General features: G+C 43.5%; 39 protein-coding genes (1 of these 39 running past the window's edge). 24 read left to right on the plus strand and 15 right to left on the minus strand.

The window, feature by feature from the left end:
- From ACTQ9T_RS04055 to ACTQ9T_RS04065, 3 genes are all read left to right on the plus strand, one after another.
- Positions 1–199, plus strand: the final stretch of a protein-coding gene (locus tag ACTQ9T_RS04055) for a hypothetical protein (RefSeq protein WP_440464149.1). It extends 1133 nt beyond the left edge of the window; 199 of the gene's 1332 nt are visible here — the last part of the coding sequence; its start codon lies beyond the left edge, outside the window; the stop codon is at positions 197–199.
- A 241-nt stretch (positions 200–440) separates the two neighbouring features.
- Complete coding sequence (locus ACTQ9T_RS04060; RefSeq protein ID WP_440464150.1) at positions 441–1469, plus strand: endonuclease/exonuclease/phosphatase family protein; 1029 nt, start codon at positions 441–443, stop codon at positions 1467–1469.
- 215 nt (positions 1470–1684) lie between these two features.
- A complete protein-coding gene (locus ACTQ9T_RS04065) occupies positions 1685–2377 on the plus strand; it encodes a TetR/AcrR family transcriptional regulator (protein ID WP_010198157.1) in 693 nt (230 codons plus the stop codon).
- A gap of 113 nt (positions 2378–2490) precedes the next feature.
- Here ACTQ9T_RS04065 and ACTQ9T_RS04070 read toward each other — a convergent pair whose 3' ends face one another.
- From ACTQ9T_RS04070 to ACTQ9T_RS04090, 5 genes are all read right to left on the minus strand, one after another.
- On the minus strand, positions 2491–3264 hold the full coding sequence (locus ACTQ9T_RS04070) for a hypothetical protein (protein WP_440464151.1): 774 nt from the start codon (positions 3262–3264) through the stop codon (positions 2491–2493).
- 110 nt (positions 3265–3374) lie between these two features.
- A complete protein-coding gene (locus tag ACTQ9T_RS04075; protein WP_440464152.1) occupies positions 3375–8705 on the minus strand; it encodes a hypothetical protein in 5331 nt (1776 codons plus the stop codon).
- Positions 8706–8833: 128 nt separating this feature from the next.
- Positions 8834–10936, minus strand: a complete 2103-nt coding sequence (locus ACTQ9T_RS04080; RefSeq protein WP_440464153.1) for a hypothetical protein — start codon at positions 10934–10936, stop codon at positions 8834–8836.
- A gap of 58 nt (positions 10937–10994) precedes the next feature.
- Complete coding sequence (locus ACTQ9T_RS04085; protein WP_440464154.1) at positions 10995–11459, minus strand: hypothetical protein; 465 nt, start codon at positions 11457–11459, stop codon at positions 10995–10997.
- A gap of 272 nt (positions 11460–11731) precedes the next feature.
- Positions 11732–14902 (minus strand): hypothetical protein, encoded by a 3171-nt coding sequence (locus ACTQ9T_RS04090; RefSeq protein ID WP_440464155.1) that lies wholly within the window; start codon positions 14900–14902, stop codon positions 11732–11734.
- A gap of 837 nt (positions 14903–15739) precedes the next feature.
- Between ACTQ9T_RS04090 and aceE the strand changes: the two genes are divergently transcribed.
- Both aceE and ACTQ9T_RS04100 read left to right on the plus strand, forming a co-directional pair.
- Complete coding sequence (gene aceE, locus ACTQ9T_RS04095; protein ID WP_010198169.1) at positions 15740–18553, plus strand: pyruvate dehydrogenase (acetyl-transferring), homodimeric type; 2814 nt, start codon at positions 15740–15742, stop codon at positions 18551–18553.
- Positions 18554–18578: 25 nt separating this feature from the next.
- Positions 18579–20327 (plus strand): 2-oxo acid dehydrogenase subunit E2, encoded by a 1749-nt coding sequence (locus ACTQ9T_RS04100; RefSeq protein ID WP_440464156.1) that lies wholly within the window; start codon positions 18579–18581, stop codon positions 20325–20327.
- A gap of 195 nt (positions 20328–20522) precedes the next feature.
- Here the strand turns inward: ACTQ9T_RS04100 and ACTQ9T_RS04105 are convergent, their stop codons facing one another.
- Positions 20523–21152: an OmpW/AlkL family protein gene (locus tag ACTQ9T_RS04105; RefSeq protein WP_010198177.1), complete on the minus strand. Its 630-nt coding sequence runs from the start codon at positions 21150–21152 to the stop codon at positions 20523–20525.
- Positions 21153–21961: 809 nt separating this feature from the next.
- Between ACTQ9T_RS04105 and ACTQ9T_RS04110 the strand changes: the two genes are divergently transcribed.
- Positions 21962–22945: an ion transporter gene (locus ACTQ9T_RS04110; RefSeq protein WP_189581520.1), complete on the plus strand. Its 984-nt coding sequence runs from the start codon at positions 21962–21964 to the stop codon at positions 22943–22945.
- A 146-nt stretch (positions 22946–23091) separates the two neighbouring features.
- Here ACTQ9T_RS04110 and ACTQ9T_RS04115 read toward each other — a convergent pair whose 3' ends face one another.
- From ACTQ9T_RS04115 to ACTQ9T_RS04125, 3 genes are all read right to left on the minus strand, one after another.
- On the minus strand, positions 23092–23739 hold the full coding sequence (locus tag ACTQ9T_RS04115) for a TerD family protein (RefSeq protein WP_010198180.1): 648 nt from the start codon (positions 23737–23739) through the stop codon (positions 23092–23094).
- A gap of 80 nt (positions 23740–23819) precedes the next feature.
- Entirely contained in the window at positions 23820–24959 is a 1140-nt protein-coding gene (locus ACTQ9T_RS04120; RefSeq protein WP_440464157.1) for a helix-turn-helix transcriptional regulator, read from the minus strand.
- Between the two features lie 210 nt (positions 24960–25169).
- Positions 25170–27938: an AAA family ATPase gene (locus tag ACTQ9T_RS04125; protein ID WP_440464158.1), complete on the minus strand. Its 2769-nt coding sequence runs from the start codon at positions 27936–27938 to the stop codon at positions 25170–25172.
- A gap of 449 nt (positions 27939–28387) precedes the next feature.
- On the opposite strand from ACTQ9T_RS04125, the gene rsmG reads away from it, so the two are divergent.
- From rsmG to ACTQ9T_RS04175, 10 genes are all read left to right on the plus strand, one after another.
- Positions 28388–29104 carry a 16S rRNA (guanine(527)-N(7))-methyltransferase RsmG gene (gene rsmG / locus ACTQ9T_RS04130; RefSeq protein ID WP_189581525.1) on the plus strand — a complete coding sequence of 239 codons (717 nt, stop codon included), beginning with the start codon at positions 28388–28390 and terminating at the stop codon, positions 29102–29104.
- A 261-nt stretch (positions 29105–29365) separates the two neighbouring features.
- Positions 29366–30139, plus strand: a complete 774-nt coding sequence (locus ACTQ9T_RS04135; RefSeq protein WP_440464159.1) for a ParA family protein — start codon at positions 29366–29368, stop codon at positions 30137–30139.
- A gap of 263 nt (positions 30140–30402) precedes the next feature.
- Complete coding sequence (locus tag ACTQ9T_RS04140; protein WP_440464160.1) at positions 30403–31548, plus strand: ParB/RepB/Spo0J family partition protein; 1146 nt, start codon at positions 30403–30405, stop codon at positions 31546–31548.
- Positions 31549–31626: 78 nt separating this feature from the next.
- A complete protein-coding gene (locus tag ACTQ9T_RS04145) occupies positions 31627–32361 on the plus strand; it encodes a MotA/TolQ/ExbB proton channel family protein (RefSeq protein ID WP_413190674.1) in 735 nt (244 codons plus the stop codon).
- A gap of 86 nt (positions 32362–32447) precedes the next feature.
- Entirely contained in the window at positions 32448–32879 is a 432-nt protein-coding gene (locus ACTQ9T_RS04150; protein ID WP_010198193.1) for an ExbD/TolR family protein, read from the plus strand.
- 138 nt (positions 32880–33017) lie between these two features.
- Complete coding sequence (msbA, locus tag ACTQ9T_RS04155) at positions 33018–34805, plus strand: lipid A export permease/ATP-binding protein MsbA (protein WP_440464161.1); 1788 nt, start codon at positions 33018–33020, stop codon at positions 34803–34805.
- A gap of 78 nt (positions 34806–34883) precedes the next feature.
- Entirely contained in the window at positions 34884–35996 is a 1113-nt protein-coding gene (gene lpxK, locus ACTQ9T_RS04160; RefSeq protein ID WP_440464162.1) for a tetraacyldisaccharide 4'-kinase, read from the plus strand.
- A 35-nt stretch (positions 35997–36031) separates the two neighbouring features.
- Complete coding sequence (gene kdsB, locus ACTQ9T_RS04165) at positions 36032–36880, plus strand: 3-deoxy-manno-octulosonate cytidylyltransferase (protein ID WP_440464163.1); 849 nt, start codon at positions 36032–36034, stop codon at positions 36878–36880.
- A 106-nt stretch (positions 36881–36986) separates the two neighbouring features.
- Positions 36987–38123 carry a DNA polymerase III subunit delta' gene (locus ACTQ9T_RS04170; protein ID WP_440464164.1) on the plus strand — a complete coding sequence of 379 codons (1137 nt, stop codon included), beginning with the start codon at positions 36987–36989 and terminating at the stop codon, positions 38121–38123.
- Between the two features lie 156 nt (positions 38124–38279).
- Positions 38280–38627: a PilZ domain-containing protein gene (locus ACTQ9T_RS04175; protein ID WP_189581546.1), complete on the plus strand. Its 348-nt coding sequence runs from the start codon at positions 38280–38282 to the stop codon at positions 38625–38627.
- A 156-nt stretch (positions 38628–38783) separates the two neighbouring features.
- Here the strand turns inward: ACTQ9T_RS04175 and ppk2 are convergent, their stop codons facing one another.
- Together ppk2 and ACTQ9T_RS04185 are read right to left on the minus strand one after the other, a co-directional pair.
- The gene (gene ppk2, locus ACTQ9T_RS04180) at positions 38784–39797 is read right to left on the minus strand and encodes a polyphosphate kinase 2 (RefSeq protein ID WP_228293107.1); all 1014 of its coding nucleotides are present in this window, start codon (positions 39795–39797) and stop codon (positions 38784–38786) included.
- Positions 39798–40033: 236 nt separating this feature from the next.
- Entirely contained in the window at positions 40034–41608 is a 1575-nt protein-coding gene (locus ACTQ9T_RS04185) for an acetyl-CoA C-acetyltransferase (RefSeq protein ID WP_440464165.1), read from the minus strand.
- A gap of 648 nt (positions 41609–42256) precedes the next feature.
- Here ACTQ9T_RS04185 and ACTQ9T_RS04190 point away from each other — a divergent pair.
- The 4 genes from ACTQ9T_RS04190 (at position 42257) to ACTQ9T_RS04205 (ending at position 47160) form a co-directional block, all read left to right on the plus strand.
- Entirely contained in the window at positions 42257–43657 is a 1401-nt protein-coding gene (locus tag ACTQ9T_RS04190; RefSeq protein WP_440464166.1) for a 3-oxoacyl-ACP reductase, read from the plus strand.
- Between the two features lie 397 nt (positions 43658–44054).
- The gene (locus tag ACTQ9T_RS04195) at positions 44055–44969 is read left to right on the plus strand and encodes a MaoC family dehydratase (protein ID WP_415196433.1); all 915 of its coding nucleotides are present in this window, start codon (positions 44055–44057) and stop codon (positions 44967–44969) included.
- Positions 44970–45049: 80 nt separating this feature from the next.
- A complete protein-coding gene (locus tag ACTQ9T_RS04200) occupies positions 45050–45574 on the plus strand; it encodes a phosphatase domain-containing putative toxin (RefSeq protein ID WP_440464167.1) in 525 nt (174 codons plus the stop codon).
- Positions 45575–45744: 170 nt separating this feature from the next.
- Positions 45745–47160: a serine hydrolase domain-containing protein gene (locus ACTQ9T_RS04205; RefSeq protein ID WP_440464168.1), complete on the plus strand. Its 1416-nt coding sequence runs from the start codon at positions 45745–45747 to the stop codon at positions 47158–47160.
- Between the two features lie 13 nt (positions 47161–47173).
- Here ACTQ9T_RS04205 and ACTQ9T_RS04210 read toward each other — a convergent pair whose 3' ends face one another.
- The 3 genes from ACTQ9T_RS04210 to ACTQ9T_RS04220 form a co-directional block, all read right to left on the minus strand.
- Positions 47174–48421 carry a cation:proton antiporter gene (locus ACTQ9T_RS04210; RefSeq protein ID WP_189581561.1) on the minus strand — a complete coding sequence of 416 codons (1248 nt, stop codon included), beginning with the start codon at positions 48419–48421 and terminating at the stop codon, positions 47174–47176.
- A 228-nt stretch (positions 48422–48649) separates the two neighbouring features.
- Positions 48650–50536 (minus strand): dihydroxy-acid dehydratase, encoded by a 1887-nt coding sequence (gene ilvD, locus ACTQ9T_RS04215; protein ID WP_440464169.1) that lies wholly within the window; start codon positions 50534–50536, stop codon positions 48650–48652.
- Between the two features lie 180 nt (positions 50537–50716).
- Positions 50717–51529: a hypothetical protein gene (locus ACTQ9T_RS04220; protein ID WP_194618678.1), complete on the minus strand. Its 813-nt coding sequence runs from the start codon at positions 51527–51529 to the stop codon at positions 50717–50719.
- Positions 51530–51874: 345 nt separating this feature from the next.
- Here ACTQ9T_RS04220 and ACTQ9T_RS04225 point away from each other — a divergent pair, with 345 nt between their 5' ends.
- From ACTQ9T_RS04225 to dusB, 3 genes are all read left to right on the plus strand, one after another.
- On the plus strand, positions 51875–52318 hold the full coding sequence (locus ACTQ9T_RS04225) for an HIT family protein (RefSeq protein WP_194618676.1): 444 nt from the start codon (positions 51875–51877) through the stop codon (positions 52316–52318).
- 253 nt (positions 52319–52571) lie between these two features.
- On the plus strand, positions 52572–54617 hold the full coding sequence (locus tag ACTQ9T_RS04230) for a BCCT family transporter (RefSeq protein WP_189581574.1): 2046 nt from the start codon (positions 52572–52574) through the stop codon (positions 54615–54617).
- A gap of 134 nt (positions 54618–54751) precedes the next feature.
- Complete coding sequence (dusB, locus tag ACTQ9T_RS04235) at positions 54752–55789, plus strand: tRNA dihydrouridine synthase DusB (protein WP_440464170.1); 1038 nt, start codon at positions 54752–54754, stop codon at positions 55787–55789.
- A 32-nt stretch (positions 55790–55821) separates the two neighbouring features.
- Here the strand turns inward: dusB and ACTQ9T_RS04240 are convergent, their stop codons facing one another.
- Entirely contained in the window at positions 55822–56211 is a 390-nt protein-coding gene (locus ACTQ9T_RS04240; RefSeq protein WP_240215689.1) for a DUF1622 domain-containing protein, read from the minus strand.
- A gap of 527 nt (positions 56212–56738) precedes the next feature.
- Here ACTQ9T_RS04240 and ACTQ9T_RS04245 point away from each other — a divergent pair.
- Positions 56739–57626, plus strand: a complete 888-nt coding sequence (locus ACTQ9T_RS04245; RefSeq protein WP_352309278.1) for an SDR family NAD(P)-dependent oxidoreductase — start codon at positions 56739–56741, stop codon at positions 57624–57626.
- Positions 57627–57671 lie beyond the last annotated feature (45 nt).

Here is a 57671-nt window from a genome sequence, read left to right on the forward strand (position 1 = left end):
CAAACCTTGGGCCATTATAGTGAGCTTTGTATCAGCGCTCATGGCAGGTATTATTTACATGCTAGAAAACGGTGGCTATATCACAGTGATGGCACCAGTGTTTGGCGCAGAGCACAAATACGTGCAGCTGTTGATATTATGTGTCATGGCTTCTATGATTGGTAGTATCGCCTTTGTATTGGCTCGCAAACGAGTGTGATTAGCCACTCTGTTAAACAGCTAACTACGTACACATGTAACATGCATATAAATATTTAGTGTTATGACTTTGATGGAGCAAGTATTCGCTACATTATCAGTTGATCGATTTTTTGAGTTTTAAGTAGCAGGATAAAGCAATACGAAACACTACAGATTTAGTACGGGCGGTCTATTATCATGAACAAGTTGCGTTGTTTATTCATAATAATGCATACTATTCAAATAGCATTAGGATTTTTATGACTTACTCTGCCCATAAAGGTATTGATAAACAATTTTATATCGCCACTGCTAATTTACTAAATTTTGCCAATCCCAATCGTACTTACTATGAAAATGCTGAGCCATATAGCAATAAAGCGTATGAAAATAAACTGCGTGGTATCAGCGATTTATTAGCGAAAGCCCATGCCGACATCATTGCCGTACAAGAAGTATGGGACAGTGAGGCGTTAGAAGCGCTGGCGGTATCGTTAGGATTTAAGCCTGAACATGTGGTTATACCGCTGGCAAGCAACGATAGTGCGAGCCCTTATACTCAAGGTAGAGGGGCGCAAAATACGCCTGCAGTGGGAATTATTAGTCGCTTTGAGCAGCTAGAGACAACTTTATTAGAAGAGGTGGCACCAAAGGCGGTGATTGATATTCCTGATATCGGTCCTTATAAACGCTTTAATCGCCCACCGTTGGTATTGCGAGTCGATGCATTCGGGCAACCGATTACTATTATTACGGCTCATCTTAAAAGCAAGCGCGCTTTTTTCTTACGTGATGAAGCTGGCAATTTGCTAGAAGATATGGATGACCCTAATATTCGTATTCGTGCCAAACTTCGTAGCTTATGTATGCGGGCAGCAGAAGCGGCCTCCATTCGTATGTTTATTATCGAACGCTTAAAGCATACTCGCGAGCCCTTAATCTTACTCGGTGATATGAACGATGTCACGGGTAGTGTGACCACGCAATTGATGACTGAAACTGGCGAAGTGAATTACGACAAAAGCATGCGTGATGTTGCCTTGTTTGATGCCGCTCGTGTCCAAGCGCGTTATGGCTGGATGAAAGATGTAGCGTATACCCATATCTATCAAGGTATGCCAGAAGTGATTGATCAGTTGTTTGTTTCAGAAGAATTCTTGCCTGATAGCAAGTTTGCGCTTGGTCAAGTTGAACGAGTTGACTATTTTAATGACCATTTAAAGTGGGATTATGCCGATAGAGTCATCGATCATGGTATTATAAGGGCGAAAATAAAACTTCATGATTAACCCTATTATGTTGTTAATTGATACATTCTTTTTTAACCCATGCATGTCCCTTGCTTGATAGTGTACAAGCGTTTATGATGCCTCTTCATTGAGTATAGAGCGGTAATATTAGCCCGTATTACCAACTAACGAACAGTCTTTCTTAGATTTAGAATGAATACTGTCCAATGAAGACCATATTTATAAAGATAGGGCACAACATTAAGAGATTTATAATGAGCGAAAACAAAGACGAAAAGATTGAAGATGTGTTGGTAGACTCGGAACTGGCAAAAAAACTGGTACCGAATAAATTCAAGTTCACCAGTCAGCAAGGCCGTGCACGCCGTCAGAAACTTTTGGCTGGGGCCAAAAAGTTAAGCGAAACACAAGCTATTAATGACATTACTTTGGCTGCTGTATGTGAAGAAGCCGGCATTCCAAGAGCCTCTGCTTATCATTTCTTCCCTAATATCGAAGCAATATTTTTAGCATTACGCTTTTTGAATGCAATCGAAATATTAGAAATAGTAGAAACGGTCGATATCGGTAATTATGACAGATGGCAGGGTTATTTGACGGCACTTATCGATAAGTGTGTGACGATATTCCATAACGATAAAACCAAAGCCAAGCTTGTTTATGACACCAATACACCTGATTTTGAAGGCGATAGTTTTGGTGAAGATATCGATCATCAAATCGTTGATTTGGTTTATAAGCGTTTGTCAGAGCGTTATGAGATGCCGAGTTTCCACGACATTCAAGACACGCTATTGATCGCCTATAGTATTGTAAATGCTATCTTTACCTTATCTTATCGCCGTCATCAAAGCATTACCAATGAGTATATTCAAGAAGCGAACACCGCATTTATTGCTTACTTGCGTTGCTACCTACCAGAAAAACTACCACGTAAGAATCGCTAGTCTTTCTGCAAGTTAGCCATTTTGATGACACGCCCTAAGTAAATAAAAAAATCCGACATCATATGTCGGATTTTTTGTGTCTACTGTCTTTGCTCATTGTGGTTATGATAGGTCTAACGGATCGGCGTTAATACTTGCCCACGGCAAATATCAGTACTCGTATCTAAAGGCGCATATTGCTCATAATAGCTGACGATTAGATTCTGCAAAGCAACGTTGGTTTGCGAATCATTGGCATTCACATAGGCTTCACGCGCTTGCTCTAGCCAACGGTCTGCCATGCGAAAGTGGCTGCCTGACTCGCGCCAGCCTCGCTCGCATTGATTGGTCGCTGCCCAGATGAGAGAAACCTCACTGAACGCCAGTTCACGTGGTGCTGAAGTAATACCGTCACTATCTTTTAGGGCGCTTAGGGTTGCCCACAGATCGGGTCGCATCAAGGCTGAGTTGGAGGGAATGTTTTGATGCAGGCTGATGTCTTGTATCGTATCATTCTTTAGCGCGTGTAGTATGGTTTCTGCAAACTGTGCTGCTTGTAGCCCAGCAGTTGAGCGACTATTCATGCTGTCTTGATGGATGGCATAGGTCAGCCAAGCTTGCGCTTTATAAGCAAAGTATTGCTGACGTGCGCTCATACTTTTTTGCTGATACTCTTTCAATTGTGTCAGCATACACTGCATAGCACGTTGATGCGTGCTTTGATATTTATAAGCAGGCGTTTTGCTTTGCAATTCACTATCACAATAGTCATTGGCTTGTAGAGTGGTAGCTTGAGTATTGCTGTCTGCTGCCACTGCTGATGACGCAGTTGCCAGTAGTAATACTGCTGAGAGCGCAGTATAGATAGGCTGTTTGTAAGTTATTGCTTTAATCGCAGAGTACAACATAATACTGACCTTATATTAAGGTAATAAGTGTGGATATTTACTCTTATTAAGACTGACTTTATGAGTGACTAACCGATGAATAATAGCAAAGTAACATTGTAACATTTAAATTATAACGTAGAATTACTGGTCAGACGTTTGTTTTTGCGTGGGTCTTCACGTTTGAATAAGTCTTCATCGAACTTAAAGCGCAGTCTAAAGTAAGCACCTTCTTGAGTGCTATCATCATAAGCGATGTCTTCATCTTCAAAACCCATAAAGTTGTAGCCAAGTGATAACCAAAGGTTGGTCATTGGGCTATAGCCCACTTCAGCACCCAGCATATAAGACATATCATCCGCTTGTTTATTCCAATAAGTACCTGCTTGTAAGCCAATATCCCAGCGCTCGCTAATGTCATATAAGCCGCGTGCATAGACAGCATGAGCTGTGTTATCGCTTACGATATCGTCAGCATCATATTCTGTATACTTACCTGCGTAACGACCTGATAGCGTTAATGGGCGAGTCGGATGGTAATTGCCGCTCCATGACCAAACAATCGCATCCTTTTGATAAGGATCGTCACCAGTCGCGTTGTCATCTAGACGATACTCAAGCTTGGCAAGCATATCGAGCTGATTGCTATCATAATCACGATAAGCAGCGCCAAGCTGGAAACGGTTGATGGTGCGATGACCATCGTTGTAATCTACTTTTGAGTAGATGTCTTTTGCTAATAAAGTAATATCATCGGTGTAACGATAAGCGATGCCCGCGCTGCCGAGAAGGGTATCACTGGTGTCGCCCCAACGTTTTTCTAAACGCCCTGAAGCTTTGTAGTTTTCTTTGGCTAGGTACTCAACACCGACACCCGCTGCGGTTGCCGTGCTATCTTCGTCACCTTCTAAAGACTCGACGCGCTCAAATAGTGTGCTTAAGGTCAGACCTTCTTGGACATACCATTTGTTTTTTAGACCGATAGCTGCTTCTGCTTCGCGTGCACTGATTGCATCACGCATACGGTATTCGCTGTAAACCTTACCGTCTTTCATATAAGTGGCATCGAATCCCACGACCGTACGCTGACGCTCATCAGAATCATCTAGACCGTAGCTACCTGACAAACTATTAATCAAGTCATGGCGGGCGTATAAGCGACCTAAGCTACCCAGTGGCGTCTCGCCGCCGATAGAGGTGGCATTACGTTCGCTATTGTCAATATCTTGCTCATATTCGGCAAACACTAACGAGTTGTTCAGCTTCGGCAAACGTGCTGTCAGACGGGCGCGGGCAGTCGTCCCTTCGATATCTTTGTCAGCGTTACTGACGCCATTGAGTGCTGATTGATTGATGATGTCATCGTTGAATATTGTGTCATCGGTGACATCTAGCACGTCAGTGGCTGCTTGGGTATTACGTGAGGCGGCAGTCGCATCTTGCTTGTAGTAGCGCACCCCAATCTCGCCAACGATATTCTGACTTAGACGCTGTTCAATGCTTGCTTCTACACCTTCGCGATTGGCTTCGGTTGTATGATCTTCAGTACGTACGCCCTCAAATTTAAGTGCCGTTTGCTTGTTGTTTAATGTATGAGTAACTTCAACACCAGATTCAGTACGACCAGCTGTCTGCGGCGAGGCGCCAGTGACAAAGCCTTCGTCTGTATCGTTATAATAAGCTTTTGCACGGGTGTTTTTCTTGTTATCAAAGTCAAGCTCGATACGTAGTGCGTCGCCTTCGACATCGTTACCTTCTAAAAGATCGGCATTAATCTGATTACTTGGCTGAAAGTTTGGGTTTTCAGCTTTGTTCATTGCATATTCGGCAACCAACTTTAGCTTATCGCTAAATTTGATAACGCTGTTGACACTGGCCAGCTCTTCTTTATTAAGTGGATCGTCACTGTTGACATAGCTACCACCGATAGCCACTTTAGCATTCAGTTGTTGCTTGGCAGCGATACCGCCGACCAAGTATTCTTCACCGCCTTCGTCTACTTCTACAGTGACTCGTAGATAAATAGGGTTGCCATCGATATCTTGGCTAGCGATAGGGGCTTTTAAGAATAGGCTGCGGCTAATAGGATCAATTTCATAATCTGCAAAGCGGGTAAGGGTTTCACGGTTGACGATTAAACCTGGGTTATTCGCATCGCGAGTAATGACCTCGATCGTTTCTGAGTTCTCTAATACGGCGTCAAAGTTTTCAGCCAATGGATAAGGACCTGAGATACCCAAACCACGAGTTTCATTAACGCGCTGACTGGTGCTGGTCTCGGCTATGAAGGCAGTAACACGAGTGTTGTTGTCTTCATACTGTGCTTTTATACCCGTCAACGTACGGTTGTACTGACCAAGTTTGATGCCTTCATCGTTATCAATTTGAGTTTTCAAATCACCATACATGGCAAATGAGCGGCCTTTATCTACTCGAACATAAAGCTTACTGGTAGATTGGGCGTCAAAACCTTTGGCTGATGAATCGCCATAGACGGGATAGTACTCGCCAGGCTCGATATCACGGAATAGGCGCTCGCCTTTTTTATCACTATCATAAGCGAGAGTTAGCAGATAGTCGCCGCGTACTTTGCCTTTGAGGAACATCGCAGCACGACCAGATGCCGTATAGTCATCGTTACCAGCAAAATCATTAAGCTCTTGCTCAAATGCACCTTGAGCATCAGTAACACTGCCGCCATCGAAATCTTTGAGTGAAATAGCGCCTTCTACGATACCAACAGCAATGAGAGGGCGTAGCTTAGCAGTGAACTGTAGCGGAATGATTTGTTTGCTACTACCAACATCGATGACCAGCTCCCCTCTACCCGGTATGCTTGGTGCGGTCACAGGGATTAGTAGCTCACCGCCAGAGACGATCACTTGGGTACCAGCTTGATCTTTACTGCTGTCGCTAAGATTGATACGACCAATATTGGTATCGATAGTGATCGGCGTCGAAGCGATATAAGGACGACCATCACGGTCTTTTAGACTAATAACGACCTGATAGTCGCTAACGCCATCTGCTGGTACTAGCTGTGCTTGAGTACGATAGTCGATCGCTTGCAAACTATCAGGCGTCAATACTTTGATGGTTTGCTCAGAGATGACTTTGCCATTTACGTCAGTAGCAACACCGCGCAGGGTATTGTTTCCGCGTTGTAAGTCAACAGCATAGTAATCAAAAGCGGTCACATTCTGCTTTTCTTGCTCAGCCGTTTTGCCGATTTGCTGCTCTGAGACCGCTTTACCATTGGCATAAAGGGTAAAAATAGAGCCTAAAGGCGCTTGGACCTGTACCATTTGCTTATAAGTACTGAGCTGCTGACCTTCGCTTAGGTTGATAAAGGCGACATCATTATTAGCCACTTCTTTCAAGTATTCTTCTAGCTCTTTTTCTACTGGTGGCGCTATCGTGGTGACGGCCATATCGACATGACTGTCTGCTGGATTGACCATTTCATTGACGATAGCGGAGTCACAGTGATTACCAAGGTCTAGATCGCCATTGACGTTACAGCCACTGGCTTCTACATTGTCATCGTAGTCACGATTGTAATCAGGGTCTAGGGTTAGTTCGGTTTTTACGGCTTGCTCAAGGGTGTCATTCTTAGCGCTCACAGATTTGCTACGAGCAATAAGCTCTGCGTTCAAGCGTTCCGTGCTATCGCCCATACCACCAACGATAGCAAAATCGGCACGATGTAATTCGCCATATTTTAAGTCAACGAAACGGCTACCCGCATCACCCGCATTACGATTGCTTTGGGTAACCAGTTCGGTTTCTCTAGGTATGGTCGTGCGATCAACTTTTAGCACGTGAGTCTTGGCACTAACGCCATAAAAATTATATTTACCTTCAGGATCGGTCACGATAAAGTTACCGTTTTCCATATAAATGCGCACACCTGCGACGCCAAGCTCGCCATCTTCTTTTTGTTGGATACCATCACGGTTGATGTCGTGATAGACCTTACCGATGATGATGCCATCCGTATTCATGACACCGCGCTCAACCTCAATTTTCCACTGCGCTTCTCTTGAGACTAAGCTTTGACCTTGTTCGTTGCTAGCAACAGCAGTCGCACGGTTGATACCGTCACCACCTAAAGATGAAGCACCGACTAATACGCGATAAGTAATTTTTTTACTTTCGCCAACCGCCATGTTACCTAAACTTAAAACCTGATATTTACCATCAGCTTTAAACTCAGTAGTTTGCGTTTGACTGATATTAGTATCAGCAGTTTTACCAACACGCACACTACCATCGACGTAATCAAAACCACGTGGTAAGGCATCTTTTAGTTGTACGTCATAAGCAGTAGAGTTACCGCTGTTTGTAATATCAATCGTGTAGCTAACATAGTCACCAAGCTCAGCGCTCTTTACTTCACTCTCTTTGGTGACGACTAAGCTTGGGTTATCATCAACGATACTGATTTGTGTATTTAGGTCATCGATACGTACTGTGAAATCGCCTTCGCTTGGCAGTTGCTCAGTACCAGTACCGACAGAAGGCGCGATACAAGCGTCTAGGCTAGCAGTCAAGGTGTCATTTGCCAACGTTTGGATGATCTTGTCATTAATAGGATTAGCGTTATTTTGAGTTGGTGCTGATAATTGATATTTGCCTGTGCTTTTGCCAGTCTCAATGCCTTTTAGAGAATACTTATCACCCGTTAGCACAGAAGTGATCGTGACCCATACTTGATCGGGCTTGTCTAGCTGAACATTACATTGGGCATAGCTGGCATTGATATAGACGGTTTCATCGATTTGAGAGATGGTTTTATTTTCATCAAACTTAGGCGTAGTAAATTTTATCTCAGGCTCAACGATAACGAGCTTGTCAGTAACGTTAGCAGTTATTGAGGGATCTTCTAGAACGATAGCGCCAATCTGAATCTCGGCAGTATCATCAGTTTTACCGTTAGGATCTGACAAAGCCTGCACGATAAGCTGAATGCTTTCATTGTGCCCAAGCATGATCTGAGTGCTCAAGTTGTCAAAGATAACTTCTCTGTCAGTACTATCTACGATGCCGTTTTTATTTAAATCTTGATAAACTTTTAAATTAGAAAGGGTTGGCGATATATTTAATGTCAGCTCAACCGTTTGATTGCTGTAGCTGGTATTGCTTAAGACATTGACCCAATTGACCAAAGTATTGGGTATGACTGTCTGTACTGCCTGCTTCGTTAGATCAATACCAAATTCAGGAAGTGCAGAAGCTTTGACTTGTACTTGGTTAGAGGTGCTACTCAGTCCTACGCTGCTACCGCCATTAATGTTATAGCTAGCATTTGCAATATTATTGATAATTTGCAGGTTAGGATTTGAGGCATCAGCTGCCATCGCGATATTCGATTGCATAAGCAACATTGCCAATGACAGCGCAGAGATCTTCGCTGTACACAATGCGGTACGATTAGACGGTGTCATAACAGATAGAGTCATAAGTCGCTTATCCAATAGAACATAAAGGGGCTGGGGTGGTAACTCTCTAGCTTGGCTAATTAAAATTGATTAGGTCAAGCTAGAGCGTTGATCTATAAGCCTCTTACAAGGCTTATAGATTATAAAAATTAACGAGCGTTTTTAATTTTCACTTTAAAACTCAAAGTAGCAACGTTTTGAGGTGCTAAAGTAGAAGCCGTAGCCGCTACAGAGGTACCTAGAACTATAACTGGGTCAGCAATAGTAGAGTTAATCGTAGAAACACTAGAGGTAGGAACAGAATTAGTGGTAGTCGAGTTTATAAAATCTGCACCGGCTGCAAAATTAGAAAATAAATCCTTAATTTCTAAGGCAGTAATATCAAAGCCAGAGACTGCTGTTATATCAGTTGTTTGTTTATCAGAAGAAGTGTTCTTAGCATTGATACGATAAATAATACACTGATCAGGCTTTGCCTCAGTTATTGGATCTTTACTGAAGACAGCTGCAGCAAAAGTGCCTGTACATGTTGTATCTATTGCTTGAAACTTCTCTAAAGTCAAACCCTTAACAGTAGTAGTATCAGTAATAGTTGGATTCACAGTAGGTTTACCTTCACCAACGGGGATTAACGTAACTACCGTATCTTCTTCAGTGGAAGTAGCGCTATTTGCTGGAGTAAACAAGGGAGCTTGATTCGATGATACGTTATAGCTAATAGTCACCTTGCCACCAGCTGCTATGCCAGCAGGCAGCGCTGTGAAGATATCATATACACCAGAACCATTAGGAGAAATTACAATTGCTGTTCCTGCAGTAGTACTATTAGGCGGAGTATAAGAGATTTTTACAGTACCAGGTACTACGTTTATAGTGTCCGGAGTTGCACCATCATTATCAGTGATAGTAAACGTCAACTCATTAGCAGTGTCACCTTCGGTATCCTGACCATCGTTCGTGATGATAGTCTGATGTGTAACTTGACCTGCAATAGCTGTGGAGGTTGTACCAGTAGTAGGCGCGATTTCTCTATCCGTTACTTGAGTAAGTTTCAAATTACGCTTGATGGTTACTAGTGGTTGAGTATAGTCAGTACCTTTTATAATCTCAGCATTGACAGGTGGTGTACCGCCAACTTGATCGGTATCATCAGCAGGATAAAAGTTGACTACGTTCTCAACAGTACTATCAGTACTATCAATTAAGATGTTGTCGGTAGTGGCAGCATTATCATCTAAATCATCTGTAACTTTAACATGGTTAAGCGCCCCAACTGCTGGAGCAACGTTAGGATCTCTTTTAACATTTAAAACAATAGTAATAGTACCATCAACAGCAAGTTTTGCATCGGTGAGCGTAAAACCATTAGTAGTTCTTGCAATAGTGCCTACTTCAGAGCCATTACTTGCCACAAACGTTGATGCTGGTGTTGCAACAATGAGACCTGCGGGCAGTATATCTTCAATCAATATATTGGTCGCTTCTGCAGAGTAAGCAGTAGCTGGATTTTTTACAATAATCTGATAAGTCGCTATATCGTTAATATCATTAAGATCTAAAGCATTGGTAATAGTCTTAACAAGACTAAAGGTTGGTAAAGTAGTAGTAGATATATCCTTATTGGTAAGCGTTTTACCTGGAACAGCAGCATTAGTAGTAGTGGCAGGAATAACTGCACTAACAGCTGTAATCTGAAGGTTCTGTTTATTACCACCTTTGTTTGCGTTGGTTTTTGCATTAATATCGATAATTGCAAACTGACCTTTAGCTAGAGTAATAGTTCCACCAGCAGCATTATTGGCAGGAATAGTACCAGTACCAGCATTATTACTACCAGTGGCATTAGGAGTCACACCTGAGTTATATATTTTATAAGCTATGGTAGTTTTAGTGAGATCATATTGTGTATCATCATCTGTCAAATTCTGCAACGATACGGTGTAAATATCACTACGGTTACCGGTATTGGTTAAAGTATGTTGAAAACCAACAAAACCGTTAGGAGCGACTGTTTTAGTATTATCTGCAACTAATGAGAACGAAACCTGCTCTGAAACTGTTACTTTTACTTCATTTGAAGTAACAGGAGGCTGTGAAACAGTACCGACACTATAGCTTGCAGTTGCAACGTTCTTGATCTCTACACTAGTAGTTGTCGAACTACTATCAACAGCCATCGCACTAGTAGAGATACCCATCACAGCGGCGACACCAACGGCAAGCAAGCTATAATTAAAAGTATTTGATTTCATGTACTACTCCAGAGGTAAGATAAAAAACTAGGTTAAGAGGATAAACAGCTAAATTAACTTAATTAACAGTGGTATTCAGAGCAACGGCTGCTGATTTCTGTGCTGGCAATAGCTTGATATTCCAGCGCAGAGTACGATATTCAGAAAATGGTATTTTGACCATTTTGCCATCGACTTTGCGCATCAGTGGCATATCGGCATAGTTCTTGCCATCGATACTGGCTTGCGCGCTTGAAGGAATGGCATCCCCTGTAAAAGCCATATTGGCAGGGATAGGTAATACAACAGCCAGATCTTGGATGTCTTTATTAATGGTATTGCTGTAAGTCGCTTTGTACTGAATGACCGTGCCCGCTGGAGCATTACGGACAGGTAAATATGAGATTTTACCTTCAGCATTTTTGACGACTTGATTGGCTGTTAAATCCATTTTTAAGGCGTCATTAGCATGAGCTGTACTAAGTAAGCCTAAAGAGACTGTGGTAATTAACAGAGTGGCACGTAAAGAATTGAAGAATTTCATGTAATATCCTTGCGGTAATCATTATTATCAGTGTGCTATTAATCTCACTAAGTACAGTCCACTTGGTTGCTGTTAGACATGAAAAAATATTGCTGACAGAGGAATGACGTTAGATTAAAAGTATTGTTACAATTTTTAGACAAAGAGTCATCATAAAGGTGACAAATGGCATTTTGACGTATATAAACGGTTAAAGCCCTGTCTGGATAGACAGGGCTTTAAGTATTGGAAGTTCCGTATTGGTAAGTTACTAAAACTAAAAGGAAAAGTAACTACTGACTGTTCGTAGTTGTACCGTATTTGGTGTTGAAATACAGAGTCACCTTGGTAGGAGTTGTTCCAGTGGGCGGCTTAACTAAACTAAAGGTATTTGAAATAATTGCGTCTACTGGTAACGCAGTACTGTTGTTATTGACAGCAATAGGATTACCTAAAGGAAAAGGCGAAACAAATACAGATTTGACTGGGGTGGTCTGTAATTTATCAGTAATTTGAATGTTTGTTAAATCAACATGACCTCGGTTATAAGCTTCAATTTTATAAGCGATGCATTTTCCGGGCTCTATATTGTTTATTGGATCAATACTAAATACAGGTGTCTGAGAAGGCGTACCACTCGTACCGTTATAGCTAGAATTGATGTTACAGCTATGGACATACTGCGACTTGATCAAAACTAGAGAAGTGTTATCGGCTTTTACTTCACCAAAGTCTAAATTTCGAGAGCCATTACTTTCAGTTTTGTAATCAAGAAGCCCATTAACTAAAGTTATTTCACGAGTGTTTGGTGTAGTATCGACGCTATATTCCCAAGTAGATGGTTCTACTTGCACGATACAAACCTTTTGAGGTGATAACGTAGCGATAGCACTTGCTGGTACTGTGAATTTGTATTGACCTAAAAGCAGACCTGAAGGAGCTGATTCTGATATGTTCTCTGCAGTAATGCCGGTAATGTTAGTACCCCCATTGTCGCCAATACAGTCTGTCAGGCGTACTTGAAGACCGCTAGCGCCAATGCCTAACTCTTTATTGCTACCGCTGCTGTCAAAGATACCGTTAAAATAGTTAGCGTTGCCAGTGAAGGTGCTAGTAATATCTTGCCTAGTATTTTCATTAGAAGGAATTCCACCATTGTCATTGAATACGAAGCCAGTGAAGGTATACACTGATGGAGTGTTGGTAATCGTACAAGTGATTTCATCACCGTAATCTAAATTTGAGAGGGTAAATGAAGCACCATCACTTTTAGGCATGACTGTCGTACTATTAGTTGTCGCATTAGCACACTCGTAGCTTGCTTTATAGTTGTTGATATTACCTTCGTTCGTTCCAGTTAATACGCGCTCAGTGATGGTGTATTGCGTAGCTGGTTGTAGCGTTAAAACACTACCAGTGGCATTGCCAACATCATTGCCATTTCCGGTGGTTATGAAAGATGCTGGAGACCCTGCAGTGTCTGGAGTCAAAGCACCACCAGAGACTTTGATATTAAACTGATCAGTATCATTTACGCGATTACCAGTCAACACTTTTTTGACTACAACTTTTGGCGGTGCAAGACAGAAATAGAAGTCTGAATAGCCTACAGCATGATAACTGTCGTATTGAGTAAATATATTTTTATGCTCTAATCTGAGAGGAATGTTGGCAGGAGTATAGTCCCAAGTAGCATCAATAGTGCAATCGTTGGCACCATTATTCACACCACAGTTTAGTCCTTTGATAGCGGTTACTACATCTCTATTAGAGTTGATCGTATGAAATATATCGTTAAATGTGAGTTGTCCTCTACTAGTAGAGACATCAATTTCTTCAACATAAGGGACTTGGTCACTATTATTACTAGTTGAATCAATGTCTTGTATTTTATATCCTATTTTACTAACGGGGCGGTTTACACTGATATCTAAAGTATGATTGGTTTTTACACCAACAGAGTTATGTTGCAAGTTAATTGCATTAACGCTTACACCAGTCACTGATCCATAATAGGGTGAAGTACTTCCTCCAGTACTATTTTTGTCTAATATTGAAGGAAATTCAATCTTAAATGTCTTATTACCTGAAGGCTCATTATTGTTGAAGTTAAATGTCTGTGAAGTACTGCCACTGGTAGCCCAACTTAGGTCTTGAGGTTTAACAAAGCTAGTTTCCGTCCTGCTAGATCCCAAGTAATACATCTTATGACCAGCTGGGCAAGTGGCTGGTGCTGAAGTGCCACCTAAATTATTTGAGAACGTAACAGAGTTAGTATCAGAAGCGCTTTTAGTAGCAATAGTCTGGTGACTAATAGTTGCTGTATTAGTAATGTTTGAATTGGAGATAGCCGTCACTCTCGTCGGAACTTTTATACTAAAGCTTTGGCCCACTGGTAGGCTTGCTATATTGAATCCACTAGCACTTTCTAACTGCTCTTTAGTTGGTGCTGTCGTACAAACGCTATTGGTATCACTGGCATCACAAGTGATACCATTGGTACCAGCAATCTTGCTGAGACCATTAACTACCGGATCTTTTAAAGTAATATTGGATATTGTTGTATTACCAAGATTGGTAACCTTAATAATATAGTCAGTAATACTGTTAGTATTGACGCTATTAACTCCATCACTTTTAGTAATTTTATAATCAGCAGGTACGTAGCAATAACTATCTAAACGGAACTCAAATCTTCGACTACTAATAGTTCTATTACTCTTCAAGTCTGTATATACCAGTGTTACTGACTTCACAGGCTCATCAAAAACCACAGAACCTTGACAATTTGATTGAAGAGCACTCGTACAATTATCATCGTCTGGAGTGCTAGGTAATCTTAATCCAGATGAACTTCCGATAACTCTAGAGTTGGGTATGTTTTGAAACGTACCTGTAATCGGAGCACCACTTTGGGTGATGCCCGTTATTTTTACATTGTCGTCCCAAGAACCACTATTTACAGATTTATCGATATCAAAAGCGCTCATTGCGACTTTATCTAAAAAGACAGTCTGATTGTTTGAGCTATTTTGGAACTCTAGCGTTATCGCAGTACTAGGTGTTCGATTAATAGAACTTCCAATAAAGCTTATCGCTTGAGGAGAACTTCCATATAGAGTAGGACCATCAGTCGAGCTTTCACCAGAACTGATAACGCTCATCTTAATTTTTAGAGGTATAGCAACCGTTGTCCCACCTGATGCTGTACTTTGACTGACTACAGTTTGATAGTTATTATTTGTAAAACTAGTGACAAGGCTGCTATAGCTGCCATTACTCAAAAAACCTTTGGTCGAGTTTGCAGGACAGATAAGACTTGAACCTGGATTAGCTTCTATAGCAAAAGCAGACCCACTACCTAAAGAAAAGAGCAAAACTCCCACTACAGCCAATATTTGTTGTAAGTATCTGCGATATGAATAAATATCGGTAGCTTCTGGAATTTCTTGAGACTGATGCATATAGTCACCTTTTATGTATTTATTCATTCGAGAATTTTTATGTATGTAATACAAACATAACTGATTTATTATCTAGATAACGGTTACAAATGGTGGTTCAGTTTAATAGATAGAAAAATATGGTTTATCCAGTGAGCAGTAATAACGAAATGACAAAATACAATATTAGGCATCTGATGTGTAATTTGTAGGATCTATTGCTTACCAGTTCAACAGATGAATGTATAAATCATGTAACTTCTTATCTTATAGAATAATTGTAAAAAATGTCTTAAAGAGTCGATAGGTGGCAGGTTTTTTGTGACCAGATGCCAAATTTCTGACTTGTAGTATAATTATTTATATTTTGTACTTCTTATTTTCTGTACATCTTATATTTACACATCGCGATTATCTCAAATTATTTGAATTTTTCCTTGTCATTCAAATTGTTACATTCTGCATATTCTCTTAAAAAGCCATCAAATATTTACTTAATAACTAATCGTTATTTATTTAAAAAATACTTGTCATTTCGCCATTTCTTTACAGCCATAAACAACCCATCAATAAACGCCTATAATATAGAGTGATTATCGTTTAATAATTAGATATATAGCACGAGTTTTGATTTTGTTATGCTTCTTTTTCTTCAAGATGCTAAAGGGTCGTTGCGTTATATTGTCACCTGAGCTTTATATGACTGCAACACATGATGGAGCGGCGGCCTGTCGCCTGCTACCTGTAACAAGGAAGTCATTCAGCAAAGCGTTAGCACATTACTATATTAAATAACACGTTGATTTAACAACACCCTGTCATAGTACAGGGCTGACTGATAAAAAAGGATGAGTAAAGATGAGTTATTATAAGGATGCTGATAGCACCGAAACCCAAGAATGGCTGGACGCCTTTGAGTCTGTCATCAAACATGCGGACAAGGATCGCGCGCAATTTTTGCTAAAAGCCTTATACAACATGGCGGTACAAGAGGGACTGCCATTTAATAGACTAGATACTGCCTATGTTAATAGTATTGCGGTCGAAGATGAGCCAATGTACCCAGGTGATTTGGGTATGGAGCGTAAAATTCGTGCCTTGATTCGCTATAACGCTTTAGCAATGGTCATGCGCGCCAATAAGAACGATGATGACTTAGGTGGTCACTTAGCGACATTCGCGTCTAGTGCCACACTATATGAAACTGGCTTTAACCACTTTTTCCGTGCGGCAAGTGATCACTTTGGTGGTGATATGATCTACTATCAAGGTCACTCTGCTCCAGGTATTTATGCTCGCTCATTTCTAGAAGGTCGTTTGACGGAAGATCAGCTCGATAATTTCCGCCGTGAAGTCGGTGGTAAAGGCTTATCAAGCTATCCGCATCCTTATCTAATGCCGGACTACTGGCAGTTCCCAACGGTTTCGATGGGCTTAGGTCCTATCATGTCGATCTATCATGCTCACGTGCATCGTTATATGGAAAACCGTGGCTTGCTCGAAAAAGAAGGTCGTAAGATTTGGACGTTCTTGGGTGATGGCGAAACGGACGAGCCAGAAAGCTTGGGTGCGATTTCTCTTGCTGGTCGTGAGAAGCTGGATAACCTGATATGGGTGGTCAACTGTAACTTACAGCGCCTGGACGGTCCAGTCCGTGGTAACGGTAAAATCATTCAAGAGCTAGAGTCGGTGTTCCGCGGCGCAGGTTGGCGCGTGATTAAAGTTATTTGGGGTGGTAACTGGGACAGTCTACTGGCCAATGACAAAACGGGTGTGCTAAAGCATCGTATGGAAGAAGTGGTCGATGGTGAATACCAGTTATATGAGGCCCGTACAGCTGAGTTTACTCGTAAAGAATTCTTTGGTAAATACCCAGAGCTAGAAGAGATGGCAGATGCCTTGACGGATGATGATATCGCACGTTTGAACCGTGGTGGTCATGATCCAGTGAAGGTATATGCAGCCTTTAGTGAAGCCATGAAAACCAAAGGTCAGCCAACGGTTATTTTGGTCAAAACCGTCAAAGGTTACGGCTTATCTGCTCAAACACAAGCGGTCAATAAATCGCATCAGGTGAAAAAGCTTGATCAAGACGCACTGGTCTATTTCCGTGATCGTTTTGACTTGCCATTTACCGATGAGCAGCTAGAGACTCTACCGTTTTACCGTCCTGAAGAAGGGTCGGCAGAGATGAAATATCTCAAAGGTCGTCGTGAGGCATTGGGTGGTCATTTACCAAACCGCCGCAGTGGACATATTCCATTGAATATTCCTGAATTGTCTATTTTTGACCGAGTGCTAAAAGGCAGCAATGGTAAAGAGCAGTCGACGACGATGGTATTCGTACGCCTGTTGTCAGCTATGTTAAAAAACAAAGACATCCAAGATCGTGTGGTACCAATCGTACCAGATGAAGCACGTACTTTCGGTCTAGAAGGTATGTTCCGTCAACTGGGTATTTACTCTGCAGTTGGTCAAAAATATACGCCAGAAGATAGCGAAGCATTAATGGGTTATAAAGAAGCTATTGATGGTCACATGTTAGAAGAGGGTATCAACGAAGCAGGTGCAATGAGTACGTGGATTGCGCTCGCGACCAGTTACTCTGTGAACGCGTTACCGATGATTCCAATGTATATCTACTACTCAATGTTTGGTTTCCAACGTGTGGGTGATTTGGCTTGGGCGGCAGGCGATTGTCAGGCGCAGGGCTTCTTGTTGGGTGCTACCGCTGGTCGTACTACGCTTAATGGTGAAGGTTTGCAGCATCAAGATGGACATTCGCAGATATTGTTCAACGTAGTACCAAACTGCGTCAGCTATGATCCTTGCTTTGGTTATGAGCTAGCAGTTGTGATGCATGATGGCCTGCGCCGTATGTATGGTGAAGGCGAGCGTGTTTATTACTACCTAACGCTAATGAATGAAAACTACGAGCAACCTGCCATGCCAGAAGGTAGTGAGGAAGGTATCAAGCGCGGTATGTACTTGCTTGAAGACAATGGCTCAGCACAAGTACAACTATTGGGTTCAGGCGTGATTTTACGTGAAGTACAAAAAGCGGCACAGATTCTAAAAGATGAGTTTAATATTACCTCTAACGTCTGGAGTGTCACCAGCTTTAACGAGTTGACGCGTGATGGCATGGAGTGTGATGACTACAATCGCTTGCATCCAATGGATGAAGAAAAAGTGCCTTGGGTTACTGAGCAATTGGCACCGCACGAAGGTATCGTAGTTGCTGCAACTGACTATATGCGTAACTATTCAGAGCAGATTCGCGCTTGGTTACCAGACAATCGTCCTTATACGACGCTAGGCACTGATGGCTATGGTCGCTCTGATACTCGTGAAAACCTACGCAGTTTCTTCAATGTTGATGCTGCTCACATCGTCGTTGCCACGCTTAAGCGTCTGGCAGATGAAGGTGAAGTTGAGATGCGTCTGGTAAAAGATGCGATTTCAAGCTTAGGTATCGATGTCGATCAGCCACCTGCATGGCAACAGCAGTCTTATTCGGATCATTCTCCAGATGCGCCAGCACCAGGTAACGTCAATCCAAATCCTGTGCCTGAGTTCGTTGCTGAAGACGATGACGAAATCAGTAATGAGGGTCGTTCTGAAGATCAAGCAGATTCGACTTTACTCAATGACGGCGATGTCAAAGAATAATAACCATAAGACAAGGAGATAAATCATGGACATTAAAGCCCCCGATTTGGGTGTTGATAGCGCCGAAGTTAGCGAAATTATGGTAGAAGTTGGCGACGTCATCGAAAAAGACGACAATATCATTTTATTAGAATCTGACAAAGCCTCGGTCGAAGTGCCTAGCTCTGCTGCTGGTAAAGTGACCAAAATCAGCGTTGCGGTTGGTGATCAGGTCAGTGAAGGTATGGTACTGATTGAGCTTGAAAGTGAAGCGGACAGCGCAGAAGAGAGTAGCGATAGCGCATCTGATGCCGATCAAAAAGCTGATGACGAAAAAGATACTAATGTTGCACCAGAGACAGAATCTGTCGCTGAAGCCAAACCTGCGGCAACGGAGTCTAGTGCAAAGCCTGCGTCTAACGCTGGCAAAGCCACGACTCATGCATTACCTGATCTAGGTGTCGATGAGGCGCAAGTCTCTGAGATTATGGTGAGCGTTGGTGATATCGTCAGTGCTGAGCAATCAATCCTATTAATCGAATCTGATAAGGCGTCGGTAGAAGTGCCTGCACCAGTCGCTGGTAAGGTTGAGAAAATACTGGTCGAAGCCGGTGATATGGTTGCCAATGGTCAGGATTTCATCGTCATTGTCAGTGATGCAGACGCTTCTGATTCACAAGACTCAGCACCAGCTAAGTCAGACGACAATGTAAGTAAAGATAACGTTAGCAAAAATAGTGCTGATAAAGACGATAGCGCTGCTGAGCCAAAAACCACTGGTGAGCCGAAGCAAGCTGCCAAACCTGCCCAGACTGATACAGCCGCTAGCAAAACAGATAGTAAGTTGACCGAAACTCAGGTAAATGAGAAGTTGGTCGATGTTTATGCCGGTCCCGCAGTGCGTAAGCTGGCACGGCAGCTGGGTGTCGATATTAGCCAAGTGACGGGTTCTGCAGTCAATAAACGTATCTTAAAAGAAGACTTGTTTGCTCACGTCAAAGAAAGTTTGACCACACAGAAAGCAGCACCTGCAAGTAGTGGTACTATCAGTTCAGGACTGCCAAAACTGCCAGATATGAGCAATACTGAGATTTGGGGTGAGACAGACACACAAGACCTTAGCCGTCTGCAGAAAGTCTCGATACCGCAGCTTAACTATAATACCTTACTGCCACAAGTCACACAGTTTGATCTGTCTGATATTACTGAGACAGAAAAGCTACGCGGTGAGCTAAAAGGTGGCATGAAAGCGGAAGGTATTGGTTTCACTATTTTGGCCTTTGTGGTTAAAGCAACGGCCTACGCCTTGACCCAGCATCCACGTTTTAACAGTCACTTAAGCGACGATAATACTCAAGTTATCTTGCGTAAAAGCGTGAATATGGGTATCGCAGTGGCGACTGATGATGGCTTAATCGTTCCTGTCATCAAAAATGTGCAAGATAAAGGTCTTAAGCAAATCGCCATTGAGATTGGCGAGCTAGCAGTTAAAGCACGTGATAAGAAGCTGAGCACCAAAGATTTACAAGGTGCAAGCTTTACGATATCAAGCCAAGGTAATTTAGGAGGCACTGCCTTTACGCCGTTGGTAAATTGGCCACAAGTGGGTATCTTAGGTGTGTCTGAGGCAAGTATGCAGCCACGTTGGGATGCTAAAACCCAAAGCTTTGAGCCGCGTTTGGTGTTGCCGTTGTCACTGTCTTATGATCACCGTGTGATCAATGGGGCAGATGCCGCAGTGTTTACCCGCTATATCGCCACGTTACTGGCTGATCCGCGCCGTATCCTGATCTAGAATTGATCAGCAATTAAGAAAGAGACTGCCTATGGGTGGTCTTTTTTTATGTGTCATGATTTGTTTTTATAAGTCGTTATCTGCTTTTATAAATAAATGCTCAGTAGTTAGGGTAGACAGTAATGATCGTAATAAATAGGCACAAAAAAGCCAGCATAATCGCTGGCTTTTTGTATACATACTATTTTTGCTATCTTAGAACTGTTTAACGAATGCTACGCCATATACCCAAGGGCTGATATCGACTTCGCCAATGTCATTGCCATTTAGGCTAGCATCTGTCTTGATATCCATATAGCGTGCATCGATACGGAAGGCTTCAGTCGGGGCAAAAGGTATGTCAAGACCGACATGACCGGCTACGCCGACGCTATCATCAAGCTCTAAGTCGTTGCCATTACCAAGATAGATTCTTTCTTTAAAGAAAGTTGTATAATTGATCCCCACACCAACAAATGGTTTGACGTTCATTGGTAGGTCATAGCCATCGAAGTGATACTGTAGAGATAGCGTAGGTGGGAGATGCTGAGTTTTTGCATCAATTTTATTACCATCGGCATCGGTTAGAGTGATGTCGTGATGGAACGGAATCGCCGCTAGCAGTTCGACACCGACGTTGTCAGCAAAAAAGTACTCACCGCTGATAGTCGGACGGATATCATCATCAACTTCTACGGAAAGTGTGCCATCTGCAAGTGTGCCGTTATCACTTTTAGGGTTGACCATATGAGCGCCAGCAGCCACAGACCATGTACCCGCAGGTACGGCAAAAGCAGTCGTCATGGTAAATGCGGCAGCCACTAAAACTAGGGATTGTAGTTTCATCGTTTGGTTCCTTGGTGCAAAAATAGATTATCGATAAGCACTTAATGAGGGATGACATTAAATACTGATATACAATGTTGGCTCTGTTGATTGCTCTGTAACATTGTTACGCTATTTTAACACTAAAACCATTTTGTTAGTAAGGTTTTAATTGAAAAACCTTACTATTTTTAAGGGAATGACAATGTAGAACAGAAACTTAATGTCCGTAAAAACATATTTGTTAAACAGTTCTCATTGTTGTAAGTTAGTAGTCAGGTTTATGTTCAGGACATAAACCGCGCCAAATGAATAACGAATAATAAATAACAAGGTAAAGGTATATTATGCTGGGTTACTGTAGTAATTCGCCATTGCGTTGTCAGAAAGCACGTTCGATGATCCTGTTAAATCAAGTGGATACTTATTGCCCAGAATGTGGTTTGTTTCTACTACCTGCTCAAAATCTCAGTCGGCAATTACGTGCCGACGAGCGATTTTTACAGTACACTTTTCTTATAACAGGACTGGTGTTGCTGGCTTGTGTCTACCTTTATTATCTAAATTTTGCCTAATTATGATTTATAGTGAAACCTCTTGTGTTAATAAGTAGGCTATTCTCACCACTACTGGCTTAGAGGGCTGTTAATAAAAGTCTCTTTCTAAGAGCTTCTATCCAACATACGGTAATAAATGCTTGAAAATCAGGATAAGTAAAAGATTGGTTACTGACATAGAGTGCTCTTTGTACTGTTGTTGAGCGCGATAGTCAGGCTTTAATACTTTTACTTCATTATCACAAGATCGGTGTTACACCGTATAGGGACCGCATGCAATTCCAACATATACGGCGTTTGCGTATTTTCGTTTATAATATTTTGCAAAATGATGAGCATGACACGCTCTTTAGCCGCTATGTCGATTATTTTCTGATATTTCTAATCATGACTAACGTAGCAGCTGTGATTGCGGAGTCTGTCGATCGGTGGTATTACCCTTACCAAAATTATTTTACGTGGTTTGAAAACTTCTCTATTGTGGTGTTCTCTATCGAATACTTGCTACGCTTATGGAGCGTCGCCGAAGCGAAGCCGGACAATACGACTTGGCGTCAGCGTTGGCAGTGGTTAAAAAGCCCTTCTGCATTGATTGATTTAGTCGCCATTGTGCCTGCGTTCTTGAACTTTTTTGTCACGATTGATTTACGCTTCTTACGTATTTTGCGGCTTTTCCGTATTCTTAAACTGACGCGCTATTTTGCGTCGATGCGTATTTTATTGGTGGTAATCAGTAAAGAAAAAGGCTCATTTCAAGCCGTTATCTTCATTCTAATTATCATGATTGTGACCGCCTCTAGTGGTATTTATCTGGTGGAGAACCATGCACAGCCAGAAGAGTTTGAATCTATACCCAAAGCGATGTGGTGGGCTGTGGTGACACTGACGACAGTGGGTTATGGTGATGTGATACCCATTACCAACGCTGGTAAAATATTGGGTGCAATCATTACGATACTGGGTGTGGGTCTAGCAGCCTTGCCTGCAGGTATTCTCGCCACGGGTTTGGCAAACGAGCTAAACCAACGCCGTGAAGAACTAGAGCAGCACTTTCGTGAACAGCTGGTCGATAGCGATTTTGATTTGGTACAGAATCAGATGATGGTGGAAAAAATACGCCGTGAGCTTGGGCTAGATAAGGAACAGGCGCAAAACATCGTACTACAGGTATTGCGAGAGCAAGAGCTTGAACGTCGAGAAAGAGAGGTAGAGACAAGACAAAAGAATTTCTGTCCACATTGCGGTGAGGCATTGTAAGTAATGCTCGCAGCGATACCTTCGCGTTTTTAGGATATTTTGACTACATTTGGAATTTGCAAAAATTAGAGTTTACAAAAAGGGTGCGACGTTATTAATACGTCGCACCCTTTTTTTTGTAGGGATAGATTGCTAAGTTGCTGACATTAAATCCCTTGCGGAATAGGGAGTGCGCGTGCCAATTCATGGGCGACTTGCTGCGCTGCAATGGCCAAATCTTCGGCTGGAAGCGGTAAATTTTGCAGCGTGAGATGCCAATCATCTACTTCTCGGCGCAAATGTGCCACCCAAAGTGTGGTGCAATCACGGGGCAATTGTTTTAGATTGACTTCAAAACAATGATTGCCCTCGTCATCGCTCAGATGAATTTCGCCTTTTTTGACTCTCGAAAACGGATGACCATGGTAAGAGTTGGCAATCATAGCAATATGGGTGATATGTGCTGGAATCTTATCCAAATAGAGTCTGATTTGTTCTTGGTCAAGGGGTGCCAAATACATGGCTTGATCGCCGCGATCTTTTCCATTGAGACTGTCACCTTGATGTTTTACTGATTCAGCTTTATCACGCAGCTTCTTGAACCAGACAATGTCGCTAATAGTGCAATGCTCGTCGTATAGTACACAAGCTAAATCAATATCAATCGCGCCTTCATTTTTTTTAAAACGCTTTAGCATACCTTTTGGTTCAGTCTTGGTAAACTCGTAATTGAGCGCAAAAAATAACGTTCCCGCATCCAACCCTAATCCTTTTAAGCTGTCCGATAGTAATGGTGACGGGGAAGTGGTCGACATAGTATTCCTTGTTACTTTTGATGTTTTAAGTGACTTTATTTTAATTGCATATCGTTTGAGTTAAGCATTGTACTCAATCATCACGATTGATTATTCAGTGTTTCATCCAAGACGGTTTTATCCAAGACGGCTTGATGCAGCAGCTCAGGCTTGGCATTTAAGAGACCGCTGCCAAAACCGCGCAACCACCAGACCAGCTGCGAGGTCAAATTCACTGTTGCTTGAACGGTCAGCGTGTCACCGTCATTTAACGTGACCGTTTGATCATCGCTAAGCTTGCTTTCAGTGAGGCTCTTGCCTGCTTGTTTGGTGAATTGTAGCTCAATAGGCGTATTTTTGCCATGATCGGCTAGCTCACGAAATAATGGATGGCTAAAGCCCATGCCACCAGCATCTAGATAGGTGTCTAGTTGGAATTCGTCGGGCGTTTTCGCCGAACTCTCAAGAATATCGACGCTGGCAAATCGATGCAAGGCAAAGGTGCGAATGACAGTCTCTGGATCATCCGTGCGAGTTGCCAGTAAGTAGATGATGACGCCGCGTTGAATGATAGCGATGGGATTTAGGATGTATTCACCGGCTTGCGATTTATTGCTACGGGTATAACAGGCTTTGATTTGTAATTGATAAAAGAGCGCATGGTAGATATTGTCTTTGCTATCCAAGTCAATATGTGGCGCGATTAGTGGCTGGGTGGCAGGCTCGATGCGCACTCTGTCTATCCATGAATGAGTGACTTTACTGTTTTTTAGCTGCCGCCGTGCTAGGTCAAACCACGGAAATAATTCATCTAAAATAACAGGCGGTAATAGCTGGGTTAGGTTGGCTTCAACCATATTAAAGGCAACCGCTTGCGACAAATTCATATGCGGTAAGCTTTGTAGTGGGGCATCATCGCACCAACGCCAGCCTTGCGGATTGGCATTGTTTTTTTCAATGGGAAAGCGTTTGGCGAGCGCATTTAAGTCGCGCTGAACAGTGCGTAGGCTGATGTCAAAGCCCGCCATCATCAGCTGCTCGTAGATGTGGGTTGTGCCCACCCAACGATTGCGCTGTAGCTGTGATAGCACTTGCCATTGGCGTGCAGTTGTCGCTGCACCGTGGCGATTATCACTGCTATTTCCTGAAACATTATTGTCCGTAGCCGCTACGGTATTGGCAGTCTCAATAGAGTCTGTTTGATCTTGGAGAAGGCCGGTGTCAGTAGAATGTACAGTCATTAAGCGATAACCTTTATGAAGTCACGAATCAGTTTTTAGATATTTTTATCGAGTCACTAGCCGTTTATCATCGCAGAAAAGTATCGTAGCGTCTAGGGCGTCTCATCATTTAGCCTATTGAGTCATTAAGTGGTTTTAAACGGCTAAATTTTTCTATCAATCAGCTTGTACGGTATTGATGGACATTTTAGTATCATTATTATTGACCTCTTAATCGATGCCTTGATTGATGCTTTGGTTAACACCTTGATCGTCATTTATCGCGATTTCGTTCTCTTCTTTCTTGTCTTTACGTTTCTCTTTTTTTCTCTTATCTTGTTTTTTCTGACGTTTTGCTTTCTGCTTTTTTTTATCTTTCTTTTTGGACTTCTTATCATCAATATCATCGTCATTGTTATCTTGGTTCTCATCCCATAGCATCAAACGGCTTAAGACTTTGCCAAACAATGTCTCTTTACGATAGCGACCTTTTTTGTTCATGGTATCGATAGGTAGACCAGTCATCAGTGTCAATGCTTCACTTAGGGTATGAACCCCATAAATATGAAATTCGCCTGCTTTGACAGCGGCAATGATATCGTCGCGTAGCATGAGCTGTTTGACATTAGCCATTGGAATGACTACGCCTTGCTGACCCGTTAGCTCTTGCTCACGGCATGCATCAAAGAATCCGGCGATTTTGGAGTTGATACCACCGACCGCTTGCACTTCGCCCAACTGGTTCATAGAGCCGGTAATGGCGAATGATTGATCAATCGGCACGTTTGCTAAAGCGGACAATAGCGCACAGCCTTCGCTGACGGTAGCACTATCGCCATCGATATGGGCGTAGCTTTGCTCAAAAGCGAGCGAAGCACTGAAGTTGAGCGCATGATGTTGGCTAAATAATGCGCGCAAATAGCTGGTCATAATCAGCATGCCCTTAGCGTGCAAGCTACCACCCAAGTCTACGTCGCGCTCGATATCGAGAATCTCACCCGTACCGATATTCGGTTGAATGACCGCAGTCAGGCGGGCTGGCATGCCAAACTCACTATCGGCATAGCTGACCACGGTGAGGGCGTTTACTTGTCCAACGGCACTGCCTGTGGTTTGGATAAGCTGCTGACCGTTTTTGAGCTCGTCCCAATAGAGATCACGCAGGTATCCTGAGCGCTCGTCCATATCTTCGATGGCTTGGACCACATACTTTGCACTGACCACTTCCTGTCCGCCTAAACGCGCATGACGGTTAGACTCATGCAACAGCTTAATCAATAAATCGCTGTGCAAACTTAGTCGATCTTGGTCTTCAGCTTGTAAGCTTAAATGCTCTAGTAGGGCGGCTTGTGCACTACGATCAAACGGGTAGAGGTTGGCATAATCAATGATGTCAGCCATTTTTGCGACCAGTGCCAATTCGTGCTCACTGCTGCGAACCACATCATCATGGAAATCAGCGCGTACTTTAAACACCGCATCAAACTCAGGCTCAAGCTCTAATAGCTCATAATACAAATCTGCTTCGCCAAGCAAAATCACCTTAATATCAAGGTCAATGGGCGCAGGTGCTAGCGATAAACTGCCTGTTAAGGTCAGCATTTGCTCAAGGCTCGAGAGTTTGATTTTGCGCGATTGTAGTGCGCGCTTAAGACCCTGCCATGCATAAGGATGCTCAAGTAAATGACTGGCTTCTAACAGTAGATAACCACCATTGGCACGATGTAACGCACCGGCTCGAATCATACTGACATCGGTGGTCACCGTACCTAATTGGGTGATTTGCTCAACATGACCCAATAAGTTCAGATGCGTCGGCAAATCTTCAAAGACAACAGGGGCGCCGCTGTCTGGCGTGTGACTGACAATGACATTGACCGCATAGCGGCTTGGAGTCGTCGCCAGAACTGCGGTCACAAACTCTTCATCATCGCCATTGACGATGCGCTCGACGTGCGTAACCATGTCGGCAAATACGGCTTTGAGATAATCAACGATTAGCGGATGACTGGAAAACTGCTCATAAATAGGGGTAAACAAAGGCTGTAGGGCACGACGTGCAATATTGCGATGCAGTGCTTCTATAGCGTCATTGGCTTCATCTTCTAATTGCTCTAAGGCGATGGTCAGCTGACTCAAGCGTTTTTGCATATGGTTCTTTTGCACAAAGTTACTTAGCTCAGCTTCATATTCACTATTGCCATATTCGTTATCGTCAGCAGCATCTTTGCTAGAAGTGGTGGTTTTCTTACTTTCTCCTATTACTGATGGGTTTTGACTGTTAATAGAGGTTTTGTCATCTTTATTATCAGTATTATTACTTTCAGTCGCGGTTTGATCGGTTTCTGTTGCCAATTTGCTTGGATGGACAAACACCGCTTTGTTATCAAAGGAGCGAAACGTCAACGCCAAGTCATATTGCTTACCTTCCGCATTGAGCACCTCGTAGGCCTGACTTTCTTTTTGATGCGTGTCGTTTTTGATGGCCTCGATTTTGCTTTGATACTGGTCGCTACGGAAGCGTTGGCTCAGTCGTTTTTTTGCTTGCTGCCATAAGTGATTGACTTGCTGCTGCAACAGTGAGGCTTGACCAGCAGGTAGGCGCAAGGCTAATGGGGTGCGTGGATCGGTAAAGTTATGCACATAGACCCAGTCGTCAGGCGTGGGTGCATCTGCGGCGATACGCGTTAGCAAACGACTAATGATGGTACGCTTGCCCAAACCATTTTCACCAGCCGCAAAAACATGATAGCCACTGGCTTTGATATCTAAAGCCGTCTGCAAGGCTTTTAGCGCGCGCTGCTGACCAAAGCCAACGTCCAAGTCTGGTGCCGTGCGTGTGTCCGTCGGCAGCTCATTTGGTTCGCTATACCGCTTTAGTTGCTCAGCGCTGACAAGGCAGCGCTGCTTAACCTCAGTAAAGAGTGGGTGCGGCGTATCCGGTGTTGCTTGCTTGCCGTCTTTCGGCGCGTCAGTCAATTCAGCAATAGGTGTTACCATATTAGTCGTGTCTTTTTTATTAGCGTCATTTGATATTTTAGACGTGGGGGCATGTTTTTGTTCGGTCATAGGCGTATGGTGTGTCGTCTTAAAAAAGTGGATTGTTTTTAGAGGGTAGCGTGGTTATTTTTTTACACAATGTCTTTATGCTTAATTTTGTCTTTATGCTTAATTTTTTATTATTAATTAAAGACATCTTACAAGATATAGCGGTGTTTTAAATAAGTCATTAAACGCAGTTTTGTATCATAATTGGATGCGTCACTGAAAATAATGAATAAAAGAGCAGCAGATGGATGGTCAGTTTAATGCCATCAAAGCAGAATAACGCCTCAATAGCAGCGCAGATAGTATAAGATGTCTCACATTGGCGCAATCTGCAACTATTCAATAGGCAGGCTGCATGATAAAATAGTCGGTTCACATGTCAAAACTGGATAACTCGTTGTATGTCAGCTTCCGCTAAAACCACGTCATCGTCTGCTCGTACGGGAAATATTCCTATTGATCCTACGGGCTTTGTTAAGCTTGGTGCGCAATTGCCAGCGTTGGCCAATATATTGGCACAAGCGATAAACGAGCTAAGTCTACCCTTAAGTGAGACGCAGCAGCGCACGTTATTATTGTACTTAGACCAGCTTTTATTGTGGAATAAAGCGTATAATCTGACCGCCATCACCGATCCAGAAGAAGCCTTGATCAAGCATGTGATTGATTGTTTGTCTATTATAACGCATTTACCGTCAGGCTCGCTGCTGGATATCGGCACAGGGGCTGGCTTGCCCGCCGTTATTATTGCGATTTGTCAGCCTGAGCGGCAGTGTACGGCGCTTGATAGTAATCAAAAAAAGATTCGCTTTATTAAGCAAATCAGCAGCGAGCTTGGCTTGAGCAATATGCAGCCTATCGCCTCTCGTATTGAAGCGCATGAGGCCAGCTATGACGTGGTTACTTCTAGAGCATTTGCCAGCCTCATAGATTTTGTCGAAGTCGCGCAGCCAAGACTGGCGGATAATGGTTATTTATGTGCGATGAAGGGTAAAGCGCCAAGTGATGAAGAGCTACAAGCGCTAGATAACGACTGGCATATTAAGACGATTAAGCTTAAAGTGCCACGTCTGCATGACAGTCGGCATTTAATTGAAATGTCTGCTAAAAATGTCTAAGCTATGAGCACCTTGTAGTCGTGAAACATCGTTTACCTTGGTATTTAAATAGCATAATATCTAAAAAATCTGGATGCAAAGCGAGTTATTTATATTGTAAGTATCATTTGTATTATAGTGATAAGAAGCTGAACGCCAAGCATTGCGGTTGCTAAAATATCTATTAATAACAGGCAATCAGTAGCTGGCGGTCACAGATATGCAGTACAGCCAGTCGGTAAAATACAGTAAGTAAAGACCCTAATTAAATTGAGTGAGTGTATGGAAATCATAGCAATTGCGAATCAAAAAGGCGGCGTGGGTAAAACCACGACGGCGGTAAATTTGACCGCCAGCTTGGCTGCTAAGCGCAAGCACGTACTGCTGATTGACCTAGACCCACAAGGCAATGCGACCAGTGGTACTGGTGTGGACAAAAACGCATTAGAGTTGACCATCGCTGATGTGTTGCTGGATGGCGTCTCGTTGTCTGATACCATTGTTGCCAGTCCAGCAGGGTTTGATGTGATCGGTGCCAATCGTGATTTGGCTGGTATGGATATCACCTTGATGAGTAAAACCAACAGTCATGAGCTCTTTAAGACAGCGATGGCAGCGTTGGTCAATGATCAGATCGCGGCTAACAAACCTGCTTATGATTATGTGATTATAGACTGTGCCCCTAGTCTGAACTTGCTAACGATTAATGCCTTGGTTGCTACTGACGGGGTGATTATTCCTATGCAGTGTGAGTATTACGCACTAGAAGGTTTAGCGGACTTGTCACAAACGATTGAGCGTTTGACTGAGCTCAATCCAAAGCTCTATATTCGCGGTGTCGTCAGAACATTATTCGATTCACGTAACACACTAGCTCGCGATGTCTCTGCTGAATTAGAAGCGCACTTTGGCGATATCATGTACAAGACGCACATTCCAAGAAATATCCGCTTGGCAGAAGCGCCAGCGCATGGCCTGCCAGTTATCGCCTACGAGCGCTGGTCAAAAGGTGCGCGTGCTTATCAAAAGCTGGCTGCTGAAGTGATGAAACAGTGATCAAAAAGCCGCTAGTTTTTTGTGTCTAAGCGCAAAAACTGACCATAATGGAAAATGACCAAACAGAAAAATAGTATTAAACATCGTATTTATTATAGTCAATCTAAAATAATATCAATACAAGCAAACCAAGTGCTAGCGATACATTAGTATGGTCAGCGAGGTTGACGACGTAATGATTTTATAGTGGGCAGGCTATAGTAATGAGTAAGCCGCATTTACAATTATTTGGCTTTTATTTTAGCGTTAGAGGATAGGTAATCATGGCGAAGAAAAGAGGGTTGGCTGCTAATCGAGGCTTGGACGCCTTGTTAGGGTCAATCAAAAAAGAAAAGCAAATTACCGCCTCTGCCTTGCAAGACGATATGGCTGCGCGTGACAACACTTTGCCAGCTGAAACATCAGATACTGAAATACTCAACACCAGTGTGCCCGCCAAAACTGTAGGCACAAAAGCCAATGAAAAACCGATGGCAAATACTACAGGGTCTGGCACGACTAACCGTAATCGTACAGCGCGGTCACCGCGGATGGCTAGTAAAACAGCTGCCAATAAATCCCGTACTGCTGGCACAGATAATAATGGAACAGAAGACCAAATTAGCTTGGTACAAATTGATGTCACGCGTCTACAAGCGGGTAAATACCAGCCGCGCCGTGACATGAGTGAAACTGCGCTGATGGAATTGGCGTCCTCTATTGAACAGCATGGCGTGATGCAGCCCATCGTTATTCGTCCATTACTGGCTAACGAAGACAAAAGCGAAGCATTCGTTACCCATGAAATCATCGCTGGTGAGCGCCGCTGGCGTGCCGCAAAAATGGCAGGTAAAGCCGTGATACCGGCGATTGAGCGTGCATTGTCAGATGAGCTGGCTATTGCACTGGCATTGATTGAAAATATCCAGCGTGAAGACCTGTCAGTGATTGACCAAGCCGCCGCATTGCAGCGTTTTCATACAGAGTTTGGTATGAGTCATGCGATGATTGCTGAAGTTGTTGGCAAGGCGCGTACCACTGTATCGAACCTACTACGTTTGAACCAATTACATGACACAGTAAAAGACCATTTAGCAAACAGCGCCCTAGATATGGGTCATGCACGCACGCTTTTGGCATTGTCCTCTGAGCAGCAACCTATCATTGCGCAAAAAATCATTGATGGCGGCATGACGGTGCGAGAAGCTGAAAAGCTGGTTAAGTCAATTTTGCAGCCCGCCCCCAAAACCAACCGTACGGAAAAAGCACAGTCTCGTGACGCTGAACGTCTAACGCAAAGGCTGACCGACATGCTTGGTGCTGAAGTTAAGCTTAAGCATAAAAAAGACGGGCAAGGCAGTGTCGAGATATTCTTCCACAGCCAAGATCAGCTAGCCGCTTTGATTAAACATATAGAAGCGCAGGTTTGATAGTTTCCGTCAGGTTATAACAACGGTTCAAACCATCTTTATAAAACATATTTTTTCAAAATATAAAAGAGAGTCAGTATGTGGGAGTTGGTAAAGGCGGGTGGATGGTTGATGACGCCGATTGTGGTGTGTTCAATATTGGCGTTGGTCATCATTATTGAGCGTAGCCATACCTTGCAATTTAATAAAGTTGCCCCGAGTAGATTACGCGAACAGCTCATTACCCGTTTACGTGAAAATGGCGATATCGGGCGTACCCAGTTGATGAATGTCAAAGAAAAGACCGCTCTTGGTGACATTTTAGCGACAGGGCTGCTTTATCGTCAGTATGGACTAGAGTCGATGACGATGCATATGCAAAACCGTGCAAGTGTGCAAGTGCATCAATTAGAAAAAAACATCAATATGCTTGGCACTATAGGTGCGATTGCACCGTTGCTCGGACTATTAGGGACGGTATTGGGGATTATCTCGTCGTTCTTAGCGATTACTGATGGCGCGATGCAAGATCCAACGATGCTTGCTGCTGGCGTGTCACAAGCTTTGATTACGACGGCTGCTGGTATGATTGTGGCTATCCCAGCACTGGTTGCCTATCGCTATTTTCAGCGCCGTATCATTGATATCAATGCCCAGTTTGAGACCCAAGCAGGACTAATGATTCAAGAGCTGTATGATTATCAACTGTTTGAAAATACTTACAACCCTAGTTCAAAAACCTCAGCACATCGTGCATCATCGGATGAGACCGTAGGTAGTGAACATTCAACCAGTGTTTTAAGCTCAGATAATGGTATTGCAATGACGTCGTAGTATGAATAATTTTATTGGTACTACGCATCATGATATGAATAGTCATTTATCGAAAAACTGAGTATTAAGCATTTAAAGAGGGTGATATGCGCTTTAGAAAACCAACCGTCGAGCCGCTTGAAATCAATTTAACGCCAATGATCGATTGTCTATTATTTTTAATTGTATTCTTGCTGCTGGCAACGTCGTTTAATCATTTTAGTCGCTTAAATATCATTCTGCCTGAAGCGGAAGGCGTGGCACTGACCGAACAGAAAAACAGCATCGAAGTCGCCGTACAAGAAGATGGCAGTTATTTAGTCAATGGCATTACGCTTGCCAGTAGTAATGAGGCTGAGTTGACCAGTATGTTACAGCAAGAAGCGGGCAGTAATCGTGATATGCTATTCGTTATTGCAGCAGATGCCAACGCCACCCATCAATCGGTGGTAAGAGTCATGGATATCGCTGGCAAACTAGGGTTTTTGAACTTAAATATTAGTACTGTTGTACCACTTGGTCAGCCTTTACCACAATAATATTTTGATCCTGTTTGTGCTGTGATTTTTAATTGTACTATTTAAACGCTTAAGCGCTGTATTATCACATCAATACCACTATAAAACTGTGCTACTAGCACAGTCCATTCATGTCATGACACTCAAATTGAGGCTTTTATGAGCCAAGCTTATCAACCGGACTCTGCAAAAACTTCTATTAAGAAAGTATCAGTGTCTTCAGAAAGTCCGCCTAAGCATAAAACATTACTGCGTCTACTCAGCTACCTAAAGCCATATTGGTGGGCATTGCTATTGACGGTTGTGGGCTTTGCCATCAATGCTACGACAGAGATATGGGTTGCCAAACTTCTACAGTACATTACTGACGCTATTACTCAAGGAGATCAAAGCAAGAAAGCCTTATTTCCCCTATTGATCATCGGACTGTTCTTTGTACGCGGTGTGGGTAGCTTTTTGGGTAATTACTACTCTGCTTTGGTCTCGCGCAACTTGGTCTATGAGTTGCGAGTAGAGGTGTTCAATAAACTGCTGCGTTTGCCAAGCTCATTTTATTTGGCCAATCCTGCGGGGACTATTTCATCGAAATTGATATTTGATGTTGAACAAGTCACCGCCGCGAGTACAGACTCGATGAAGACGTTGCTGCGTGATGGTTTGACTGTCGTGGCGTTGATAGGTTTTTTGCTGTATAGCAATTGGCGTTTGACCTTAATTTTATTTGTCGTACTACCACCCATACTATGGCTCATTCGCATCGCCTCCAAGCGTTATCTCAAGCTCTCTAAAGGCATTCAAAAGACGATGGGCAATGTCAGCCATATCACCAATGAAGTCATCGGTGGCTATCAAGTCGTAAAAAACTACGGCGGGCAAGCGTACGAAGCTGAACGCTTTGATAAAACATCAAAAAAGAACTTGCGCCAAGGCATGAAAGTTGTCGTTACCAACAGCATCAATACGCCTGCGGTACAGCTATTGATGGCGATGGCGATGTCAGTTGTGGTGTGGCTCGCATTGAGACCTGCGGTAATAGATAACATTTCAGCTGGTGAGTTTATCTCATACATTGCAGCAGCAGGCTTGCTGAGCAAACCAGTCAGGTCGCTCACCGATATCAATCAAAAATTGCAAAAAGGCATTGCCGCTGGTGAGTCTATTTTTGCGCTACTTGATGAGCCAGAAGAAGAAGACACAGGTACAATAAACAAAGCACTGTCAGGTGAGATGTCGTTAGAGAATATCAGTTTGATTTATCCTGATTCGACGGTCGCCCTGCATGACTTTACATTGAATATAAAAGCAGGTGAGACGGTTGCACTCGTGGGACGAAGCGGTGCAGGTAAGTCATCGTTAGTTAATTTATTGACGCGCACTCTAGAAGCCTCTTCAGGGCAGATTACGTTAGATGGTATGCCCATTGAAAGTATTAAGTTAGAGAGTTTGCGCGCCCAAATTGCCATGGTGAATCAGCAAGTAGTCCTGTTTAATACCACAGTTTTCAACAATATTGCTTATGGCAGCTTAGCTCATAAGACCCAAGCTGAAGTGGAACGTGCCGCAAAAGATGCCTTTGCTCATGATTTTATTATGAAGATGCCAAACGGTTATCAAAGTGAGGTCGGTGCTGAAGGCTTGCAACTGTCTGGTGGTCAACGTCAACGCTTATCGATTGCTCGCGCCTTATTAAAAGACGCCCCGATTCTAATCTTAGATGAGGCGACCAGTGCGCTTGATAATGAGTCAGAATATTACATTCAGCAAGCGCTTGATAACGTAATGAAAGATCGTACTACACTGGTTATTGCACATCGATTAACCACGATTGAGTCAGCCGATCGTATCGCTGTACTAGATGGCGGTCAGATCGTTGAGCTAGGGACGCATGACGAGTTGATGCAGATGCAAGGTCACTACGCGCAAATGTATGAGCGCGATTTTGAGTAAGATTATGAACGATTTTACTAAGGTTTGAACGATAAAGTGTGAACGAGCACTAGGCTAATAAAAAAGTGACCAATACGAATGAGCATTGAGACGACAGTTACGCGTGCTTGGCAACGTCAAGCCGCTTGGTTGTGGCTATTATTGCCGATTAGCTGGTTGTATGGGCTCATTACCATGCTGCGTCGTCAAGCTTATACGATTGGCTTACTATCCAGTTACCACGCCCCAGTTCCTGTGATGGTGATTGGTAATATCAGCGTGGGTGGCAGTGGCAAGACGCCATTGATTATTGCCTTGGTTGATTATCTACAAGAGCAAGGCGTAAAAGTAGGTGTTATCAGTCGCGGTTACGGTGGCGATAGCAGTCAAATGCCAGCTTTGGTCGATGCCGCCAGTTTACCCAATGTGGTAGGGGATGAGCCTTGTTTGATTGTCAATATGACAGATGCGCCCATGGCGGTATGCCCCAATCGTAAGCAAGCAATTACTACTTTATTGGATGCTCATCCATACCTGCAATTAATCATTGCTGATGATGGTTTGCAACATTATGCGTTGCAACGTGATATTGAATGGATTGTGGTCGATTCAGCACGGGGCTTTGGTAATAAGCAATTACTCCCAACTGGATTTTTACGTGAGCCCATGTCGAGGTTAGAAGGTGCTACTGTTATTTATCATGAAGGGCCAAATAATAGTGCAGCGCCTCATAATAAAAACACCAAGCAGCAGTCACAAGCTGATCATCTGTCCATGCACCTGCAAGCGGACGACATGAAATTATTATGGCAACCTGTATTAGCTGACGCTCAAATTAATGCACCTAAAAAAGGCAGTAGAGTCCATGCGGTGAGCGGTATTGGCTATCCGCAGCGGTTTTTTGATACTTTACACTCGCTTGGCTTTGAGGTTACAGGTCACCCTTATCCTGACCACTATGAGTTTAGCTTGGCTGACTTGTTGCAATATCGCGAATATCCAATCGTGGTGACCACTAAAGATGCGGTAAAAATACGAGCTTTGCTATTGAAAGCAACTGCGGCGCAAACGTTGAGCAATGACCATAAAGAGCTTGTAAGTAGACTCTGGATATTGCCAGTAACAGCAGTGTTATCGGATAGTTGTTATGACAATTTACAGCAGCAGTTAACCGTATTAAATATTGATATGTCTAATAGTGAAAAGCTGTAAATCTTAGAATTTAAATGATTTTGTAGGAATAAACTATGTCGCCCATCATTACGCCCGCCAAAACGCATATTGTCGTTCCTGCTCGCTTTAAGAGTACGCGATTACCCGGTAAGCCTTTGTTAAATATCCATGGCAAGCCAATGATCCTTTGGGTCGCCGAAAAGGCGCAGGCAGCACACTTTGCTGATGATATGTGTATTGCGACCGATGATGAGCGTATTGCAAAAGTGTGTATGGATGCAGGTTTTGATGTGGTGATGACCAGCGCAGAGCACGCTTCAGGGACTGACCGTTTGGCGGAAGTCGCTGCCATTAAAGGCTGGGCCGAGCATGATATTGTGGTCAATATGCAAGGTGATGAACCGTTGGTACCGCCGCTATTATTAGAGCAGGTAAAGGCGCTTTTGGTAGCAGACAATGACAGCGTGATGGCTACCTTATGTGAACCTATTGATGATCACGAGACTTTTATACGTCCATCAGTGGTAAAAGTTGTCAGTCAGCACGCTAATGATTTGCAACGGGCGCTATATTTCAGCCGAGCACCGATTCCTTGCGATCGAGATGTCGTATTGGCTGATGAGAGCCATAAGCAGCCACCCAAAAACGCTTATCGTCATTTAGGATTATATGCTTATCGCGTTAGCCTATTGCAGCAGTTTGTACATTGGCCGCAGACACCGCTTGAGATACTTGAAAGCTTAGAGCAATTACGTGTTTTAGAGAATGGTGGTCATATTGCTATTGCCACAGCCGCTTGCCAGCTGCCAGCAGGTGTCGATACTCAAGAAGATTTAGAGCGTTTAAATAGCATGAGCTTGGCGGATTTTCAAAACCCTCTCTCTCTAAATAGCCTAAGTGAAAACACACTTCCTGCTAAGTGACACTATTACACTACCTAATCGCACTACCTACTAATTTATCAGGCACATTTATCAAGCATAATAGTCGTCAAGTACAGTCATCAAGCAAAGCTATAGAGCAAAATTTATGAGTGACCTCACAGAAAGTACAGGTGCATTAGATACGTCAGATGGCATTTATTTTGCACCGTTACTGCCGTGGCAGAAAACTCTGTGGTCGCAGTTGACCAAGCGGGTGTCAACGTCGCAACAGTCTTTGCCTCATGCAATGCTCGCAGCAGGGATGCAAGGTATGGGCAAGCGTGCTTTTGTATGGCGTTTGGTCGCTTGGTTGTTGTGTCGTCAGCGTGATACTCATCCATTTGGCGCTTGCGCCGAGTGTGAAAGCTGCCAGTGGCTCAGATCCGGTACGCACCCAAGCTTACAAGTGCTTCCTATTGTCAGTATGCCGGTCAGTGTGGAAAACGCAAATAATAAAGAAGCTGCCAGTAGTAGTGTTAAAGACAAAAAATCTGCTAAAGCCGCTAGCAATAGTGCTCTTAAAATAAAAGTTGATGATATTCGTGCGTTGCAGCCTTTTATTTACCAAGGTGGGCAAGGGATGCGCATCTGCGTACTAGATCATGCCGAAAAAATGACGGTTGCTGCTGCCAACGCGCTGCTTAAGACTTTGGAAGAGCCGCAAGCGCAAGTTCATTTATTTTTACTCAGCGATACGCCAGCGCAGCTTTTACCGACCATTAAAAGTCGGGTTCAACAGCTGCCACTTCAGACCATTGAGCCTGCTACTGCCGTTGAATATGTGACGCAGGCGCTTGGATCTACGGTCAATCGTGAAGCGGTCGGTACAGCGGCAATTGAGCAACTTATCCAACTGGCAAATGGTGCGCCTTTAGCGGCGATAGCGCTGGCGCAGGCACCTTGGTATAGTAAGCGTGCATTGTGGCTGACAACATGGCAAGCACTACGTAGTGGCAAACGAAGTAGCATAGCAGCCAGCGATTATTGGCAAACCCAGCTTAGTATCATAGAGTTTATCCAGCTGTCTGAGCTGATGCTGCTTGATATGCGCCGTGTTTGCTTGGGGCTGAGCGAACTGCAAAAAGATATCAGTCTCTCAGTAGCATTAGACACTTATCAGCCTACTGACAGTGGTTTAGAAGGCTTTGCGACTAGCCTACAGCAGACCAAAATTGCCCTACAACAAAATGTGCAAGAAAAATTCGCCTATGATAAGCTAATGCAAGAATTGGCCTATCTATAGTCAATCCACTGTAGAAATTAAGTGCAGCAGGACTAAGAAGATTAAGACCAAGATTAAGATGCTCACTTATTATTTAGTGATTTATTAATGCGTTGGTCTAGCTATGATTTATCATTTATAAAATACCTCAAAACTCATTTATAAAGGAAGCTGACTATGGCAATGCCAGGGCGTGGCGGGATTTTAACCTGCCATATGGAAGATATCGAAACGTTATACGCCAGCTATTTATCCTTTGTAAATAATGGTGCCTTGTTTATTTCCTCTGATCGCGTGCAAAAGCTGGGCGATGAGGTGTTTATTGCGGTGACTTTACCCAACTCTAGCGAGCGCTTACCGATGAATGGTAAGGTGGTATGGATTAGTTCTAAAGTTCAAAGCGGTCGTCCTGCAGGTTTTGCGGTGCAGATTGGCACTGATATCGCAGGGCAAAGAATCAAAAATGAAGTCGAGCGCTTATTGGCTGGTAAAATAGACAGTTTGCAGTCTACTTATACCATGTAGCGTGTCTGTCTATTCGTGCGCTTATCTACTGAAATAACGATGGGTTTCAAGATAGATAGTCAGATAAAAAACACCACCTTATATATGTATAAGGTGGTGTTTTTTTAAGTAAAATATGACTGGGTTGAGTGAGGCTAAACAAAGCAGGAGTGTGTTTTAGTAACGCGGCGGCACATACATATCGTCTGGAATCGGCTCACGATAGTACTCATCATCACGCTTGCGCTCGGGTAGTTCTACCTCATCGCGCGGCACTTCTTTATAAGGAATTTGCTCCAGTAGATGCGCAACACAATTTAGCCTCGCGCGCTTCTTATTATTACCTTCGACCACCCACCACGGCGCTTCAGGGATATGAGTACGCTCAAACATGGTCTCTTTTGCCTTGGTATAGTCCTCCCAACGCCGCCGTGATTGCAGATCCATCGCTGAAAGCTTCCACTGTTTAAGAGGATCATGAATGCGGCTCATAAAGCGCGAATGTTGCTCATCATCAGTAATCGAAAACCAGTATTTGACTAAGCGAATACCAGAGCGTACTAGCATGCGCTCAAATTCGGGCACCGACTGAAAAAACTCTTCATACTGCGCATCCGTACAAAACCCCATGACGCGCTCGACACCCACACGGTTATACCAACTACGATCAAAAAGTACAATCTCACCAGCGGCTGGCAAGTGCGCCACATAACGCTGAAAATACCATTGTGATTGCTCACGTTCCGTTGGTGCAGGCAGGGCAGCGACTCTACAAACGCGCGGGTTTAATCGCTGAGTGATACGCTTGATAGCACCACCTTTGCCTGCAGAATCACGACCCTCAAATATCACCACAATACGCTCACCGCGAGCCACCACCCAATCTTGTAACTTGATAAGTTCTCGCTGTAGTCGCACTAACTCTTGAAAGTACATACGGCGATCTAATCTTTCTTGCTCGCTCATTTCCCGACCATCAAACCGAAAGTCTCGCATGTAATCATCGATTTCGTTCTCAAGCTCTTCGTCATAGGTATCAATCAAGTCTTGATGCATCTTACGGCGCAGCTCATCATCAAAGACTTCCTTATCCATGCGACCAATAAAATTGGCCTGCTCAGATGAGGTGAGCTCATTACGCTCTTGCGCGGTCAATGAATTGGGTTCAATCGCTGAGGGTATTTTGCTCATATCAAGCTCCAGATAAATGATGTCATGGTTATTATTGATTATTCTTACTTTATCATATCTGCTAGCAGTGCTATGCGTTGGCTACGTTTCATTATTGTGTTGTCTGACGGTTTCTGACCGAATTTACAATTATTGATGGAGAGAAGATAGGCATAAAAAAACACCCTCTAATCCATTGATTAAAGGGTGTTTTAAAACTTTCAGCTATTTATTGCCGAGTTACATCAGCTAGAAATTTACTTCTCTAGGATGCAAGTCACGCCTTGACCACCTGCGGCGCAGATAGAGATAAGTACACGTCCTGAGCCTTTTTGATCCAGTAGTTTCGCAGCGGTTGCTAAGATACGACCACCAGTGGCAGCGAACGGATGCCCTGCCGCAAGTGATGAACCATTCACATTGAGCTTGCTACGGTCGATAGAGCCTAGTGGCGCGTCAAGACCTAGACGCTCTTCACAGAACTTCTCATCTTCCCAAGCAGTTAATGTTGATAACACTTGTGAAGCAAAAGCTTCATGAATTTCGTAAAAATCAAAATCTTGCAACGTTAGACCAGCACGCTCAAGCATACGCGGTACGGCATATGCAGGTGCCATTAATAAGCCTTCTGTCGTGCCAGATTTGCCGATGAAATCCACAGCAGCTGTTTCTTGATGGACGATATAAGCCAATGGCTTCAGACCATGCTCTTTTGCCCACTCATCCGTACCCAGTAGTACACAAGAAGCACCATCAGTTAGCGGCGTAGAGTTAGCAGCCGTCATCGTCGGGTTAGCATTCTTTCTGCCAAATACTGGCTTTAGTTTACCCAGTTTTTCTAAAGTGGTATCCGGACGCAAGTTATTGTCGCGCGTTAGACCTTTATATGGAGTGATTAGGTCATCAAAGAAACCTTCATCATAAGCGCGCGCTAGGTTTTGATGGCTATTAAAAGCAAGCTCATCTTGTGCTTCACGGCTGATATTCCATTCAAGTGCAGTGATGGCTTGATGATCACCCATCGATAAACCAGTACGTGGCTCACCATTTTTTGGTGCATCGAGTAAGTCTTTTGGATTTAAGCCCATTAATGCTTTTAGACGTTGTTTGTTGTCTTTAGCAGCACCCAATTTGATAAGGACTTTACGTAGGCCATCGCCAACTGCGATAGGGGCATCAGATGTAGTATCTACGCCACCAGTAATGGCTGAATCGATAAGACCAAGGGCGATTTTGTTAGCAGAAGCAAAGGTCGCTTGCAAGCCAGTACCGCAAGCTTGTGAGATGTCATAAGTTGGGGTATGTGGGTTCAGATCGGTGTTCAGTGTGGCTTCACGAGTTAGATTGATATCGCGGCTTAATTTCATAACGGCACCAGCGACGACTTCACCGATTTTTTCGTCTTGCAAATTAAAGCGCTCAACCAAGCCATTCAATGCAGCGGTTAACATATCTGTGTTGCTGACGTCTGCATATGAGCCATTTGAGCGTGCAAATGGGATACGGTTGCCACCTAAAATTGCGACGCGGTTTAGACCAGAAGCAAGCTTCGTAGCGCTTGATTTTTTAGCAGAGGTAGCGGTCTTTTTGGCAGCAGGAGTATCGACTTTATCATCAGCGGCTTTTTTGCTGGTAGTGTCTTTAGCGGCACTTGCTTTAGTGTCGGTGCTGCTGGTTTTCTTAGCCGTCGCTTCTTTCTTGTTGCTCTCTGGCTTAGCACCATCTGTTGGCTTAGTGCTATCTGATTTGGTACTGCTTGATTTGTTATCGGTAGACTTTACGACAGTGCTTTCAACAACAGGACTCTCAGGGTGATTATTTTTATTACTCATAATATTATCCTTAAAATATTGGCAGAAAAAAGAAGGTAGCCCTTAAAAAGGGTGGCTAATTAAAATGTACTGCTTAAGTTGCTTGCAGGTATTACTTAATGATTTAATGCAATGAGCAAATGTTATCATTTATGATGCCGTCTAGCTGTGTATCATAAGACGTTTTTGCTGCCTTACTGTATGTCTTTAGCAAACTATGTGACACTTATTTAAGCTCAGTAATCTCTCAGTCCACTGATAGCTATAAAAGCAGCTATGATATTTCTTAGAATGATGACTTTCGTAGACTGGCTAGTATTGATTATTAGCATTGCATAACGGCACGTTTGATAATATATTGTTATCGATAAATGCATTTGCCATAACTTATAGGTCTGATTTTAGCATAACATGGCGATTTTTAAATCTAAAAAAAGAGACTGTCTTGTATACTGGCTTGTCTACAGATTGTTATAGACATTGTTGGCTTTTGGACTTGTTTACCATGTGAGTGTATAGTTAAGGCAGTTTTGTACCCATTTACTAAATATAAATAATTATGATGCTGATGAGTCTTTATACTTGTTGGTGTTTGTATGAGTGATTATAAAAGACAAATTTCATTTTTCATTTACTCTTATCTTAACCTTTCGTTATAGGAATTATATTATGTCAGACCGTTATGGTGATTTTGTTCAATCTTCTATTGGTAAAAAAGTCGCAAAAAACTTAGGCTTGCCTATGCCAGTAGAGCTTGACCGTTTTGATAGTGGCCAGCCTTTGGTACGCGGTAGCGTCTTGGTTGGTCGTGCTAGTGGCGATGATAAAAGTGTAAGTGCTTCTGTTGCACGTATCTTGTCAGATGTACATGCTGATGTGTATGTAAACAGCAGTGATGACATCAAAGATGCGCTTTCTGATGCGGGTGTTGAAGCTAAATCCAATACGGGCGGCGATGATAAGTTTAAAGTATTGCTTTTTGATGCCAGTAATATCAGCAACGCCGATCAGCTCAAAGAAGTTTATGAGTTTTTCCATACGGTTGCTCGCCGCGTAGAACAATCAGGTCGAGTAATCATCGTTGGCCGTACGCCAGAAAACTTGACTGACATTGAAGCAGCATTGGCACAACGTGCGCTTGAAGGCTTTGTAAAGTCGGTTGGTAAAGAGTTTAAGCGCGGCGTTACCGCACAACTTATCTACGTTGAAGAAGGCGCAGAGCAAAACTTAGACTCAACCTTGCGCTTTTTCACGTCAGCTCGCTCAGCTTATGTGTCGGGACAAGTGGTACGTGTCAGCACAGGCGATAACGTTGATGTCGATTGGACACAGCCTCTAGGCGGCAAGACCATGCTAGTCACTGGTGCAAGCCGCGGTATTGGCGAAGCCATCGCGCGTGTATTGGCTCGTGAAGGCGCTCATGTTATTTGTCTTGATGTCCCGCAGCAGCAAGCTGACTTGCAAAAAGTCGCCAGCGAAATCAGTGGTTCTGTATTGACCGTTGACATCACCAGTGCTGATGCAGGCAAAGAAATCGCAGAAGCGGCGCAAAATCGTGGCGGTCTAGATTCAATCATCCATAATGCTGGCGTGACGCGCGATAAGACCTTGGCAAAAATGGATGAGAAAAAGTGGGACATGGTCATCAATATCAACTTAGGCAGTATCGCTAAGCTGAACCGCTATTTACTTGATAATGATGTCCTAAAAGACAATGCGCGCATCGTTTGCGTCTCATCAATTTCAGGTATCGCTGGTAACATGGGTCAGACCAACTACGCGACTTCGAAAGCGGGTGTGATTGGTTTGGTTGATGCCACTGCTAAGCAACTAGAAGACAATGCCAAAGGCATGACTATCAACGCTGTTGCCCCAGGATTTATCGAAACTCAAATGACAGAAGCCATCCCATTTGCTATTCGTGAAGCGGGTCGCCGTATGAACTCAATGAGCCAAGGCGGCTTACCAGTTGACGTTGCTGAAACCATCGCATGGTTTGCATCTCCTGCTTCTGGCGGTCTAAATGGCAACATTGTACGTGTTTGTGGTCAAAGCTTGCTGGGTGCATAGCCTTGAGTGCCTAGCCCTAGTTTATTTGTGGGTATAAGTGATGAGGTTGCTCATAGTAAATATATGACATAACCTATTATTTTTTATTTACCTCACATATGCTTACGAAAAAATTGCTGATAAATTGTAATAAAGCTGCCCAAGGGTGGCTTTTTTATGATAAAAACACAGGAACCATAAGCCAAATTGTTTTTCGTAGTGATAAGTGCCTATACTGTTCATGAGAATAGCTATGAGACTGGCTATCAATGTATCAATGTGCTAATTGATGACAGGCTCCAGTACTTATAACTCCAGTACTTATAAAAAACATCGTTCAATAATAGGCTTAATCAACGACTTCATAGCATTTTAATATGCATTAAAAAATCAGCTTGAGCCACACTTAGGATTTATTATGTCAGACAAACATTATGATGCGTTGCCAAAAGCGCATACGACTTACGCCAATATTGTGAAAAGCCTATTGCCTATTGGCAATAGTGACAAAATCAGTAAAGATCAACTGCCGCAAGCGACCTATTATGTGGATGACCTGCACATTGATCAGGGCAATCTAAACGATTATCGTAAGATTTGCGGTTTTGCCGATAATGGTAAAGTGCCCATTACTTATTTTTCAGTGCTGTCACAGTCGCTGCAAATGAACATGATGGTCAAAGAGCCATTTCCGTTTGCTATGCTAGGTCTGGTCCACGTGGATAATAGCGTGACTCAATATCGTCCTATTGGTGAGCGTGAGACGGTCGCTATGTCGGTCGCCTTTGATAACTTGCGTGACCATGCACAAGGTCAACAGTTTGACTTCGTGACGACGATCAAGTCAGAGGACGAAGTCATTTGGGAAGGGACGTCAACGTATCTGTCCCGTAGTAAAAAATCAGACAGCAGCAAAGATAAAAAAAGCACCCCGCGTCCAGTAACGGTGAAGCCAGAAGTGAACGCAGACGGTGTGCACAGCATCTTTGAAGTGCCAGAAGATATCGGTCGTCGTTATGCCTTTGTTTCAGGGGACTTTAATCTTATCCATTTGCATCCGCTATCCGCGCGCGCGTTTGGCTTTCCTAAAGCGATCGCTCATGGTATGTGGTCAAAGGCCAAGTGCCTTGCCATGATGGACGAGCTACCTGATGCTTGTACGGTTGACGTATCATTTAAATTGCCTATATTTTTACCCGCTGAAGTAGAGCTTATCGCTGAGCCAGTAGCGCAGCTTGACAATGCAGACGATACTTGTGAATTTGGTTTATATAGCTCTAAAAATGACAAGCCACATTTGGCTGGTGTCGTTAAATTGCACAATAACCATTAATGAGCCGTTGGTAAAATGACCATCAGTGACCCAAACAGCTTTTATCTCAATAGCCCAATCTAACGAACAAATTTATAATTATGACTTCACATACAGCAGCAATAAATGCAGATCAACCTAATAGCCCAGCAGTTACTGACAATAACGTTCTAGATAATGGTGTCGATCTCGCCACTATTTTTGACCCTTACTTCCGTCCTGATGCAAACACCATTGTGTGCGGTGCGCTCGATGAGAAAAAAGTAGCGGCTTTGGCCGAAGCTGGGGTTGAGCTGGTCATTAACTTACAGCCCGACGACGAGTTGAGCTTTGATGAAGCAGCAGCAGTCGCGCAAGCTGGCATGCATTATGAGCATCTGCCTATCAATGGCGTTGCAGACTTAAAGCAGCTTAAAATATTGGCATTTGATAATATCTTACGCCAACATCATGGCAAAAAAATAGCCATGCATTGTGGCTCTGGTAATCGAGTAGGGGCCGCCATTGCTCTGCGTGCAGGATGGCTTCGTGGTCGTAAGATGGACACTGCCATGGAGCGTGGTCGCAGCCATGGCTTGACGAAGCTTGAAGACGAAGTTTATAAGCGTTTGCTAGTACCGCGCTAAGACATAAAGATGATAAAGTGTTATTGAGCAGCACTGAGTAACAAAAAGGCGACCAATAGGTGGCCTTTTTTATGAGCAAATAGATGCTCAATATTAAGGCACTGAGGGATTTTTAAGACTTTGGCGTTTTTTTGACACTTAGCAATTATAAAAAATGGAGCAGGAAAACCATGACTGACAACAATAAAAAAACCAATCAGAATCTTGATCAGCAAATCGATGACGAGTTTCAGAAACGCATGCAGCAATTATTGACTGATTTACAGCTTGACGACGCGCCCGCTGGCGGTGCTGTGGTTGTCTATCAGGACGGTAAATGTATCGCTCAGGCGAGCGTGGGCATGGCTCGTCCAGACATGTCATGGCAGCCTGATACCTTGGCGATTAACTTTTCTACTGGTAAAGGCGTATTGGCAACGCTAGTGCATGTGTTGGTTTCGCAGCAGCTGCTTGCTTATGATGAGCCGATTGCCAGCTATTGGCCAGCCTTTGCTGCCCAGCATAAAAGTGCTGTTACGCTACGCAATGTTCTGTCGCATCAAGCCAATTTGTTTTCTATTCAGAGTGTTGACGCGGACAGCGAAGCGTTGCTCGATTGGCAATTGATGCTCAGCAAAATTGCCGCAATGTCAGTCACTGCACCTGAAGATGCCGAGTTATATGACAGCGCTTACAGTGCTTTAGTTTATGGTTGGGTATTAGGCGGCGTCATAGAAGCCGTCACTGAAATGTCATTGGCTGAGGCGCTGCGTCATTATCTGACTGAACCATTGGGTATAGCCGACAGTTGTTATTTCGGCGTGCCTGCTAGCAAAGTCGATCAAGTGGCGATGCTGGCCAAAAACTTTGCTGGGTCAAATGAGGACAGCTCACAGCTAGGTAATAGACGTCATAAACCTACGATAAAAGCAGACTCACCAGAGACGATACAAACTTATGCAAATCTGCCCAGTTATGGGTGTTGGCAGCAGCAAACATTAGCAAATAAAGAAACGGCAAATACAATGCAGGATGATGAGAAAAATAACTTACCTACATTAGACACCGCTCGTATTAATGGTTTGTACTTCAATACGAGCAAGCTTAATCTAAGAAATTATAAATCGGCACTCATACCCGCCAATAAACAACCTATCGACTATTACCAGCGCCAGACACTACAGGCAGCCATTCCAGCAGCCAATGGTGTTGCATCAGCGCAGGCACTGGCCACCATCTATGCGATGTTGGCTAATGGAGGAAAATGGCAGGGACGCACGCTTATTGATAGTGCTACTTTTGAGCAATTATCGACGCCGCAAGTCACAGGACTAGATGCTGTCATGCCAGCGAATATGGATTGGCGCTTGGGTTACCATCGACTATTTAACATTTACCAAAATGTAGAAAATGAGATGCTAAAGACAAACCAGCAAGGATTTGGGCATATGGGTTATAACGGTTCAGTGGCTTGGTGTGACCCTGCACAGCAATTATCCTTTGCTTTTATTCATAACTTCGATACCACGATGCTCAATGATGTGCGTCAGTTTGCCCTAACGGAAGCCGTGCTTAGCTTAGTCGATTCGAAGCTTTCAAAGCGCTAGACAGACCCTAAGGTTAATGTAATTTATTGGGCGCTATTTTGAGAAGTCTTGTTGCGCTAAGACCATGGATAAAAATTGAAGCCAAAATCACAATCGAACAGACGACCCATAATTTGAGCGCATCTTCCTCGCCGAAAAAACCTTGATTGAGCGCGTAAGACAAATAATATAGCGTGCCAATACCGCGAATGCCCAATGCAGAAATGGCATACTTTTCGGCGTGTGGGAGGTTCAGACCTGACAACGCAATAAACCCACCGATGGGTCGTATCAATAATAAAAAAGTGAAGCTAACAATGTAAACGCGCCATGTCAGCTCAACACCTGACTGCAATCCTTGACCAAGAAACATACCGAAAGCAACCAGCACTAACGACATGAGCAAACCTTCTGACTGTTCTGCAAAATCATGGAGCTTGTGGTGATAACTGTGTTTATGCTCTGAACGCCGGAAGGCAAAAGCCGCGACAAATACAGCAATAAAACCATAACTATGTATAAATTCTGCTGACCCATATGCCACTAGTGTTAGAGCGATAACCACATAACCTTGAGAAATGGTCGTTTCGTGGCTGTGCTTTGAAAACACCAATTTTGCCAATAGTTTACCGACAACAATACCCACCACCAAGCCTGCGCCAATTTTCCACAGCACATCATGAGTAAACCACGACCAGAGCATCTCACCTGTAAAACGCTGACCTTCGCTAAAAGCCTCTGCTATCTTGATGGCCAAATAAACGAATGGAAATGCTAATCCATCATTCAATCCGGCCTCTGAGGTCAAGGTAAAGCGCGGCGTATCTTCACCGCCCGTATTTGGAGGTCCCACTTGAATACTAGAGGCCAGCACGGGATCGGTCGGTGCCAATACAGCGCCTAGCAAGATTGCCGCGCCCATACTTAGACCAAATGCATAATACCCCAACACTGCCATAGCAAAGATGCCAATCGGCATGGTGATAAGTAACAAGCGTACGGTAGGGCGCCATAGTTTCCAAGACAGCTCAGTATCAATCTTAATACCGGCACCAACCAGAGAAACCAATATCACAATTTCAGTTAATTTTTCGACGATTAAACCATTATCAAGTGGATTCAAAAATGACAATGTCGTCCACGAATACCCCATGAGCAAGCCAAAGCTGACCTGTAGCATAGGTAAGGAGATGGGTGTCCGCTTAAAAATAATAGGAAACAACGCTCCTAATAAAAAGGCGATGCCGCAGACCAATAAAAATAAGTTATAGTGTTCAATCATAACGTTCAATACGTCCCAATTATCTTGATCTAAAACAACCTGTATGAATAATAAACAGAGTCGCCATCACCAAGCCTTATCATGACGTTAAAATTTTTTTATTACCGCAAAAAAACGTTATTGAAACGTCTGCTACGTTGTTTTTTGGTGAAAAAAAAGCCTGCATCGCGCAGGCTTAGGATAATGCTAATAAATATGTCTTAAAAACGGGCCACTAAGATTTTTGGCTTAGCGCTCAACTTGACTCACATCACGTACCGCGCCAGTATCGGCACTGGTGGTCATGGCTGCATAAGCACGTAGGGCAGGAGAAACATGGCGCTCACGACTGACGGGTTTCCATGCATCGCGGCCACGAGCTTCCATGATTTCGCGGCGAGCGGTCAATTCTGCATCGCTTACCTGCATATTGATAGTACGGTTAGGGATGTCAATATGGATAGTATCGCCTTCTTCAACCAGACCAATTGCACCGCCTTCAGCTGCTTCAGGGCTGGCATGACCGATCGAGAGGCCTGATGTTCCACCAGAGAAACGACCGTCAGTCAGTAGCGCACACTCTTTACCCAAGCCTTTAGACTTAAGATAAGTCGTTGGATAGAGCATTTCTTGCATACCAGGGCCACCTTTTGGACCTTCGTATCGAATGATGACCACATCGCCTGCAACGATATCGTCAGCCAATACCGCAGCGACGGCATCATCTTGTGACTCAAAGAGTCGCGCGCGACCAGTAAATACTAAGATGCTTTCGTCAACGCCAGCGGTTTTGACCACACAGCCACGCTCAGCGATATTACCGTACAGTACCGCAAGGCCGCCATCTGCTGAGTAGGCATGTTGGGCACTGCGGATGCAGCCTGACTCGCGGTTGACGTCAAGGTTTGACCATTCTTTTGACTGTGAGAAAGCTTCAGTGGTGCGTACGCCACCAGGTGCTGCTATATAGCGTGCGCGTGCCTCAAGATTGTCAGGATTCATGATATCCCATTTATCAATCGCTTCTTTCATCGTCGCACTATGGATGGTCGGCAAGTCAGTTTTCAGTAACCCTGCACGATCAAGCTCGGCCAACAAGGCAAAGACGCCGCCAGCACGATGCACGTCTTCCATATGGTATTTTTGTGAGGCAGGCGCGACTTTTGCAAGACAAGGAACACCGCGGCTTAAGCGGTCAATATCATGCATTTTAAAGTCGATTTCTGCCTCATTAGCAGCAGCCAACAGATGCAAAATAGTATTGGTCGAACCGCCCATGGCGATATCCAAGGTCATCGCATTTTCGAAAGCGGCTTTGCTGGCGATTGAGCGCGGCAATACGGAATCATCATCTTGCTCATAACGGCGCTTGGCAAGCGAGACAATGGTGCGACCCGCTTCTAAGAATAGCTCGCGACGTAATGAGTGAGTCGCCAATAGCGAGCCATTACCAGGTAGTGCCAAGCCTAGAGCTTCGGTCAAGCAGTTCATCGAGTTTGCAGTGAACATACCAGAGCACGAGCCACAAGTGGGGCAAGCTGAGGCTTCAATCGCGGCGACATCTTCATCACTAATGCTGTCATCAGCGGCATCCATCATCGCATCGACAAGATCAAGCTTACGAACCGCACTGCCGTTACTGTCTTCATTATTGTGACTTTTACCAACCGTACTGGCTAGAATTTTGCCCGCTTCCATCGGGCCACCTGAAATAAATACCACTGGAATATTAAGGCGCATGGCAGCCATCAACATACCCGGAGTGATCTTGTCGCAGTTAGAGATACATACCAAGGCATCTGCGCAGTGAGCATTGACCATGTATTCAACAGAATCCGCAATCAAGTCGCGACTCGGCAATGAATACAACATACCGCTATGACCCATCGCAATACCGTCATCAACGGCAATAGTATTGAACTCTTTTGCCACGCCGCCTGCTTGCTCAATCTCGCGAGCGACCATTTGCCCCAAGTCTTTTAGATGCACATGACCAGGTACAAACTGGGTGAAGGAGTTGGCAATGGCAATAATTGGCTTGCCAAAATCGCCATCAGTCATACCTGTTGCACGCCATAGGGCACGTGCACCTGCCATATTACGACCACCAGTAGAGGTTTTTGAGCGATAATCCATGTGATATTCCTTACAAATAAGCGAGATTTATTAACGTGTGCAGCATCAGCTTTGATGCGGATAGTGTGCTTTTTATGCAGAGTGAGTACTAGTGAATAATACTAATTCGTTACCATACCATTAGCTATGAATAACTGAAAATAATGCATAGACAATCATAAAGGAGTTGTGGTTAAAACACTACTCAAGGCGTTCTAAAATTGCCGTGTCAAACCATGGTAGCTCGGCTTTATCCGCTTCTAATTTGGCAATGACAGTTAATGCATGAGAGGATAGTAGTTGTTGATAGTCAGCACTAGCCTCAATAGTTAGTAATGGCTCTTCAGTGTTGCCTTGCTCATCGATACTCATTAAAGTTTGCTTGTCGTTTTTATATAGAACATCAACGCGACCAAAAAACTGCCAGTCTTTAAAAGCGGCTGTCATCGCGTCTTCTGCATCTTTGGTATATATTTGCTGCGTCTCTTTGCCCGTATTGGTCCAATGTAGACGTACGGCTAATTGCAGTGCCTCACTAAAGACCACCAACGAGCCAATCACTTTGACATGCCAAGGACTAGACAATAAATCATTAGAAATATCTAAGAGAGTCGCGGCCTCAGCAGCAGTCATGGGTGTGTTAAATTGAGCGAGTAAGGTAGGTGTCAGCGGATGCGTCTGTTTAATAGCGTCATCCAAGCTATCATAATGATATAAGAACGGCAATGGCAAGTCTTGCGTGACCGTCTTTTTGCTAATTTTGCAATTATGAATACGCCAGCTAATGGTGGTATCTGTTAAAGCCTCTGCCAAGACAATCGTATTTGGATTTATCTTTAGGAGATTATTATTTTGAGTGTCACTTTGATCGCTACTGACAACAGCAACTTGTTCATCGCTTGCAGATGTAGGCGCATCTGTGTTGTCGTTGAGGTCATGGGCTAATAGCGTATCTGTGTCATGCGATGTGGTGGTATTGTCTGATAATTGAGTCGGCAAGGCAGTCAAATTCATAACTCCAGCGTTAGCAAAATAGGGGGTTAATATAACATTTAATAGAGGATACTCGCCAATAAATTAGCGTGTTTGAATGGTCTGTCAGTACAAAGATAAATTTGATTTTTTCACTTATAGTCAGTGAAAAGTAATATCGATACATCACGCACTGCTGATATTAATTTTTCTTGCTTGCTGTGCCTGTGCAGACAGAGGCTACAAAAAATTAATATTAGCAGTATCGTCGCGTTTTTGGGGTATTTTGACTCTATCTGCTGCTTGTACTTAACCCACATTTCGTCCACTATGTTGCAGATGGCATATTCACTACTCAAAATCATAAAATAACCAAAAGGAATGATAATGACTGAAGTTAAACAACAAGCTGATTATGACGATAACAACATTTTTGCCAAAATGCTAAACGGTGATATCCCGTATCACAAGGTTTATGAAGATGATAAAACCCTCGCTTTTATGGATATCATGCCGCAAGCAGAAGGGCATGTATTGGTCATCCCTAAGCAAAAAGCCGTTGATTTGGCAGGTCTTCAACCTGATTATGCCGCTGCAATACTAATGACATCCAAAAAGGTCATGCAAGCGCAGCGCCAAGTGTTTGAGCGTGAGGGCGTTATTCAGATGCAGTTGAATGGATCACAAGCAGGTCAAACGGTGTTTCATTATCATGTGCACCTGATTCCATCGAGCATTCATGAGTTGGGTCGCCATGCAGTGACGCAAGCAGATCATGAAAAACTGGCGGAAATTGCCAAGCAACTTGCGGCAGTGATTGCTGCTCAATAATATATGTCTTTAACGAAGAATTTTTGAGAGTTCCAAAATAGATAAAAAGGTCGCTAGCAAGCGGCCTTTTTTGTTGCTTGGTAATAGTCATGTAATAATCGTTAAAGTAATGTTACAAGATAAGAGCTTATCTGGGGTTCAGGCAAAGAGTGTGATACAAATTATATTTTGTTAGGCATATCTGTTTCATATTGCTTCTACGAATAACCTTTTCATAAAATAAAGCTGTATTAATTTGAGGATATCACTTTTTATGAGTAAATTACCTCGCTCTACTATCTTATTGCCAGTGTTTGTACCTGCTGCTGTCATCATGATTTTATTGGTGGTTGGCACTGCTGCAAATCCTGAAGCGGCGGGCGCACTATTTAGTACTGTTTTGACATTCACCACCAATACCTTTGGTTGGTTTTATATGTTGGCAGTCGCGCTGTTTTTAATGTTTATTATCGCGCTGGCATTTTCATCTTATGGCACTATCAAGCTTGGGCCTGATCATGCTGAGGCTGAATATAAATTCCTTGAATGGTTTGCCATGCTGTTTTCGGCAGGTTACGGCATTGCCTTATTGTTCTTTGGTGTGGCCGAGCCAGTCATGCATTTTGCCAGCCCGCCATTGTCTGATCCGCAGACTATTGAGGCGGCAAAAGAAGCGATGCAGATTGCTTATTTTCATTGGGGTTTTCATATTTGGGCGATTTATGGGGTGGTAGGGCTATCGCTGGCGTATTTCTCTTTTCGCCATGGTCTACCATTGTCGATGCGCTCCACGTTATATCCTTTAATTGGTGACAAGATTTACGGGCCTATTGGTCATACTGTCGATGTGTTTGCAATTGTGGGTACACTGTTTGGTATCGCCACCAGCTTAGGGTTGTCAGTATCGCAAATTAACGCTGGCCTCAACTATCTGTTACCGGACCTCATTCCAGTCAATACTACCGTACAGGTTATTGCTATTGCATTGATTACCGCTGCTGCACTGGTCTCAGTGCTGGCAGGTATGGATAAAGGCGTCAAGCGGCTGTCTATATTGAATATGGTACTAGCGACTGCGCTGATGATTTTTGTGTTTGTTGTAGGGCCAACGGTCTTTATTCTAAATGCCTTTATGGAAAATACGGGCAGTTATTTGGGTAATATTGTCGAGCGCACCTTTAGCTTGCAAGCGTATGAAAACAGCGATTGGATCGGTAGTTGGACATTGTTTATTTTTGCTTGGACAATCGCATGGGCGCCTTTTGTTGGTTTGTTTATTGCCAAAATTAGCCGTGGTCGTACCATTCGTGAGTTTGTACTTGGTGTCATGCTAGTGCCAACGTTCTTCACTTTCTTTTGGTTTGCCGTATTTGGTGATACTGCATTGCATATGATTATGGTAGATGGTTATACCTCGTTAATTACTGAGGTACAAAACAACCAAGCGATTGCCTTGTTTAAACTGCTAGAAAACCTGCCTTTCACTGAGTTTGTGTCTTCATTAACCATACTATTAATCATTACCTTTTTTGTGACGTCGTCAGATTCAGGTTCATTGGTGATTGATTCGTTAGCAGCAGGCGGTCGAAGTGATACGCCATGGTGGCAGCGTACGTTTTGGGTAGTGACCGAAGGGGCGGTCGCAGCTGCGTTATTGCTTGCCGGTGGCCTAACAGCACTCCAAACGGCTTCTATCGTTAGTGCCTTACCTTTCGCGATTATTATATTGATATCGATGTTTGGCATGTGGCGTGCGCTACGTATCGAAGGACATCGTAACCAGAGCTTGGGTAATGACAGCAAACTACCGCCGCACTTGCTTAAGCCATCAGCATGGCGTGATCGTATCGATTACATCACTGATCAACCAACCCGTGACAAGGTTTTAAACTATATCAAAGAGGTGATTATGCCCTCAATGGTAGAGGTATCAGCCAAATTTGCAGAGACAGGCTGGACGACTGATGTCAATTATGATGCGGTCAATAATCGCGCTGTGCTTGAGCTGCATCGCGGTGATGATGTCGAGTTTTGGTATGAAGTGCGCCTATCTGAACATGATGCGCCGGATTACCATACCGAAAGTACAGCAGGTGAGTTGCCACAAGAGCATCATCATCGTGCTGAGGTTTATCTGCGCCGTGGTGGTCAAACCTATGATTTGTACGGCTATGAGACAGAGTCCGTCATCAACGATATCATTGATCAGTTCGAGAAATATTTGCACTTCCTGAATGTGTCACCGGACAGTTTGCCGTGGCGTATGCAAGAGCATGATGATGACATTACGTTGGAGCAGGGCAGTGTGTTTGATAAATAGTTGGTTTGGCGCTTAAAAACTGATGTTTATGGGTGCAAGTTATTCGAGTGAATCGCTTGCAATATGCGTATGAACCCTTAGAATAACGGCTTGATTTCATTGACCTGTTTTTATTAATAAGTAAGCCGTTATTTATGTCTATAGATATTTCAGTCTCTGAGACTCCGCAAACGCAGATTGCAAGCGATCATCCCTTATTGCAGCCGTTGAATATCGGCGGCTTGACGATTGAAAACCGTCTGATAGTCGCACCAATGGCAGGAGTCACAGATAACCCCTTTCGCCGTTTGTGTAAGTCATTTGGCGCAGGTCATGCCGTCAGTGAGATGATTATCGCTGATACCGCGCTTTATGCACGCAAAAAATCATTATACCGTGCCAATTTCGATAATGAGATCGCCCCTATTTCTGCACAGATAGCGGGGGCGGAGCCAAACAAATTGGCAGAAGCGGCTCGCTATCAGATCGATAATGGCGCACAAATCATCGATATTAATATGGGCTGTCCCGCCAAAAAAGTCTGCCGAAAGCTGGCGGGTTCTGCCTTGCTTCAAGACGAAGATTTGGTGGCACGTTTGCTGGATGCTGCGGTAAATGCCGTCGATGCGCCTGTCACCTTAAAAACACGATTGGGCTATGAGAATGGGCGTGAAAACATTTTGCGCGTTGCCAAGCGAGCAGAGCAAGCAGGTATTGCCGCCATTGCCATTCATGGGCGTACGCGTGAGGATATGTATACGGGTGAAGCGCGTTATGAGCTGATACGGGAAGTCAAAGAAAGCATTAGCATTCCGGTCATTGCCAATGGTGATATCGATAGTGCGCAAAAAGCGCAGCGTGTTTATGAATTGACGGGTTGTGATGCCGTAATGATTGGACGAGCGGCACAAGGTCAGCCGTGGATATTTCGTGATATTGAGCATTTTTTGCGTACTGGTGAGCGTCTTGATGCACCAAATGTTGGCGAAATCAAAAAAATTGTACTGGCGCATTTACAAGAGCTATATGACTTTTATGGTGAATACTCTGGCTGCCGAATCGCCCGTAAGCATATTGCTTGGTATACCACTGGCATTCCAAACTCTAATGCCTTTCGCCAAGCCATGTATGGTGAAGAGAGCACCGCTGGGCAGTTTCGTGTGGTCGAGGCTTTTTTACAGGCTCATGAGTAAGGCATAAATAGCTATTGGCTATGAATCACTGATTACAACTCATCAGCATGCTCAGTCTTTGATGTCTTTTCAGGCACAGACTTGGGGTGTTGCCAAGGAAAGCGACCTTCTAGCTCGACTTGTAAAGATAAGCTTAAAAAAGTTCGAATGAGCACAATAAACCCCAATACCAAAACACTACGCAGCGTAGGCTCTGTAACGACAGTAGCCATAATGTCAGCAGCAATGAGCACTTCAAGCCCTAACAAAATGGACTTGCCAACCGTCTGTCTGATCTCGACATAGGTGTCATGGGTGAAACGACCTGTTGAACGAACGCCTCTATAAAAAGCATAAAGCAGTCCAAAGAACATAATAAGGACACCAATGACTTCAACGATTTTGGCAATGAAATCAATATAATGAGCCAGTATTTCTACCAAGGTGTGTTCTCCTTATGATGCGTAAATTGCAAAAACAATTATAGCCAAAAAGCTGGAAAAATGGGATGGTATATTTGCCGCCCTTTTACTGGGGCGTGTACTCAATCTGAACGAAAACGCCTAAATGGGTTAAAAATAGCTAAATCCTGCCAAACATCGTCAAACATCGTCAAACATAGTCAAAGTATCCTAAAAACGCGTCGGTATTGCTGATATCAATTTTTTGTAGCCTCTGTCTGCGCAGGCACAGCAAGCAAGAAAAATTGATGTCAGCAGTACGTGATGTATCGATATTAATTTTCACTGACTATAGCTGATGGATATCTCGATATTATCTACGCTAATTTCCTTGTTTGGCTGCCATTTACCTCATTTTTATCACTATTTTCAAAATGAGGACACACCCTAGTGGTTCGCAAAATTATTTTTATCAAATTTTACTGGTACTTTTTCGAGTAATTACAATGTAATTTTGGTATTCTAGAGCTGCACACTATTGGGAATATAATAAACAAAAAGGATTTTTTATGGCTACTCCCTCAAAAAAGGCAATTAGCAAAGCGGTTAAAGACAAATATATCATCATTACTGGTGCTTCAAGCGGTATCGGTGAACGTACAGCCTTTTTGCTTAGTGAATGCGGCGCTCATGTCATTTTATTAGCACGTACCGAAGAGAAGTTAAAAATAGTAAAAGAAAATATTGAGGAACTTGGCGGTAAGGCCAGTTATTATCCTTGTGACTTGACCAATATGGATGAGATTGAAAAAGTCAGCGAGCAAATTTTGGCTGATTTTGGTCATGTTGATGTATTGGTCAATAACGCTGGTCGTTCAATTCGACGTTCGGTGCACGAATCTATTGATCGTTTCCATGATTTTGAGCGTACCATGGATATCAATTACTTTGGCGCTGTCAAAATAGTTCTCGGATTTTTGCCGACGATGATTGAACGCCAAGCCGGTCAAATTGTTAATATCTCATCTATTGGCGTACTGGCAAACAGTCCGCGTTTTGCCGCCTATGTCGCCTCAAAATCGGCACTGGATGCCTTTAGTCGCTGCTTGGCTGCTGAAGTGAAAGGCGATAATGTCACGATTACCAATATCTTTATGCCATTGGTACGCACACCGATGATTGAGCCAACCAAGCTATATCGTTACATGCCTGCGCTGATGCCGGATGAAGCGGCGATGATGGTCGCAAAAGCGATTGTTCATAAACCAAATAGTATTGCCAGCAACATGGGTAAATTTGCGTCGGCGACTTATTCGTTAGCACCAGCAATCAACGTTGGTATTCAATCGATGGGTTATCGTATTTTCCCAAGTACCCGTGCAGGACTGACTACCGATAAAAAACCAAACCTTGCTCAGCGTGCCTTTGCCAGAATTCTTCCTGGTGAGCATCACTAGAATAGAACTTTTATTAGCTCTGAATAATATGAAAAGGATGCTGCG

This window comes from Psychrobacter sp. ASPA161_6, from assembly GCF_051970285.1.
Taxonomy (GTDB): Bacteria; Pseudomonadota; Gammaproteobacteria; order Pseudomonadales; family Moraxellaceae; genus Psychrobacter; species Psychrobacter glaciei.

Bases quoted from the DNA above. Each gene is read 5' to 3' on its own strand.
- ACTQ9T_RS04070 (WP_440464151.1), bottom strand. From the start codon at position 3,264: ATGTTGTACTCTGCGATTAAAGCAATAACTTACAAACAGCCTATCTAT.
- ACTQ9T_RS04220 (WP_194618678.1), bottom strand. From the start codon at position 51,529: ATGAATTTGACTGCCTTGCCGACTCAATTATCAGACAATACCACCACA.
- ACTQ9T_RS04185 (WP_440464165.1), bottom strand. From the start codon at position 41,608: ATGAGTAATAAAAATAATCACCCTGAGAGTCCTGTTGTTGAAAGCACT.
- ACTQ9T_RS04170 (WP_440464164.1), top strand. From the start codon at position 36,987: ATGAGTGACCTCACAGAAAGTACAGGTGCATTAGATACGTCAGATGGC.
- ACTQ9T_RS04115 (WP_010198180.1), bottom strand. From the start codon at position 23,739: ATGTCGACCACTTCCCCGTCACCATTACTATCGGACAGCTTAAAAGGA.
- ACTQ9T_RS04110 (WP_189581520.1), top strand. From the start codon at position 21,962: ATGCAATTCCAACATATACGGCGTTTGCGTATTTTCGTTTATAATATT.
- ACTQ9T_RS04200 (WP_440464167.1), top strand. From the start codon at position 45,050: ATGACTTCACATACAGCAGCAATAAATGCAGATCAACCTAATAGCCCA.
- ACTQ9T_RS04190 (WP_440464166.1), top strand. From the start codon at position 42,257: ATGTCAGACCGTTATGGTGATTTTGTTCAATCTTCTATTGGTAAAAAA.
- ACTQ9T_RS04175 (WP_189581546.1), top strand. From the start codon at position 38,280: ATGGCAATGCCAGGGCGTGGCGGGATTTTAACCTGCCATATGGAAGAT.
- ACTQ9T_RS04225 (WP_194618676.1), top strand. From the start codon at position 51,875: ATGACTGAAGTTAAACAACAAGCTGATTATGACGATAACAACATTTTT.
- ACTQ9T_RS04245 (WP_352309278.1), top strand. From the start codon at position 56,739: ATGGCTACTCCCTCAAAAAAGGCAATTAGCAAAGCGGTTAAAGACAAA.
- ACTQ9T_RS04195 (WP_415196433.1), top strand. From the start codon at position 44,055: ATGTCAGACAAACATTATGATGCGTTGCCAAAAGCGCATACGACTTAC.
- ACTQ9T_RS04060 (WP_440464150.1), top strand. From the start codon at position 441: ATGACTTACTCTGCCCATAAAGGTATTGATAAACAATTTTATATCGCC.
- ACTQ9T_RS04080 (WP_440464153.1), bottom strand. From the start codon at position 10,936: ATGAAATCAAATACTTTTAATTATAGCTTGCTTGCCGTTGGTGTCGCC.
- lpxK (WP_440464162.1), top strand. From the start codon at position 34,884: ATGAGCATTGAGACGACAGTTACGCGTGCTTGGCAACGTCAAGCCGCT.
- ACTQ9T_RS04145 (WP_413190674.1), top strand. From the start codon at position 31,627: ATGTGGGAGTTGGTAAAGGCGGGTGGATGGTTGATGACGCCGATTGTG.
- dusB (WP_440464170.1), top strand. From the start codon at position 54,752: ATGTCTATAGATATTTCAGTCTCTGAGACTCCGCAAACGCAGATTGCA.
- ACTQ9T_RS04090 (WP_440464155.1), bottom strand. From the start codon at position 14,902: ATGCATCAGTCTCAAGAAATTCCAGAAGCTACCGATATTTATTCATAT.
- kdsB (WP_440464163.1), top strand. From the start codon at position 36,032: ATGTCGCCCATCATTACGCCCGCCAAAACGCATATTGTCGTTCCTGCT.
- msbA (WP_440464161.1), top strand. From the start codon at position 33,018: ATGAGCCAAGCTTATCAACCGGACTCTGCAAAAACTTCTATTAAGAAA.
- ACTQ9T_RS04120 (WP_440464157.1), bottom strand. From the start codon at position 24,959: ATGACTGTACATTCTACTGACACCGGCCTTCTCCAAGATCAAACAGAC.
- ACTQ9T_RS04135 (WP_440464159.1), top strand. From the start codon at position 29,366: ATGGAAATCATAGCAATTGCGAATCAAAAAGGCGGCGTGGGTAAAACC.
- ACTQ9T_RS04075 (WP_440464152.1), bottom strand. From the start codon at position 8,705: ATGACTCTATCTGTTATGACACCGTCTAATCGTACCGCATTGTGTACA.
- ACTQ9T_RS04150 (WP_010198193.1), top strand. From the start codon at position 32,448: ATGCGCTTTAGAAAACCAACCGTCGAGCCGCTTGAAATCAATTTAACG.
- ACTQ9T_RS04085 (WP_440464154.1), bottom strand. From the start codon at position 11,459: ATGAAATTCTTCAATTCTTTACGTGCCACTCTGTTAATTACCACAGTC.
- ACTQ9T_RS04210 (WP_189581561.1), bottom strand. From the start codon at position 48,421: ATGATTGAACACTATAACTTATTTTTATTGGTCTGCGGCATCGCCTTT.
- ilvD (WP_440464169.1), bottom strand. From the start codon at position 50,536: ATGGATTATCGCTCAAAAACCTCTACTGGTGGTCGTAATATGGCAGGT.
- ACTQ9T_RS04140 (WP_440464160.1), top strand. From the start codon at position 30,403: ATGGCGAAGAAAAGAGGGTTGGCTGCTAATCGAGGCTTGGACGCCTTG.
- ACTQ9T_RS04100 (WP_440464156.1), top strand. From the start codon at position 18,579: ATGGACATTAAAGCCCCCGATTTGGGTGTTGATAGCGCCGAAGTTAGC.
- ppk2 (WP_228293107.1), bottom strand. From the start codon at position 39,797: ATGAGCAAAATACCCTCAGCGATTGAACCCAATTCATTGACCGCGCAA.
- ACTQ9T_RS04105 (WP_010198177.1), bottom strand. From the start codon at position 21,152: ATGAAACTACAATCCCTAGTTTTAGTGGCTGCCGCATTTACCATGACG.
- aceE (WP_010198169.1), top strand. From the start codon at position 15,740: ATGAGTTATTATAAGGATGCTGATAGCACCGAAACCCAAGAATGGCTG.
- ACTQ9T_RS04205 (WP_440464168.1), top strand. From the start codon at position 45,745: ATGACTGACAACAATAAAAAAACCAATCAGAATCTTGATCAGCAAATC.
- ACTQ9T_RS04065 (WP_010198157.1), top strand. From the start codon at position 1,685: ATGAGCGAAAACAAAGACGAAAAGATTGAAGATGTGTTGGTAGACTCG.
- rsmG (WP_189581525.1), top strand. From the start codon at position 28,388: ATGTCAGCTTCCGCTAAAACCACGTCATCGTCTGCTCGTACGGGAAAT.
- ACTQ9T_RS04125 (WP_440464158.1), bottom strand. From the start codon at position 27,938: ATGGTAACACCTATTGCTGAATTGACTGACGCGCCGAAAGACGGCAAG.
- ACTQ9T_RS04230 (WP_189581574.1), top strand. From the start codon at position 52,572: ATGAGTAAATTACCTCGCTCTACTATCTTATTGCCAGTGTTTGTACCT.